The following is a 52,147-nucleotide window of genomic DNA, read 5'->3' on the forward strand; positions in this document are numbered from 1 at the left end:
AAGAGCAAGAGCAATCAGGCTCGTGCTCTATCAGGCCACCCGCGCCAACGGGAACAACCGCTTGAAGTTGGCGGTGGTCTGCTCGGCCAGTTGCTCATAACTGGCCCCGCGCAACGAAGCCACATACTCCGCCACTTCCCGCACATACTGCGGCAAGTTCGGCTTACCGCGATACGGAATCGGAGCCAGATAAGGCGAATCGGTCTCCACCAGCAACCGATCAACCGGCACCTGCCGCGCCACCTCACGCAGGGCATCAGCATTGCGGAAGGTCACAATGCCAGACAGCGAAATGTAATACCCCAGGTCCAGTGCGGCCTTGGCCATGTCCCAGTCCTCGGTAAAGCAGTGCAGCACGCCAGCCTGCGGCAAGCTGGCCTCGCGCAACAGCGCCAAGGTATCGGCACGGGCCGCCCGCGTATGCACGATCACCGGTTTGCCGGTCTGCCGCGAGGCCTCCAGGTGCAAGCGGAACGAGGCCTGCTGCAGCTCGGCAGCCTCCGGCTCGTAGTGGTAATCCAGCCCGGTTTCGCCAATCGCCACTGCATGCGGGTGGGCCAGTTCGCGCAACAGCCATTCCAGCGCCGGGGTTTCGCCTGGAGCCAAGTCCAGCGGGTGCACACCCACCGAGCAGTCGACGTCAGCGTACTGCTCGCTAAGCGCCTTCACCGCGCCAGCATTCTCGGCACTCACGCCAATGCACAGGAAATGCCCGACCCCGCGCTCACGCGCCGCCTGCAGGGCAGCATCGAGCGAGCCCTGGTGGGCGCTGAGGTCAAGACGGTCGAGGTGGCAATGGGAATCTACAAGCATGGGATAACAGCACACATGAAAAATGGGATATCAGCGGGCGCCGGGCAGTTGCAGCCAGTGGGCCAGCAGCGATTCAAGCAGCAGGGCACGGTTGAGGTTGGCCTTGCCCAGCACCTTCTGGCGCTGCTCAAGGATCCACGCCTGCACCTCCAGCACCTTGGCCTGACGGCTCTTCTGCGCAAGGTATTGCACCACCTTGCGCATATCCGCCAAGCCTAACCCCTCCTCGTCCTGGGTCAACTGGTAGCGCAGGATCAGGTGCGCCCAATCGCAGAACCAGTCGAACAGCCGCAACAACGGTACAGCGTTCCAGGCGTCGGCCAACTGGCTGGGCGATTGCTGCTGCTTGAGCAGCTTCTTCACCCCGTCGGTAACCAGCGCGCGTTGCTCGCGCACACCCTGAGCCTGCAGGCTAACCGCCATCAATGGCGAACCGGCGGCCAGGGTCAGCAGCTCATCGCGCTCAGCCTCATCACTGTCGGGCAACGCGCCAGCCAGCCAAGCCTGGCTCTGGGCCAGGCTGGGCTGCGGGCAGGCAACCTGCTGGCAACGACTCTTGATCGTTGGCAACAGGCGACTTGGCTGATGCGTGACCAACAGCAGCACGGTATCGCCGGAAGGCTCTTCAAGGCTTTTCAGCAGCGCGTTGGAGGCATTGACGTTCATCGCTTCCACCGGCTCGATCAACACCACCTTGCGCCCACCCAGTTGCGCCGTCTGCACCACGAAGGCCACCAGCTCACGGACCTGGTCGACCTTGATCGGTTTGTCGGCTTCCTCGGGTTCGAGGACAAAGTTGTCCGGGTGGCTGCCAGCCTTGAGCAACAGGCACGACTTGCACTCGCCACAGGCCTCCAAGCCCAGCGGTCGCTGGCACATGAGGCGGGCCATCAGGCGCTCGGCCAACGCTCGCTTGCCGATGCCTTGGGGCCCGTGCAGCAAGTACGCATGGGCGTGCTGGCTGCGCCCAGCCAGTTGCTGCCACAGCGCTTCCTGCCAAGGGTAGGCCTCAGCCACGGCAACGCTCCACAATGCCTGGCAGCAGAGCGTCGATGTCACGCTGCACGGCCTCCAGGGATTGTGCGGCATCAAGCAAGCTGTAGCGCTGCGGCGCACGCTGGGCGCGCTGCAGGTACGCCTGGCGCACGGCTTCGAAGAAGGCCTGGCCCTCCTGCTCGAAACGGTCCAGGCGGCCACGGGCGGCGGCGCGGGCCAGGCCCACTTCCACCGGCAGGTCGAAGACCAAGGTCAGGTCCGGGCGCAGGCCGCCCTGGACGAACTGCTCCAGGGTTGCGATACGCTCGACCGACAAACCACGGCCACCGCCCTGATAGGCATAGGTGGCATCGGTGAAACGATCACACAGCACCACGGCCCCACGGGCCAATGCCGGACGGATCACCTGCGCCAGGTGCTGGGCGCGCGCGGCGAACACCAGCAGCAGTTCAGTGTCGGCCGCCATGCTTTCATCACTGGGCGCCAGCAGCAGTTCGCGCACCCTTTCCGCCAACGGTGTACCACCAGGCTCACGGGTAAGCACCACGTCCAGGCCGTGCTCGCGCAGGCGCGCGGCCAGGTAGTCGCGATTGGTGCTCTTGCCCGCGCCTTCGGGGCCTTCCAAAGTAATAAACAAGCCGCTCACAGGCAGTCCTCAATGTTGTTCGTCAGGCGTTGGCCGTTCGGCCGCTTGCGCACCGCCGGCAGGGGCATCCTGCACGGGCGGTTCATCGGGCGCTGGCTGCGCGGCCGGCTCGTCCGCCGCTGGCGGCTCAGGCTGCTGCGCGTCGTCGGCGTCATCCACGCCTGGCTTGGTGTCTTGCTGCGGCGCGGGGCTGGAACGGTAGTCCGCCCGGCGCTTGAGCTGGAACTCGCGCACCGCCGAGTTATGATCATCGAGGTCATCGGAGAACACATGGCTGCCATCGCCACGAGCGACGAAGTACAGGCTGGTGCCATCGGACGGGTTCAGTGCCGCGTGAATAGCCTCGCGGCCAACCATGGCGATCGGGGTCGGCGGCAGGCCTGTCATGGTGTAGGTGTTGTAGGGCGTAGGCTCGCGCAGGTCGGCGCGGGTGATCTTGCCGTTGTAGCGTTCACCCATGCCGTAGATCACTGTCGGGTCGGTCTGCAGCATCATGCCCAGGCGCATGCGCCTCACGAACACGCCGGCAATCTGCCCGCGCTCCTGCGGAATTCCGGTTTCCTTTTCCACAAGGGAGGCCATGATCAACGCCTGGTACGGGTCGCGATACGGCAGGTCGGTCGTACGTTCGGCCCACTCCTTGGCCAACACTTCATCCAGGCGCATGTAGGCCTGCTGCAGCAACTCGACGTCACTCATGCCCCGTACGAAGCGGTAGGTGTCCGGGAAGAAGCGGCCTTCGGGGAACACACCGGTATGGCCGAGCTTGTCCATGACCTCGGCGTCCGACAAGCCCTCCAGGGTATGTTTGATCTTTTCATGCTTGGCCACGGCCGAGCGCACCTGGCGGAAGGTCCAGCCTTCGACCAAGGTCAGGTTGTACTGCACCACGTCGCCCCGGCGCCAGGCATCGAACAGCTGCTCGACGGTCATGCCGGGGGTAAGGCGATACTCTCCGGTATGCAGCGGGGTACCCGCCATGTTGAAGCGCCAGTACAAGCGCAACCAGACGGCGTCGTCGAGCAACCCTTCCGTTTGCATGCGATAGAACATGCGGTTGGGGGTAGTACCATTGGGCACGTCGAGCAGGCGCTCCTGCGTCACGTGCAAGGGCTGCTCCAGGACCGAGTTGACCTTCCAGGCCGACCAGCCTAGCGCCAGGCCGGCGAGGATCAGACCCATTTCCAGCAACAGCAGGAATTTACGTCTCACGAATTCAGGTTTCCAGTAACGTACGGGCAACGGCCTGCAGTGTTCGGGTGAGCGGGCCCGGCGACCAGTTTAGCGCGGCTACGCCACGTACGGGCCAGACACCGTAGACGCTGTTGCAAACAAATACTTCATCAGCCTGCTCCAGCGCATCGTAGGGCAGGTCGCAGACCTGCACCACAATACCCAGCAGTTGGGCCTGCTCCAGCAACGCGCCACGCATCACCCCAGCCACACCACAACGGCCAAGGTCGGCGGTGAGCAGCACGCCATCACGTACAAGGAACAGATTGCTGTACACCCCTTCGATCACCCTGCCCTGCCCGTCACGCATCAACCCTTCGGCATGTTCACTGTCCTGCCACTCGGCACGGGCCAGTACCTGCTCAAGGCGATTGAGGTGTTTGAGGCCGGCCAGCAAGGGTTGTTCCCCAAGGCGTGTCTGGCAAGGGAACAAACGCACGCCGTGTTCGGCATGCTCGACAGGATAGCTGGGTAATGGGCTGCCTTGCAGGATGCGCCGCGGCGCGGCACCCGCAACCGGCGCATAGCCACGCTGGCTGTCGCCACGCGTAAGAATGAGTTTGGCGACGCCTTCACCGAGCTGGCTGGCGTAACGCAGCAGTTCGTCGCGCACCAGCGCCAGGTCGGCGCCGATCGCCAGGCGCTGACACCCCAGCGCCAGGCGTGCGAGATGACCGTCCAGCAAGCTGGGCCGACCGCCACGCACGGCGATGGTTTCGAACAACCCATCGCCGTAGGCCAGGCCGCGATTCTGCAGGTTGACTGCAGTCGCCGGCTGGCCATCGATCCAGCTGTGCATCAACCGGCGAACCGGCGGAACACCAGCGAGCCGTTGGTGCCGCCAAAGCCGAACGAGTTGGACAACACCACGTCGATCGGCATGCTGCGCGCCTGGTGTGGCACGAAGTCGAGGTCGCAACCTTCGTCCGGCTCGTCCAGGTTGATGGTGGGCGGGGCCATCTGGCTGTTGATGGCCAGCACGCTGAAGATCGCTTCCACCGCACCCGCGGCACCCAGCAAGTGGCCGGTCATCGACTTGGTCGAGCTGACCGCCAGCTTGTAGGCATGCTCGCCGAATACGCGCTTGATCGCAGCCACTTCGGCCACATCGCCCGCTGGGGTCGAGGTGCCGTGGGCGTTGATGTAGCTGACTTCTTCCGGCTGGATGCCAGCATCGCGCAGCGCGTTGGCCATGCAGCGGGCAGCGCCTTCACCGGTGTCGGGTGGCGAAGTCATGTGGTAGGCGTCGCCGCTCATGCCAAAGCCAACCAGCTCGGCGTAGATGGTCGCACCACGGGCCTTGGCATGCTCCAGCTCTTCGAGTACCAGGGCACCGGCACCGTCGGACAGCACAAAGCCGTCACGGCCCTTGTCCCACGGGCGGCTGGCACGGCTTGGCTCGTCGTTGCGGGTGGACAGTGCACGCGAAGCACCGAAACCGCCCATGCCCAGGCCGCAGGCTGCCATTTCGGCACCACCGGCGATCATCACGTCAGCTTCACCGTAGGCGATATTGCGCGCGGCCATGCCGATGCAATGGGTGCCGGTAGTGCAAGCGGTGGCGATGGCGTAATTCGGCCCTTGCAGACCCAGGTGGATCGACAGGAACCCGGAGATCATGTTGATGATCGAACCTGGCACAAAAAACGGCGAAATGCGGCGCGGCCCCGAATCGTGCAGGGTGCGGCTGGTTTCTTCGATGTTGGTCAGACCACCGATACCCGAGCCCATGGCCACGCCAATACGCTCGCGGTTGGCGTCGGTGACCTCCAGGCCAGCATTACGCACCGCCTGGAAACCGGCCGCCAGGCCGTACTGGATGAACAGGTCAAGCTTGCGGGCCTCTTTGGCCGACAGGTACTGCTCAACCTCGAAGCCTTTCACCGAGCCGCCAAAACGGGTGGAGTAGGCAGACAGGTCCGTGTGTTCGATCGGACCGATGCCACTGCGGCCAGCCAGAATGCCCTGCCAGGTGCTCGGTACATCGGTACCCAGTGGCGACAGCATACCCATACCGGTGACCACGACGCGTCTACGCGACACAGTACTCTCCTTTTCTAATAACAGAGTCTCTTGCGATTACATTCAAGCGCTGGAATGGAATGGCAACAGGCTCTTGGTGCGCGGTGAGCGAAGCCGGCTCGCCAAGATGCAGCGCGTTCGCAAAGAAAAAACCGCACGCCGGCAAAGGCAGTGCGGTTTTTCTCGTCAAGAAGCGACGACTACAGCGTCTTAGGCCTTGTGGCTGTTGACGTAGTCGATAGCGGCTTGAACGGTAGTGATTTTCTCGGCTTCTTCGTCAGGGATTTCGGTCTCGAATTCCTCTTCCAGAGCCATCACCAGCTCAACGGTGTCAAGCGAATCGGCACCCAGGTCATCGACGAAGGACTTCTCGTTGGTCACTTCATCTTCCTTCACGCCCAGTTGCTCGGCGACGATTTTCTTGACGCGTTCTTCGATGGTGCTCATACCTAGTTTTCACTCCTAATGGACATATGTCAGGCAGCTGGCCGGTGGCTAATTTTATAGAAAGACGTTCGCTTTTCAAGCGAAACGCACCTTCAGGCTAGTCACCGCACCCGCTGCCTGGAATCTGGTTGCAGCTTTATAACGGATTTTAGGCTCGCAGTATGACTCTTTTTTTACGAAATCCGTCACATTGAGTTGCAGTGTTACATGTACATCCCGCCGTTGACCGGCACGGTAGCGCCAGTCACGTAGGCTGCACCGTCGGACGCCAGGAACGAAACCACCTTGGCGATTTCGTCGGCCTGGCCCAGGCGGCCCAGCGGAATCTGGGTCTGCAGGGCTTCGCGCTGCGCTTCTGGCAGTTCGCGGGTCATGTCGGTGTCGATGAAGCCCGGGGTCACCGAATTGACGGTGATGCCGCGCGAACCGACTTCACGCGCCAGGGCACGGCTGAAGCCTTCCAGGCCAGCCTTGGCGGCCGCGTAGTTGGCCTGGCCAGCGTTGCCCATGGCACCGACGACCGAGCCGATGCTGATGATACGGCCCCAGCGTGCCTTGGTCATGCCGCGCAGCACGCCCTTGGACAGACGGTAGAGGCTGTTCAGGTTGGTGTCGATCACGTCGAACCACTCGTCGTCCTTCATGCGCAGCATGAGGTTGTCGCGAGTGATGCCGGCGTTGTTGACCAGGATTGCCGGTGCGCCGAACTGCTCGGCGATGGCGCCCAGCACAGCTTCGACGGACTCGGCGCTGGTCACGTTCAGTTCCATGCCGGTACCGGCGATACCGTGCTCTTTCAGGGTGGCAGCGATGCGCTCGGCGCCGGACGCCGAAGTGGCGGTGCCGATCACGGTCGCGCCCTGGCGGCCCAGCTCGAGGGCGATGGCCTGGCCAATGCCACGGCTGGCGCCGGTGACCAGTGCAACTTTACCTTGCAGGCTCATGCAAGCTTCTCCAAATCAGGCCAGCGCCGCACGGGTGGCGGCGACGGCGTCAGGGGTATTGAGGTTGTAGGTGATCACGCCGTCGGCGCAACGCTTGTTCAGGCCAGCCAGAACCTTGCCCGGGCCACACTCGACCAGGTTGACCGCACCATTGGCGGCCAAGGCCTGTACGCACTCGACCCAGCGTACCGGCTGATACAGCTGTGCCAGCAGGTCGTGCTTGAGGGCATCGAGGTCGGCGGCGACTGCGGCGGTGACGTTCTGCACGACCGGGATCTGCGGGGCCTTCCATTCGATGGCGTTGACCGATTCGGCAAAGCGCTCGGCAGCCGGCTTCATCAGGGCACAGTGCGACGGTACGCTGACCGCCAGCGGCAGGGCGCGCTTGGCACCCTTGGCCTTGCACAGCTCCATGGCGCGGTCTACCGCAGCCTTGTTGCCGGCGATGACCACCTGGCCTGGCGAGTTGAAGTTCACGGCGCTGACCACTTGGTCTTCAGCCGCTTCGGCGCACAGCTCAACGACCACAGCATCGTCCAGGCCGAGGATGGCGGCCATGGCACCATGGCCGGCCGGCACGGCTTCCTGCATCAGCTGGCCACGGCGCTCGACCAGGCGAACGGCGTCTGCCAGGGTGATGCTGCCAGCAGCTACGAGGGCGCTGTATTCGCCCAGGCTATGACCAGAAACGAAGGCTGGCTGTGCGCCGCCCTCTTCCAGCCACAGGCGCCACAACGCGATGGACGCGGTGAGGATGGCCGGCTGGGTCTTGTCGGTCTGGTTGAGTTGCTCCTCCGGGCCTTCCTGGACCAGCTTCCACAGGTCGTAACCGAGTGCCTTGGAGGCCTCCTTGAAGGTTTCGACGATCACTGGCTTCTCGGCGCCGAGTTCGGCGAGCATGCCCAGCGACTGGGAACCTTGACCGGGAAAGACGAATGCGAGAGATGCAGACATAGAACAAGCCCTTATGATCTTGTCGTCGGATAGGGTGCGCCAGGCCCTGGGCCAGGCGCGGAATCTGAAAACTTGGATGGATGCACAGACCAAGCGGTCACATTTAAGCACTTCATGGGCAAAACGCCTAAAGCAACAGGTCTTCGAGGCGCCCATGCAAGCGCTGCGGCAGGTTTTCCTGAATCTCGATCAACGCCCGCTGAATGGCACTCTGAAAGCCCTGCACGCCCGCCGAGCCATGGCTCTTGATGACAATGCCCTGCAACCCCAGGAAGCTCGCACCATTGTGCCGCGCCGGCGCCAGGTCAGCCTGCAGGCGTTTGAGCAGCGGCATCGCTACCGCCCCGGCGGCCCGCGACAACACGCCACCCTTGAACAACTGCTCGATGCGCGCGCCGATCATGGTTGCCAGCCCCTCGCTGGACTTGAGCAGGATATTGCCGACAAACCCGTCGCACACCACTACATCAGCCTCGCCACGGTACAGCCCGTCACCCTCGACAAAGCCTACGTAGTTGAGCCCACGGGCGTTCTGCAACAGGCTGGCCGCCAGCTTGACCTGCTGGTTGCCCTTGATGTCCTCGGTGCCGATATTCAGCAGCGCCACACGCGGCCGATGCACGCCCAGCGCCTGGGCGGCCACCGAGCCCATCACAGCGAACTGGTAGAGGTTCTCGGCGCTGCAATCGACGTTGGCCCCCAGGTCGAGCAATTGGCAGTAACCCGCCTGGGTCGGAATCGCCGCCACCATGGCTGGCCGATCGATACCCGGCAAGGTCTTGAGCACGAAGCGTGATAGCGCCATCAGCGCACCGGTATTGCCAGCACTGACGCAGGCCTGGGCCTTGCCGTCGCGAACCAGCTCAAGGGCGATGCGCATCGACGAGTCCGGCTTGCCGCGCAACGCCTGAGATGGCCGCTCGTCCATGCCGATCACCTCACTGGCGGCGACAATCTGCAGGCGCGCGCGATCCGCAGCCGCAAGGCCGCTGACAAGATCTTCTAGGAGGGAGGGTTGACCGACGAGGGTCAGGTGCAGCGAGGGGGTAGCCGAAAGGCAGGCAATGCTAGCCTGGACAATGCTGCGGGGACCGAAGTCCCCGCCCATTGCGTCGATCGCGATGATCTGAGCGGACAAGGATTACTCGTCAGCGCCCTTATCGACCACTTTGCGACCACGGTATACGCCTTCTGGCGAAACGTGGTGGCGCAGGTGAACTTCACCGGTGGTTTTCTCTACCGACAGCGCGTTTTCCGACAGGGCGTCGTGCGAACGGCGCATGTCACGGGCAGAGCGGGATTTTTTGTTCTGCTGAACAGCCATAATTGATTAACTCCTAAACGTTTGGGTCACGCTTTAACTGCGCCAAAACACTGAACGGGTTGGACCGCGATACCTCGTCCTTGCTCGAATCGGGCTCGTCTGCGCCCGCCGGCTGCTGGCATTCTTCCGGATGATGAGCAGGCACGATTGGCAAGGCGAGCAGAAGCTCCTCCTCGACCAGCGCCTGCAGATCCAAAGGATCTTCGCCCAGTTCCAGCACGTCATAGCCTTTCGGCAACGACTGGGTATTCGCACCCTCCTTCACCACGGCGTAAGTACATTCGCTGTGGATCGGTAGGGTGACCAGCTCAAGACAACGCTGGCAAACCATCTTGACCTCGACGTCCAGCTCGCTGTGGATAACCACCACGTGCTGTTCATCTCGTTCAAAATCGAACTTCGCCTGCACCGTACCGACATTGTCGGAAAGCGGGTCGCAGAGTCTTTCCAAATCAGCGAGTTGCAGCGAACCGTTAAGGGTTACGCCACGATCGGCTAATTTGCGCGGGTCAACGTGAGGTGGAATCGGGTCATTCAACATAGGCGCAGCATTCTAGGGATGCCCCCCGCCCCTGTCAAAGGAAATTAGGCGGCATCGTGCGTGATAGAATTGGTTCAACCGAACCCGGAGTCTACCATGCTTCCTTTGTTACTGGCTTCCAGCTCTGCCTATCGCCGCGAACTGCTTGCACGCCTGCGCCTGCCCTTCACCTGGGCAAGCCCCGACATAGACGAGCAGCGCCTGGCCGACGAGCCTGCCGTAGAGCTAGTACGCCGGCTTGCCAGACAAAAGGCCGAAGCCCTGGCAGACAGCAACCCAGGGCATTTGATCATCGGTTCGGACCAGGTGGCCGTGTTGGGCGAGCAGGTGCTGGGCAAACCCCACACCTTCGAGCGGGCTTGCGAGCAGCTGCTGGAGTGCAGCGGGCAGCAGGTGAGCTTTCTGACCGGACTGGCATTGCTCAACAGCGCGACCGGGCACTGCCAGGTGGACTGCGTGCCATTTACGGTGACGCTGCGCGAATTGAGCAGAGAACGGGTGGAGCGCTATGTGACGGCGGAACAGCCGCTGGATTGCGCCGGGAGCTTCAAGGCGGAGGGTTTAGGGGTAAGCTTGTTCCAGAGCACGCACGGGTGCGATGCGACCAGCTTGATCGGCCTACCATTGATTCGATTGGTGGATATGCTGACCAAGGAAGGCGTTGTCATCCCTTGAGACTTGGGGGCGCTTGCGCCCCCAGCGACCTCAGCGCGAATCAGCGCAACTGCGGCCCTTGAAAGCCCATCCACATCGCCAGGTGCTCAGCCACGCTGGCCCCCACGCGCTTGGAGAAGCGATCGAACGGCGATTCCTGCACGGTGAAGTCGACCAACTCCTTCTCACCAACGATCTCGCGCGCTACATAGCTGGCACTGCCCAGCCCATCCACCAGCCCTAGCGCCTTGGCCTGCTCACCCGACCACACCAGACCACTGAACAGCTCCGGGTGCTCCTTGTCCTTCAGCCGCTCGCCGCGCCCCTGCTTGACCATGGCAATGAACTGGTTGTGCGTGGTGTCCAGCACGCCCTGCCAGAATCGGGTCTCTTCGGGCTTTTCCGGCGAGAACGGATCAAGGAAGGCCTTGTGCTCGCCTGACGTGTAGGCGCGCCGCTCCACCCCCAGCTTCTCCATGGTGCCGACAAACCCATAACCGGCCGCCGTCACACCGATCGAGCCCACCAGGCTGGCCTTGTCGGCGTAGATCTCGTCCGCCGCACTGGCAATGTAGTAAGCCCCGGAAGCACCAAGGTCCGAGATCACCGCATACAACTTGATGGCCGGGTATTCGGCACGCAGACGACGGATTTCGTCATACACGTAGCCTGCCTGCACCGGGCTGCCACCCGGGCTATTGATACGCATCACCACAGCCTTGGTCTTGCTGTCCTTGAACGCATCGCGCAGGCTCTTGACGATGTTGTCGGCGCTGGCAGCCTCCTGATCGGCAATCACCCCACGCACCTCGACCAGCGCGGTATGGCTGGCGCTGCGCGAGGCGGCCTTGTCCATGTCCATCAGCGGGGTGAACAACACCAGGATGCCGAACAGATAGACGAAGGTCAGCAGCTTGAAGAAGATCCCCCAGCGCCGCGAGCGGCGCTGCTCCTGCACGCTGGCCAGCAAGGTCTTTTCCAGCAGCTTCCAGCTTTTGCGCTCTTCGCGCTCCTCGGGCTCGGCCTCGGGGGCCTTCCATTCGTCTGCCATGCTTACCTACCTTGGAAGTGGAATTGCAGTACCACCCAGCCACTCGCGCAGCTGGGAAAAGTGATCGATGCAAACCTGCGGCCCAAACTCGGCCAGCGCCTGTAGCGACATGGCACCATAGCCCACCGCCACCGAATGCATGCCGGCATTGCTGGCCATCTGCAGATCGAATGCAGAATCTCCGACCATCAGCGCACGCCCCGGTTCGACGCCGCAATGCGCGAGGATCTCCTCAAGCATCAGCGGGTGCGGTTTACCACGGGTTTCGTCGGCAGCGCGGGTGATGTCGAAGAACTGCTCCCAACCATTGGCCTTGAGCACCCGATCCAACCCGCGACGAGCTTTGCCGGTGGCCACCGCCAGGCGGTAACCCTCGGCGCGGAAGGCATCCAGCGACTCGACCACGCCCTCGAACAACGGCGAGGGCTGCTGATCCAGCGCCATGTAGATATCGGCATAGTGCTGACGAAAGCGCTCCACCTGCGCAGGCGCCAGGTGCGGGTACAGCGTATGAATGGCCTCGCCCAGGGCCAGGCCGATGATGCCCTTGACTGCATCGTCGCCACTGGGCGCCTCGCCAGCACGCTCGGCGGCGGCGTTCATCGCCTCAACGATACGCCCGATGGAATCAGCCAGCGTGCCGTCCCAGTCGAAAATCAGTAGCTCATAGCCCTTTTTCATAGATCAGGATGCACTCAAACGCTCAATGGTTTTCGCCCACACCTCATCCACCGGCGCCTCGAGTTTAAGCTCGCCTCCGTCCGGCAGCGGCACGGTCAGCGCATAGGCATGCAGGAACAGGCGCTTGCCGCCCAGCTCGCGAATCTCGCGACTGAAGTCTTCGTCACCGTATTTGCTGTCGCCGGCAATCATGTGCCCGGCGTGCAGGGTGTGCACACGGATCTGATGGGTACGACCGGTGATCGGGCGCGCCTCGACAATGGTGGCGAATTCGCCAAAACGGCGCAGCACGCGGAACAGGGTCAGCGCCTCCTTGCCCTCGTCGTTCACCTCGACCATGCGCTCACCGGAACGCAGGTTGCTCTTGAGCAATGGCGCATTGACCTGTTTTTTCGAGGTCGGCCAATGGCCACGCACCAGCGCCATGTAGCGCTTGTCGACACCATCGCCGCGCAGGGCGGCATGCAGGTGGCGCAGCATGCTGCGCTTCTTGGCGATCATCAGCAGGCCGGAGGTGTCGCGATCCAGGCGGTGCACCAGTTCCAGCTCCTTGGCATCCGGGCGCAGTTGGCGCAGCGCCTCGATCACCCCAAAGCTCAGGCCGCTGCCGCCGTGCACGGCAATGCCGGCGGGCTTGTTCATCACGATCAGCGCCTTGTCTTCGTAGACAATCGCGGCCTCCAGGCGCTGCAACAGGCCCTGGGCCACCGGTGCCGGTTCGTCACGTTCCGGCAGGCGGACGGGCGGCACCCGCACGATGTCGCCGGCCTGGATTTTGTACTCCGGCTTGACGCGGCCCTTGTTGACCCTCACCTCACCCTTGCGCAGGATGCGGTAGACCAGCGTCTTGGGCACGCCCTTGAGGGCCGTGATGAGGAAATTGTCGATGCGTTGGCCGGCAAGCTCCGGCGCGACTTCGATCAGCTGAACGCCGGAAGTCGGAGGGGTATTGGTCGTCATGGCGGGATCATAACAATTTTTTATGGAATTGAAGCACTTAATCATTGCTGCTATAGTCGCGAACGCCGCCAAAAGCGGCAGGCCAGCGGCACCAGGCTCTTCGCCGGTCCCTGACCTTCGCAATTCTCCAGGACGCGAGGCCGTCCTACGGGGTTTTCGCCAGTTTACCGAATTGCCTGGAATCGCCACCAGCGCTGTGTAGAGAAGACCGAAAAAAAACGACAAGTGCGGTGTTTCACCTGCTTACCCGATTCTTTTCGCTGCACCTCTGCCCGCGAGTCGCTTCCACGCAACGCCCGGCGAATGCTTCGGAAATACCTGCCTTGGACATGAATGGCGCCAGCGCAGAACCAGCGCTGGCGAAAAATGCAACCCGTTGCGGATTCAGCGCGCGGCAGCACCCGAATTATCAGGGATACGTGCAGGGTGGAGATGCACAGCCCTCGGACCGTGTAGCACCGCGTCCGGCCACCAGCCCACTCACGGCTGGCGAGCGGATAAGGTCCTGAACAGATGCCTCCGGGCGTCCACGGCTGACGGTTGATTCCTCCTCCTGACTGAGTGCACAAGGCCCGCTTGGTTGATTCGGATACCTATTCGAAGCCACCGGGGCCTTGTTGGCACCGCAGCAAACAGGACGCGTCGTCGCGACAACGGCAGGCTGGGCAACCGGCTGGTGCCGAACGTCGCTCGACACGGGGGTGGCCCGGCCACCCTTTGCGCACCTTGGCACCGACCATGAGACGTCGTGTGTGCCGAACGCCGTTTCCGGCAGCCCGGAAACCGACGGTACAACATGAAAAGAATGCTGATTAACGCGACTCAACCCGAAGAGTTGCGTGTAGCCCTGGTGGACGGCCAACGTCTCTACGACCTGGACATCGAGTCCGGTGCGCGCGAGCAGAAAAAGGCCAACATCTATAAAGGCAAGATCACCCGCATCGAACCCAGCCTCGAAGCCGCCTTCGTCGACTTCGGCTCCGAACGTCACGGCTTCCTGCCGCTGAAAGAAATCTCCCGCGAATACTTCAAGAAGGCCCCTGAAGGCCGGGTCAACATCAAGGAAGTACTCAGCGAAGGCCAGGAAGTCATCGTCCAGGTCGAGAAGGAAGAGCGCGGCAACAAAGGCGCCGCCCTCACCACCTTCATCAGCCTGGCTGGCCGCTACCTGGTTCTGATGCCCAACAACCCGCGTGCCGGCGGCATCTCCCGCCGCATCGAAGGCGAAGAGCGCAACGAACTGCGTGAAGCCCTGAACGGCCTGACCGTGCCGGGCGACATGGGCCTGATCGTGCGCACTGCAGGCCTGGGCCGCAGCAGCGAAGAAATGCAGTGGGACCTCGACTACCTGCTGCAGCTGTGGACCGCCATCAAGGAAGCGTCCCTGGACCGCGCCGCGCCATTCCTGATCTACCAGGAAAGCAACGTCATCATCCGCGCCATCCGCGACTACCTGCGCCAGGACATCGGCGAAGTGCTGATCGACAGCATCGACGCCCAGGAAGAAGCCCTCACCTTCATCCGCCAGGTGATGCCGCAGTACGCCAGCAAGGTCAAGCTGTACGAAGACAGCGTGCCGCTGTTCAACCGTTTCCAGATCGAAAGCCAGATCGAGACCGCCTTCCAGCGCGTGGTCGACCTGCCTTCCGGCGGCTCGATCGTGATCGACCCGACCGAAGCCCTGGTGTCCATCGACATCAACTCGGCGCGCGCCACCAAAGGCAGCGACATCGAAGAAACCGCCTTGCAGACCAACCTGGAAGCGGCCGAGGAAATCGCCCGCCAGCTACGCCTGCGTGACATTGGTGGCCTGATCGTCATCGACTTCATCGACATGACCCCGGCGAAAAACCAACGCGCCGTGGAAGAACGCGTCCGCGAATGCCTGGAAGCCGACCGCGCCCGCGTGCAGGTTGGCCGCATCTCCCGCTTCGGCCTGCTGGAAATGTCCCGTCAGCGCCTGCGCCCGTCGCTGGGCGAAAGCAGCGGCATCGTCTGCCCACGCTGCTCCGGCACCGGCATCATCCGCGATGTCGAGTCGCTGTCGCTGGCCATCCTGCGCCTGATCGAAGAAGAAGCCCTGAAGGACCGCACCGCCGAAGTGCGTGCCCAGGTGCCGATCCCGGTGGCCGCGTTCCTGCTCAACGAGAAGCGCAACTCGATCACCAAGATCGAACTGCGCACCCGTGCGCGCATCATCATCTTGCCAAACGACCACCTGGAAACCCCGCACTTCGAAGTCCAGCGCCTGCGCGACGACAACCCGGAAGTGCTGAACAACCAGTCCAGCTACGAGATCGCCGCCGCCGAAACCGAAGAAGCGCCGCAGCCGACCGCCACCCGCACCCTGGTACGTCAGGAAGCTGCTGTGAAAACGGCCCCGGCACGCGCCAATGCGCCGGTACCGGCCGCCGCTGAAGAGCCGCAGGCTGCCGCACCGGTCGCCCCTGCCCCGAGCGCTCCGGAGCCAAGCCTGTTCAAGGGCCTGGTGAAGTCGCTGGTCAGCCTGTTCGCCGGCAAGGACGAGCCTGCCGCCGCACCGGTGGTTGCCGCCGAAAAACCGGCCGCTGAGCGCAGCCCACGCAACGAAGAACGCCGCAACGGCCGCCAGCAAAGCCGCAACCGCAACGGCCGCCGCGACGAAGAGCGCAAGCCGCGTGAAGAACGTGCCGAGCGCGCACCGCGCGAAGAGCGCCAGCCACGCGAGGAACGCGCACCGCGCGAAGAGCGTGCACCACGTGAAGAGCGCGCCCCACGCGAAGAACGTGCGCCGCGCGAAGAGCGTGCACCACGTCAGCCACGCGAAGACCGCCGCAGCAACCGTGGCGAAGAGCGCGTACGCGAGCTGCGTGAGCCGCTGGATGCTACCCCGCCAGCCGAACGCGAAGAGCGCCAGCCGCGCGAAGAACGTGTAACCCGCGAAGAACGTGCTCCACGCGAAGAGCGTGCACCGCGTGAAGAGCGTGCTCCACGTGAAGAGCGCGCACCTCGCGAAGAGCGTGCCCCTCGTGAAGAACGTGCTCCACGCGAAGAGCGCGCCCCTCGCGAAGAACGTGCTCCACGTGAAGAACGTGCCCCGCGCCCACCACGCGAAGAGCGTCAGCCACGTGCCGCAGAAGAAGCGGCCGAACAGGCTGCCGAGCTGGCCGAAGAGCAACTGCCAAACGATGAGCTGCTGCAGGACGAGCAGGAAGCCACCGATGGCGAGCGCCCGCGCCGCCGCTCGCGTGGTCAGCGCCGTCGCAGCAACCGTCGTGAGCGCCAGCGCAACGCCAATGGCGAGCTGATCGACGGCGAAGAAGAAGGCAGCGAAGAGCAACCACAACAGCACCAGGCCACCGAGCTGGGTGCCGAACTGGCCGCCGGCCTGGCAGTGACTGCCGCTGTTGCCACCAGCAACATCAGCACCGACGCCGAAGCCCAGGCCAACCAGCAGGCCGAGCGCGCCACCGCTGAAGTCGCCACCGCAGCAGAAACTGACAACAGCGAAGCCGCCCAACCCGTCGAGCAGGTTGAAAAGGTAGAGCAGGTCGAAGCTGTCGCCAAGGCTGAGGAAGTGGCCGTAGCACCTGCGGTCGAGCAACCGGTCAGCGAGCCAGTGGCCGTGGTCGAGGCAACCGCCGAGCCTGTGGTCGAAATCGCTCCGCAGGCCGCCGTCGAAGCGACACCTGTTGTCGAGCCGGCCGTGGTTGCCGAAACCGTGGCTGCTGAAGCGCCAGTGGAAGCCCCAGCCGTGGAAGCCGGTGAAATCGAACAGGCCCCGGCCGTTGTCGAAGCGGCTTCGGTTGCCGAGCAACCCGCACCGGTAATCGAAGCTCAGCCAGAAGCAGTGGCCGAGCCTGCACCCGTGGTCGTCGAACCTGCAGCGATCGAAGCCCCAGCCGCAGTAGAGCCGGCCACCGTCATGCTGGCGAACGGCCGCGCGCCGAACGACCCGCGTGAAGTGCGCCGTCGCAAGCGTGAAGCCGAGGCTGCCGCCAAAGCCGCACAGGAAGCTGCCGCCACCGAGGAGCCAGCCCTGGAAGCCGCCGATGAGCACAAGCCTCATCACGGTTGATAGCCAAGGCTGAATAAAAAGCCCCGCCAGTGCGAACTGGCGGGGCTTTTTCTTGGCCAAGTGAACGTGGTCGCTGGGTTGGGGCCGCTACGCTGCCCCCTTCGATCAGTAGAGGTTAGGCTCCATTTCCAGCTCAACCCCGAAACGCTCCAGGATATCCGCCTGGATCCGCAGCGCCAGCGCCTGCATCTGCGCCCCGCTCGCCTGGCCATAGTTGACCAACACCAGCGACTGCAGGCGATGCACGCCCGCATCACCATCGCGATGCCCTTTCCAGCCCGCCTGTTCGATCAACCAACCCGCCGCCAACTTCACCCGGCCATCAGCCTGCGGATACGCCACAACGGCCGGATACTGCGCACGAATATGCTCGACCAGACCAGCCGGCACCACCGGGTTCTTGAAGAAGCTCCCAGCATTGCCAAGTTCAGCCGGGTCCGGCAGCTTCTCGCGGCGAATGCTGCAAATTGCATCACTGATCGCCTGCGCAGTCGGCTCGGTTACGCCCTGTTCCGCCAGGCGCTGACGCACTGGGCCGTAATCCAGATGGGCCTGCAGGGTGCGTGTCAGGGCAAAGCGCACACGCAGGATCAACCAGCGCCCGGGGTTGCGCTTGAAAAGACTGTCGCGGTAGCCAAAGGCACACTCCGCCAAACCGAAGTCACGCAGCTCGCCGGTCTCGCGGTCCAGGGCTGTCAGGCCGGCGAATACGTCCTTGATCTCTACCCCATAAGCACCCACGTTCTGCATGGGTGCCGCGCCCACGGTGCCAGGGATGAGGCTGAGGTTCTCCAGCCCGCAATACCCCTGCGTCAATGCCCATTGTACGAATGCATGCCAAGGCTCACCGGCCTCGGCCTCGACCACGACGCGCTCGCCATCGTCACTGAGCACGCGCCGGCCACGGCTGGCCATGTGCAGCACCAACGCATCGATATCACGGGTCAGCAGCAGGTTGCTGCCGCCACCGATCACCAACACCGGGAGGCCTTGCTGCTGCGCCTGGCTCAGCGCCTGGCGTACCTGCAGGTCATCCTGCGCCTGGCTGAAATAGCGCGCCTTCACGTCGATACCGAAGGTGTTGTAAGGCTTGAGCGATACCTGCTCCTGCCACTGCACTGTCATAGCCGCCCCTTGATTTCCAGCACCAGCGCCTGGCAAGCCGCTTCGACCAGGTCGAGCACCTGCTCGAACCCGTCGGCGCCGCCGTAGTAAGGATCTGGCACTTCATCCAGCGCCCCCTGGTAGCGGCGCAGGAACAAGTCGAGCTCACCCACTGCAGTGGACGGGCGCAGGGCGCGCAAATCGCGCAGGTTACTCTCGTCCATGGCCAGAACCAGGTCGTATTCGGCAAAGTGCGAAGCCCTGACCTGCTGGGCGCGCTGTTGCGACAAGTCGTAACCGCGCGCCAGCGCCGCCTTGCAGGTACGGCTGTCTGGCGCCTTGCCGACATGCCAGTCGCCGGTACCGGCCGACGCCACCTGCACCTTGTCGGCCAGCCCGGCGACCTGCAATTGATGGCGCAGCACGCCTTCGGCAGTGGGCGAGCGGCAGATGTTGCCCAGGCACACGAACAGAACGCGCATCAGGCCTCCAGCAAGCGCCGTACGCGCTCCAGGTCTTCGGGGGTATCCACACCCACAGCAGGCGCCTCGATAGCGTCCTCGACGTGAATGCGCACGCCGTGCCACAGCGCACGCAGTTGCTCCAGCGCTTCGGTTTGCTCAAGCCAGCACGGACCCCAGCTGACGAAGTCCTGCAGGAAGCCGACGCGGTAGGCGTACATGCCGATGTGACGGCGATACGGCACGCCCTCCGGCAGCACGTTGCGGTCCTTGGCAAAGGCATCGCGAGCCCAGGGCAGCGGCGCACGACTGAAAGTCAGGGCCAGGCCGTTCTTGTCGCTCACCACCTTGACCGCATTGGGATTGAACACGGCTTCCGGCTCATGGATGGGCTCTGCCAGGGTGGCAATACCAGCCTCCGGGTGGGCTGCCAGGTTGGCGGCCACCTGATCGATGATCACCGGTGGGATCAGCGGCTCGTCGCCCTGCACGTTGACCACGATGGCATCAGCCGGCAAGCCGAGGTGCGCGACCACTTCAGCCAGGCGGTCGGTGCCGGATTCATGGTCGGCACGGGTCATCAGCACTTCGGCGCCAAAGGCCTGGCAGGCCTCGAGGATGCTGGCGTCGTCGGTGGCGATGACCACGCGGCTGGCACCGCTCCTGCGTGCCTGCTCCCACACATGCTGCACCATCGGCTTGCCGGCGATCGGCAACAACGGCTTGCCCGGCAAACGCGTGGAGCGCAGCCGGGCGGGGATCACCACGGTGAAGTTCAGGCTCATTTGTCCAGACGCTCGTCGTCGGTCAGGGTACGCGCCTCGCTTTCGAGCATGACCGGGATACCGTCGCGGATCGGGTAGGCCAGGCCCGCGCCCTTGCTGATCAGCTCGGTCTTGTCGGCGCTGAGCTTGAGCGGGCCTTTGGTGATCGGGCAGGCCAGGATATCGAGCAGTTTGGTGTCCATTGAAAGCTTCCTTTAGGCCAGGTGGCCGGAAATTGAAAACGGGCTCAGGGCTTGCGCAGCAAACGCTGTAGCTGGTTGTCTAACCAGGCGCTGAAAGCCGGCGTGGGCTGTGCCTCGACGGCCAGGTACCACCAGTCGTCAGCGGCAAAGGCCCGGCATTTCACCGCGTCCTTCTCGGTCATCACCAGCGGTAACTGCGGGCTGAAGGCCAGGCTCTGGGCGCTGAATTGCGCATGGTCGGCGAAGGGGTGCGGCACCGGCTGCCAGTTTAGCCCCAGCAGGGTATTGAAGAAACGTTGCGGGTTACCGATACCGGCCACCGCATGCAGGCGCTGGCCTGCGGGGAAATGGTCGAGCGCACGGCGCTCGCCGCTGCGCAGGTTAACCAGCGCGGACGGCTGCAGGCAAAAGCCAAAGCCATCGGCGCGGTCAGCATTGGCACCATTGAACAGCACGGCATCTGCATCCAGCAGGCGTTCGGCGGGCTCGCGCAAAGGGCCGGCCGGCAGGCAGCGGCCATTGCCCAGGCCACGGGCGGCATCGATCAGCACCAGTTCCAGGTCACGGGCCAGGCGGTAATGCTGCATGCCGTCGTCGCACAGGATCAGGTCGAGCGGTTCGCTGGCCAGCAACGTCTGCACGGCGCGGGAACGGTCGGGGTCGATCATCAGCGGCACGCCGGTGCGCTGCACGATCAGCAGCGGCTCGTCGCCCGCCTGGTCGGCGCACTGATTGGCCTGCACGCGCCAAGGTAACTGCGGCGGCTTGGCCCCATAGCCACGGCTGACCACGCCCACCTTCAGCCCCTGTTGGCGGCAGTGTTCGATCAGCCAGAGGATCATCGGCGTCTTGCCGGTGCCGCCCACGGTGATGTTGCCCACCACGATCACCGGCACTGGCGCCCGATAGCTGGCGCTTTCGCCACTGAGAAAACGTGCCCGTTTGCGCGTGACCACACGGCGATACAAAGCCTCCAGCGGTCGCAGCAGCGCCAAAGCCGGGTGCCCGGCGTACCAGGCGGCGAGCAAACGGTCGGCGAAAGCCATCAAGGCGTGCCCTGGGCCGCCTCGACGGTGGTCATGCGCAACTGGCTGAAACCGAGCTTGCCGGCGGCATCCATTGCGGTGACCACAGCCTGATGCGGGGTCTTGCCGTCGGCGCTGATGGCCAGCGGCAGCTTGTTGTCGCCGCCCGACTCACGCTCGATGGCTTCGCTCAAGGTGGCCAGGTCGCTCTTGGGCAGCAGGTGGTTGTTCACCGAATACACGCCTTCGGCGCTGATGGTGATTTCCACCAGCTTGCCCTGATCGGCCGGCGCCTGCTCGGCACTGGCAGCTTCAGGCAGCTCGACGCGCAGCTGGGTCTCGCGAGTGAAGGTGGTGGTTACCACGAAGAACAGCAGCAGGACGAACACCACGTCGATCAGCGACGCCAGGTTGATGTCGACGTTTTCCCGCTGGCGATTGCGCCGGAACTTCACGCCTTGCCTCCGGCCACTTCCACTTCACGGTCGCCCTGGATCACTTCCACCAGCTTGATCGCTTCTTGTTCCATGCCCACCACCAGCTCATCGATGCGGCGCAGCAGGAAACGGTGGAAGAATACCGCCGGGATACCGACCATCAGGCCGGCCGCCGTGGTAACCAGGGCCTTGGAGATACCACCGGCCAGCACCGCGGCGTTGGCGGTCATCTGCGAGCCCATGAAGGCGCTGAAGATGTCGATCATGCCCAGTACGGTGCCCAGCAGGCCCAGCAACGGAGCCATGGCAGCGATGGTGCCGAGGGTGCTGATGTAGCGCTCCAGTTCGTGGATGACACGCGAAGCGGCTTCCTCGATGCACTCTTTCATGATTTCACGACCATGGCGCGAGTTGGCCAGGCCCGCAGCAAGGATTTCGCCCAGTGGCGAATCGGCGCGCAAGGCTTTGAGCTTGTCACTGGTCAGTTGCTTGTCCTTGATCCACATCCACACCTGGCCCAGCAGGTGCGGCGGGGTGACGCGGCTGGCGCGCAGGGTCCACAGGCGCTCGACGACGATAGCCATGGCAGCGATGGAACTCAGAATGATCGGCAGCATCATCCAACCACCGGACTTGACCAATTCCCACACAGTAAACGCCCCTTCGGAAAAAGGCCGCCACTCTACCATAGGACCGCTGGGGGCTCATCTGCCGGAGGTCAGGGAATTGCGACCTCACGCCAGAATCGCCGCTGCACCCGCACACCTTCCGCTTCCCCGTGCCGCCCCAGCACCACCCGCAACGCCCCCTCCACCGCCGTGTCATGCATCACCGCCCCGTGCCGCCGATACCGCTCCACGACCTGCGCATGCGGGTGCCCGAAGCTGTTGTTGCGCCCACGCGAAACCAAAACCCCACGCGGTGCGGTAGCACGGATGAACGCCTCGGTGGACGAACTGCGGCTGCCATGGTGCGGAGCCTGCAGCCAGTCGATTCCGGGCACTTCAGTGGCTGCCAGCCAGGCCCGTTCGGCGCCAGCCTCCATATCACCAGCCAACAACAATCGCTCGCCCTGGGCCTCGACCAGCAGCACGCAGGAGCGGTCGTTGCTGCTCTGCCCATCAGCCCAGTGCCACAGCGAAAAGCGCACGCCGTCCCATTCCCACTGTTCACCACTCACACAAGGCTGCAGCTCAAAGTGTTCCAGCGCTTCACCACCGACAACCCGCTTGACCGGCAAACCCCGCTGAATGGCCCCCGCCCCACCCGCATGGTCGGCATGCGCATGGCTGATCACCATCAGGTCTAGGCTGGCCACCCCCAGCTTATGCAAAGTCGGCAGTACCACCCGCTCCCCCAGGTCACTTTCGCCCCTGGCCGGCCCGGCGTCATACAACAGGTTGTGATGCTGGGTACGCAACAGCACCGCCAGCCCCTGGCCAACGTCCAGCTGCCAGACCTCGACTTGCCCGAGCGGCACCGGCTCCCTGGGCACCCACAGCGCCAGCAGCATCACCGCTCCCAACGCGCGCAGCGGCACACCGCGGGGTAGCAAAACCAACAACGCACCCAGACAGACCAACAGCCAGGCCCACAGTGGCAAGGCCGGCGGCACCCATGCCGGGCGCTGCTGCGCCACCAGTGCCAGCAGCCGGAACAGCCAATCCAGCAAGCCGCCCGCCAGCCACAACAGCGCCTCCCCTACTCCGCCCAGCGGCAGCAACAACGTACCCAGCAACGCCAACGGCAAAACCGCCAGGCTGATCCACGGCACTGCCACAAGGTTGGCCAGCGGTGCACTCAGGCTTACCGGCAAGCCTGTAGCCAGCAGTACCGGTAGCAAGCCGATGGCAATAACCCATTGCGCACGCGTCCAAGCCTGCCAAGGCCGCCAAGCGCCCAAGCGAGCACTGAAGCAATAGATGAGCGTGGCCACGGCAGCAAACGACAGCCAGAACCCAGGAAGCAGCGCCGCCAGCGGCTCAACCAGCAGCACAGCAACGAGCGCCAGCAACAAGGGTAAAAAAGCCCCAAGGTGGCGAAAGCGCAGGCGCCAGAGCAACACCACAGCCAGCATCAGGCAGGCGCGCTGCACGGGCACACCGCCGCCGGCCAACCAGCCGTAGCCCAGCGCCGCGGTCATGGCCAGACCGCAGGCCCAGGGTAGCCATGGCAGCCGTGCCGGCCACAGCCCCCAACGCGCCAGCACGGCAACCAGGCCGTAGAGCAAACCGGCGACCAGGCCGATATGCTGGCCAGAAATTACCAACAGGTGCACCGTGCCGGTGGCCTGCAATGTCTGCCAGTCCTCCCTGGCCAGGCCCGCTCCATCGCCCAGCACCAACGCCACCAACGCTTGCTCACGACCATTGGCCTCGACCGCAAGCAAGCGCTGACGCAGCGCATCGCGCCAGCCACCGGTCACGGGAGCCAGCAGCTGCCCCGCCTTGACCGTGCCCGTGGCGCCCACTCGCCGCGCCAGCAAATAGGCCTCCCGGTCCGGCCCATGCGGATTGAGCAGCCCAGCCGGACGCTGCAAGGTCACGGCCAGCCGCCACTGCTCGCCCGCCCTCAGTGTCGGCCCTTCGAACCAGCTCAATTGCAGGCGCTGCGGCAGTTCGGCCCGCCGCGAGCGTGCCGCCTCCAACTCGAAACGCACGCCTTGTGCTGTTCGGGTCGGCAAACCAACCACCCGCCCTTCCAGCCACAGGGTGCGGCCATCCAGACCGCTAGCCAGGCGATCATCGAGCGCCTGCTGCGCAGACCAGCAAGCCCAACAGAAGCCCAGGAGAAAACAGCCCAACGGCCAACCCCGGGTAAACAGGCTGACGACAGCGCAGCCGGCCAGCACCAGCAGCCATCCGACCGATGGCAACGCGGGGAGAAAGCCCAGGCACAAAAGCCCGAGCGCGAGCGCAAACATCCCTGTGCGCATGAGGTAGAGCTCCAGAAGGCAAATTACCTTCTGAGGCATAGCCCATTTGCCGGCAACGCTTGCTCAACAATTGTCACAAACTCTAAACGAGCCTGAGCAGGATTAAGGGCATACTTCCCGGATCAACGCTCCGGGAGCCTACATGCCGCGCCGACTTTTCAAACGCTACATGCCGGACCCGACCAGCATTCGGGAACACAAGTCCTTACGCTTTTTCGGCAAGTTGCTGCACGACCCGAACCTCTGGCACCTGAACCGCCATTCGGTGGCACGGGCCATGGGCGTTGGCCTGTTCGCCGCGCTGATCCCGATGCCCGCGCAGATGCTACTGGCTGCCGCACTGGCCATTCCGGTGCGCGGCAACCTGCCGATCGCCGTCAGCCTGGTGTGGCTGACCAACCCACTTACCATGCCACCTGTGTTCTTCGTCACCTACATGACAGGCGCCTGGCTGATGCAGGTGCCGCCACGCAGCTTGCCCGATGAGCTGACCTTCGAGTGGATCACCGACCAGTTGGCCACGGTGTGGCAACCGTTTCTGCTGGGTTCGGTGGTGTGCGGGGTGGTGCTGGGCATCGTCGCCTACTTCACCACCCTGTTGTACTGGCGCTGGTGGATTGGCCGGCAGTGGCGCCGGCGCAAGCTCAGGTGTTCGCAGCAGGGGTCATGCACGCATGCCGCGACCGCTGACCAGCAGGCGCACGCACAGCAGGTAGAGCACCGCAGTGGCCACCAGCATGAAGGTGATCGCCGTGCCAATGCTGATATCCGACACCCCTAGGATGCCGTAGCGGAATGAGTTGACCATGTGCAGCACCGGGTTGGCCAACGACACGGTCTGCCAGAACGGCGGCAGCAGGTTGATCGAGTAGAACACGCCGCCCAGGTAGGTCAGCGGCGTCAGCACGAAGGTCGGGATGATCGAGATATCGTCGAAATTACGGGCGAACACCGCGTTGACGAAGCCCAGCAGCGAGAAGATGGTGGCAGTGAGCAGCACCACGATCACGGTCACGCCCAGGTGATGCACCTGCAGGTCGGTGAAGAACATCGACAAAATGGTCACGATCACCCCAACCGCCAGACCGCGCAGCACGCCCCCCAGTACATAGCCGACCAAGATGGTGTGCGGCGACACCGGCGACACCATCAGCTCTTCGATCGAGCGCTGGAACTTGCTGCCGAAGAAGCTCGACACCACGTTGCCATAGGAGTTGGTGATCACCGACATCATGATCAGCCCCGGCACGATGTACTGCATGTAGGTGAAACCACCCATATCGCCGATCTGCCGACCGATCAGGTTACCGAAGATGACGAAGTACAGCACCATGGTGATCGCTGGTGGCAGCAACGTTTGCGGCCAAATGCGCAAGAAGCGCCGCACCTCGCGGTAGACGATGGTGTTCAGGGCGACCCAGTTGGTGCGCAGTTCCACACTCATACGGCCACCTTCGACAAGTTTTTTTCCACCAGGGACACGAACAGCTCCTCAAGTCGGTTGGTCTTGTTGCGCAGGCTCTGCACCTCGATGTTCTGCAGCGCCAGCTGGCCGAACAGCGCGGTGATGCCGATGTCCTTGTCCACCTGCACCTCCAGGGTATGCGGGGTCAGCAGCCGGCTCGGGTAGCCTTGCAGCACAGGTGCACTGGCCAGGTCCTGCTTGAGGTCGAGCACGAAGGTTTCCACATGCAGCTTGCCCAGCAACTGGCGCATGCTGGTGTTCTCGACGATGGTGCCGTGGTCGATGATGCCGATGTTACGGCACAGCTGCTCAGCCTCTTCCAGGTAATGGGTGGTGAGGATGATGGTGATGCCCTTCTGGTTCAGCTCGGTGAGGAAGCTCCACATCGAGCGACGCAACTCGATGTCCACACCCGCGGTGGGCTCGTCAAGGATCAGCAGGCGCGGCTCGTGGATCAGCGCGCGGGCAATCATCAGGCGGCGCTTCATGCCGCCGGACAGCGAACGCGACTGCACATCACGCTTGTCCCACAGGCCCAATTGGGTCAGGTACTGTTCGGCGCGTTCCTTGGCCAGCTTGGGCGGGATGCCGTAGTAGCCGGCCTGGGTCACGACGATGTCGAAGGTTTTTTCGAACTGGTTGAAGTTGAACTCTTGCGGCACCACGCCCAGGCAACGCTTGAGCGCCGAGGGCTCGCGGTCCAGGTCGTGGCCAAACACGTTCACCGTGCCACTGGTCTTGTTCACCAGGGTGGAGAGAATGCCGATGGTGGTGGACTTGCCGGCGCCGTTGGGGCCGAGCAAGGCGAAGAAGTCGCCTTCGGCAACATCGAGGTCGATGCCTTTGAGGGCCTGAAAGCCATTGCCGTAGGTCTTGGTCAGCTGTCGGATGGACAGGGCGGAACTCATAGCGGGTCACTTACCGAGGAAAAAGGTGCAGGACACGCCAGGTAAAGTCACTGGCGCAGTGAGTACGGCCATGGTGCAAGGCAAGGCCGCACAAGTACAGTCACATCTATTGATAATGACTATCGAAGCAGGGTCAGGTGAGCGCCGTCATCACCGCGGCCTGGTAGGCCGGGCGCTGTTTCAGGCGCTCATACCAGGCTTCGAGATGGTGCATGGCCGGGCGTTCGATGGGCATTTCGAACCAGGCGTAGATAAAGCTACCCAGTGGGATGTCGCCCATGCCGATCTGGTCACCGGACAGATACGGCTGCTTGGCCAAGGTTTCGTCGGCAATGGCCAGCAATTGCGCGCACTGCTTGTGCGCGGCGTTGATCGCCACCCAATCGCGCTGGTCTTCCGGCGTGCGCAAAAGGCCCCAGAACAGCGGGCGGAAGGGTGCGGCGAAGGACGAGGTGGTCCAGTCCATCCACTTGTCGGCCAGGGCGCGCTGGCGTGGGTCTTCGAGGTACCAGCCCTGCTCGGCGCCGTACTCGGCGCACAGGTAGCGGACGATGGTGTTGGATTCCCACAAGGTCAGGTCGCCGTCTTCGAGCATCGGCACCAGGCCGTTGGGATTGCGGGCGCGGTAGTGCGGCTCGTTGACCACACCGAAAGCGCCGCCGGCGTCGATGGAGTCGAAGTCCAGGCCCAGCTCGTGGGCGATCCACAGCGCCTTGCGCACATTGCTCGAATTCTTGCGACCCCAGATCTTCAGCATGGCAACGTCCTTATGAATGCACAGGTGTTGCAGTCTACTCCAGACCCTCGCCGCCTGTACCCATGAAGAAACCAGCACAGGCAAGCACATGAACTGAAACTCCCGCTGCCACACCCTGTCACTGTTCAGAACATGCCGTTCACAGCGTTGCGTCTAAGCTGTCTGGGACGGCTCAAGCCCTTGGTTCCAAGGAGGACCGATTATGTTGCTGTTGTGGTTGGTAGTGCTGGTGATCGGCGCGGCATACCTCACGCATCGGCGCCTGGCGCCCTTGCAGATTCTGGGCATCATGGCGGCCTACGTGCTGCTGATGGGCATTTTCAGCAGTGCACCCGGCTGGTTGCTGACCCTGATCTGGGGGGTACTGGCCTTGAAAATCGCCCTGGTTGCGCTCCCGGACTGGCGCCGCAAGGTGTTCACCGGGCCGGTTTTCAACTGGTTCCAGCGTACCTTGCCGCCCATGTCGCAAACCGAGCGCGAAGCGATCGATGCCGGCACGGTGTGGTGGGACGGCGAACTGTTCAGCGGCCGCCCCGACTGGCGTACCTTGCTGGCCTACCCGGCACCGAAACTGACCGACGAAGAACAGGCCTTCATCGACGGCCCCACTGAAGCGCTGTGCGCCATGGTCAGCGACTGGCAGATCGGTCAGGACCTGGACCTGCCACCCGAAGCCTGGGGTCACATCAAGCAGCATGGCTTCTTCGCCCTGATCATCCCCAAGGAATACGGCGGCAAAGGCTTTTCGGCCTACGCTCATTCCCAGGTGGCGATGAAACTGGCCACCCGCAGCGGCGATCTCGCCTCCACGGTGATGGTGCCCAACTCGCTCGGCCCGGCCGAATTGCTGCTGCATTACGGCACCGACGAACAACGCAACCATTACCTGCCACGCCTTGCCCGCGGCGACGAGATCCCCTGCTTTGCCCTGACCGGCCCGTTGGCCGGCTCCGATGCCGGCGCCATGCCCGACACCGGCATCATCTGCAAAGGCCAGTGGAACGGCGAAGAAGTGCTGGGCCTGCGCCTGAACTGGGAAAAGCGCTATATCACCCTGGGCCCGGTCGCGACCTTGCTGGGCCTGGCCTTCAAAGCCTACGACCCGGACCACCTGTTGGGCGACGAGCAGGAGCTGGGCATCAGCCTGGCCTTGATCCCCACCGACACGCCTGGTGTCGAAATCGGCAAGCGCCACCTGCCGCTGGGCGCCGCCTTCATGAACGGCCCCAACAGCGGCAAGGACGTGTTCGTGCCGCTGGACTTCCTGATCGGTGGGCAGGCCATGCTCGGCAAGGGCTGGATGATGCTGATGAACTGCCTGTCGGTAGGCCGTTCGATTTCCCTGCCTGCGGTCGGCACCGGCGCGGCCAAGTACACCAGCCTGGTCACCGGCCAGTACGCCAATATCCGCGAACAGTTCAACGTGCCACTGGCCGCTTTCGAAGGCATCCAGGAATCGCTGGCACGCATTGGCGGCAACGCCTGGCTGATGGACAGCGCCCGCCTGCTGACCGCCAAGGCCGTGGACCTCGGTGAAAAGCCTTCGGTGCTGTCGGCGATTCTGAAGTACCACCTCACCGAGCGCGGCCGCGAATGCATCCAGCACGCCATGGACGTGCACGGCGGCAAGGCCATCATCATGGGGCCGAACAACTACCTGGGGCGCAACTGGCAAGGGGCACCGATCTTCATCACGGTCGAAGGCGCCAACATCCTTTCGCGCAACCTGATGATCTTCGGCCAGGGCGCCATCCGCTGCCATCCGTTCGTGCTCAAGGAAATGGCTTTGGTCGGCCGTGAGGACCGTGACCAGGCGCTGCGGGAGTTCGACGAGCTACTGATGAAGCACATCATGTTCGCCGCCGGCAACGCGGCCAGCACGTTGGTGTTCAACCTGGGGCTAGGGCGCTTCGAGTCGGTACCGGGTGATGCATTGAGCCAAGGGTATTTCCGCGCCCTCAACCGCCAGGCTGCCGCTTTCGCCCTGCTGGCCGACCTGTCGATGATGCTGCTGGGTGGCGCGCTCAAGCGCCGCGAACGCCTGAGTGCGCGCCTGGGCGATGTGCTCAGCTACCTGTACCTGTCCAGCGCCGCGCTCAAGCGCTACCACGACCTGGGCTCACCCGAGCACATGCAGCCACTGCTGCGCTGGGCCATGGAAGAAAGCCTGGGCCAGGCGGAAAAGGCGCTGGACCGGCTGCTCGACAACTTCCCCAACCGATTTGTCGGTTGTGTTCTGCGCGTGCTGGTGTTCCCCTTCGGCCGCCGCCATACCGGGCCGAGCGATGAGCTGGATGCCGAAGTGGCGGCGCTGATCGGCCGCAGCAAGGGCGACCCGGCGCTGGAGGAATTGCTCGCCGGCTGCTTCCGACCCCAGGCCGAGGGTGACCCGGTGGCAGCATTGCAACGGGCCTGCAACCTACTAGACGAGACTGCGCCACTGCACAAAGTGCTGCATCAGGCGCTTAAGGAGGGCAAGGTACAGCCGGCACCTGGGCAGTCGGCCATCGATGCGGCAGTCCAGAGTGGTGCATTACAGGCTGACGAGGGTCAACGCTTACAGGCGGCGGAGCAGGCACGCCGGGCAGTGATCGATGTGGATGCCTTCGACAAGGCGCAACTGCTTCCGGAGCAGGGCAAGGTGCGATGAAACAGGGGGCCGTTTTGCGGCCCCTTCCCCAACCGGCGTATACTCCGGCCCCGTTTCAACCACCCCGAGGACCGCCCCCATGGCCACCCCCCATCAGGCATACCACCTACAACTTCTGAACCACCTGCGCACCATTCTGGCTGCCCTGGGGGAAGCCGAGCAGGTACCGGAGGAAAGCCACGTCCTGTTCCTCGAGCGCTTTGACGAGTTGTTGACCCTGCTACCGCAGGACCCACTGGAAAGCCAGTACCTGGGCCAGGACCTGATCTGCCAGGTCATCCAACGTTACCCGCAAATCGCTCACCTGGTGCCGCGCGACCTGCTGTGGTTCTTTGCCGGCGATTGCCTGCACTTCATGCCGGATGAAGAACTGGCCTTGTACCAGGCACTGGAAGAACGCCGCTACGAATGCGAACAGCGCGGCGAGGCATTCGACTGGTTCGAACAGAAGCAGCTACTGGCGTCGGCAACAGCTGATACCCGCCACTAAGCTCGCGAAGTACCGCTATGGCGAAGGCGTGTTGAACTACACAAGCGCTTCCCTTTTTTCCCGGGAAGCTCAGCCTTCGCCTACAGACCCCCTGAGGTGCCCTGCGTACTCTGCCGACGCGCTGAGACACATGAGTTTCCAGCGATCAACCAGACAGGGTTCATCCAATGAAAAAAACACTATCCGTGCTTGCACTTAGCCTCTGCAGCAGCGCGGCAATGGCCTCGATCATCAACTTCGAAGGTACTGTCAGCGGGCCTGGCACCTGCCCGATCGAAGTCGTTACCCCTGGCGGCCCAAGCCTGCCGCTGATCCACCTGGGCAACTATAATACGTTCAACTTCACCAAGGTCGGGGAAGAAACCTCTCCGAAACACTTCGCATTGCGCGTCCCGGCAAGCTGCGTGACCGGTACTCAACAGGCCTACGCGACCTACCAGGCAGGCTACGGCGCCGACCAGACCAATCCCAACCTCTATGCCCTCAAAGACGGCCTGGGCTACAGCACCGGCCTGGGCCTGGCCATCAACGACCTTGCAACCCGCCTTGCGCCGGGTACTGAGTCGATGAGCTACGAGGTTAACGACACTACCGACACCGACATGGTGTTCTCGGCGCGCCTTGTCACCACTTCGGCAACAGTGACCGAGGGGCAGATCGACACCAACGTCTCGTTCTCTGTCGATATTCGCTAATTCAAGCCCCCTGGCACTGCCAGGGGGTATTTCGTTTCGCCAATGAAACCGGCCCGACCATGTCTACTACTCTGCTGCGCAAGTACGCGCTCAGCTTCGCCTGTCTGGCGACGCTTTCTTCAACCACCGAAGCGGCCTTGACGATCAGTGCCACGCGCGTTGTCCACCCTGGCGACCAACACAGCAGCTCGATCGTTGTCGCCAACCCAAGCAACATTACCTACGCCACGCAAGCCTGGGTCAACACCGCAGCCGACGACACCAGTACCGCTGTCCCCTTTGCCGTATCCCCGACCTTGTTCAGGCTCGACCCTAAGCGTGAACAACTGGTCAAGATAAACGCACTGCCAAACAACCTGCCCACCGATCGAGAATCGCTGTTCTACTTCAATGTTCAGGAGATCCCCCAGATAGACAGCGGGCAGGACAACGTACTGAAAATCGCCCTGCGCACCCGCATCAAGCTGTTCTATCGGCCCAGCCAGGTGAAGGGTGTGCCCGAGCAGCACCTGGACAGCCTGCAGTGGTCATTGGCAAGCAACAACGGCAAGACCTTCCTGCAGGTCCTTAACCCCACGCCCTATCACTTCACCTTTGGGCGCTTGGAAGTGGGCGCACCGGGCAAAATCGAAAAAATCGATACCGCCTTGATGGCCATGCCTATGCAGACGCAGTCCTTTGAACTGAAGACAACCCAGGCCAGCAAGGGCCTTCAAGTACAGTTCACCACGATCAACGATTATGGCGGCACCACACGCCTGGTAGAAAAACCGCTATCCGTAACGGCCATTTAGCACGACCGCTCAATCGCGCAGGCCCAGGTCAAGCAGCGGGAAGTTTGCTTCTTCTGGCCAGGTCTCGCCCTGATCAAAACTGACAAAAACCCTGACGCTTAACTTGTCGCGCTTAAGCGACATCAAAAAAGGCTTGGTCGCCTTGACCGTATCGTCGAACCCCAAGCCGTTTTGCACCTCCGCCGGGGTCAAGGCATGTTCTTTGAGCACTTCTTGCGTCGATGGCTGCCCCTGGGTGTCCACGCCGCCGACGACCAAGGTGACCCTGTGATCCGCATGAATGTATTTCCAGGCAGCAAGGGTAATGGTCAAGCCATCAGCCGGGACCTGGGACAGGTAGACCGTATCATTCGAGGATGGGTGAACGTCCGGCCTGGGAAGCCCTTGATTCAAGGGCAAGCACAACACTAACCGGGATAATGACGTATGAACGTTACCACCCGTTGTTTCTGTCACCTCAAAATACACAGTCAACACCTTGCCACTGTGTGGCGCGATCCTGTCCAGCGGGATCTCGTACTCATGGGGGAAGCCCGACGCTTCTGCACTTGTCTGATAGCTGCCCACACGCCCAGGCTCGCCCCAGAAAACCTCGATCGTTTCACCGGGTAACGCCGCCCCTGTTGGCACCTTGACCCGCATGTAAGTCATGCGTGAATTCAGGTCCAAAACAACCTGCTGCTCCTCTCCCACAGCATGGGAAACCTCTGGCCAGCTCAAATCTCTGGGCACCGGCGCCGCATCGACCTGCAACTGGACGACTTTCGGCTCCACTGGCGTGCTTGGGTTACCGGCATAGTCACATAGCAGGTAGTGTGCAAAACGCGCCCCATCCCCTCGATCCAGGATGACATGGCCAGGAATCTCCACTGTGACGGGGAGATCCCCCTGCTCGAGGACTTTTTCGGCGACAAGATTGTTTTCATACAATTGCGTGTCCCAGAACCAGCGAATATAGTCTCCAGGCACAAAGGTCTGATAATCCGGAAGCAGAGCGATAACAGGATCGTGACGATTTAGGTAATCCTCCGTTATGCCATCTCTCATCACCTCATCATCGAACAACAGGGCCCCGCGGTCCGCCCCCAGGCTGGGCCCCGTCAAGTCCAGGGTTATCGTTAGCGGGGCCGAATCCTGTTCAGCCCCGTTGTACGCTTTGACCCTGTAGGTCAAATCGGGCGTAGCGTCATTCTTGAGATCTTGAACGGGAATCTCGACGAAGTAATCATCTGCGGCAATGGGTGCCGTCCATTGCTTGAGCGCACCTACCTGTACGCCGTCCCACATCAGCATAAGTGTCTCTGGCCTCCCAGGGGTTGGGGGCGAACCACTGTCCCAGGGCGTGACATCCACACGTAGGGGGGCTTTGAGCAAATCGAGAGGGATGACGTTCAGCGCGCCACCCACCAGGTTTGCAAGCGAGCCTTCCACCCACGGTGGAGGAAAAAGCGCGTCCGACTTGTTGCTTGGCATCACTCAACCTCCAACGTGAATGGTTTGCTGCTATAAAGGTGCCTGCTGCTTACCAGCTGTAACGCACGCCCAGGTTGGCACCCCAAGGTTGTTCCAGCGCCTTGCCATTGCTGTAGTCGAAATCGGCATGCAGTTGCAGGCGCTCCGTCAGCGATACCGCTACCCCCATGCCTAGCTCCGCGCGCGAGCCTGACAGGTCGTTGTCGAAACGGTGATCGTTGACCTTGACCAGGTTGTTGTTGGCGAATTCGTGCACATAAGCCAGGCGCACATAAGGTTGCAGCCACTGCCCACCCTCAAGCTTCAAGGTACGCCCCGCCGTGGCGCCGGCCTTGCCCAGCACCGAGTGCGTCGTATCACCGTCGGCCTTCAAGCCATTGTCCAGGTGGTAGTCCTTGCCCTGGATACCAACGACCGACAGTTGCCCGAAAGGCTCGACGAAATAGCCATCATTCAGCGCCAGGTGGCGACCGAACTCTACCGACGCCCCCACGCCAACGTTGTCATAATCGCCCTCGGTACGCTGGCCATCACTGAGACTTACCTTGGCCTGGTTGTCGAAGCGGTTCAGCTTGACCACGCTGTCGAGGTAATAGCCGGTCTGGGCATCCAGCCAAGTGGCATACAGCCCCAGGTAATAGCTTTTCACCTCGCCCGAAGCGCCTCGGGTCAGGTTCAGGTCTGAGCTGCTGTAGCCCGCCATAACCCCGGCCAGCCATTGACCATCGCCCCACGGCAACGGCGTATCGGCCCCCAGCGAGAAGCCCTGCTGAACTTGGCTGTAGGGCGTACCGGTCGAGGCCGAAACGTTATATTTGTTGCCATAGCTGCGGGCCCACAGGCCCGCATTGCGCTCGTCAAGCCGCAACTCACCCATGCGGCTGCGCAGGGAAGACAACTCGCCGTACCACACCGTGGGCGCAGTATTGAACAAGGCCATGGCCGCCTCGGTACCTGGGCTTATCGTTTTGGTCGCGCCATCCAGGAACCAGTCATTGCCGCGCTGCACAAGGCTATAGGAGAACGCCCCGAGGTCCACCGGGCCGTTAAGCAGCGAGAACTGCGCATCCCCCGCCGCCGCATGAACCAGGTGCAGGCTGTTTTCCTGCGTGGGTTCATTGCCGCTGCTGCCGACCAGCAGACTATGGTTGCCGGTTGCCGTGCCGGTGATGTCCAGGAAGTCGGTTTCGCCTGTACTGAAATCGGCATCCATGATGAACGTGCCACTGCCCGACAAGTTGCCAAGGGTCAGGCGCTGGTACTGCGTGGCTTCACCGAAACGTACCGCCCCCCCCGCCATGGCCAGTTGTGCGACCTCACTGTCCTCGACCATGTTCCAGCGCCCGCCGTCATTCAGTGCCAAGCTCTCGACATTGGTCAGGCGCCCGGTCAGGCTGGCCTGGTTGCCCAAGGTCAGCTTGGCGCTGGAACCGTCCTCCACCAGGACATCACCTACCAGGTTGCTACCCTCCACCAGCATCGTAGCGTTGGAGCCGTTCGCCACTTCCAGCAGGTTGCCATTGCTGCCAACCAGCGTAGTACCGCCGCTGATGGTGATCGCCGCATCGCCGGGCGCCTGGTTTGCGCTACCCACCCGGATGGCAGCGCCATTCTGGCCCTCCACCCGCGAGCCCTGCAGATTGAGCGATGCAGCTTCAGTCGAAAGCGCATCGCCCACCACCCGAATGCCATCCGTGGCACCGGTCAGCTGGCTGTTGGTCGCATCCAGCCGAGCATCGCCAAATAGCAAAGCAGCACCGGCTGCCCCGGTACTCACCAGGGTGCTGTCGGTCAGGGAAAGATGAGAACTCCCGGCCACCCTGGCACCGCCGACCCCGCCTTCGATATGGCTGCCCGTTACCGACACCGTTGAACCCGCCGTCGCACTGCGCAGTACATCGAGGCCAAACAGGTTGCTGGTCAGGCGCGAGCCATTGGCGATGGTTGCCGAAGCACCGCCATTGACCATGACTGCAGCGACACCCGTGGCGGATACCGTGGAGCCCTCAAGCTGTAGACCTCCGCCTGTGCGCACGTCGATCTGCTGAGTGGTAGCCCCCTCGGCTACCAAGCGCCCGCCGTCATTGACCCTGTAGCTTTCAACCGGGGTACTGGCACCGATTTGTTGCTCATCGTCCACCAGCGTCAGGGCACCTGCAGGCCCAGTGAAGAGCACAGCAGAGGCGCCTAGCAAGAGTTGCCCAATGGCTGACGCCAAGGGGGACAGGGTGAAGTTGCGCCTTTTGATCATTGCACTTTAGCCTCATCGATTAACCCGCAAACGGGCAGCAAAAACGTGAGAAAGGCTATTAAGAAATCACCCAATCGCGAGTAGGAAAAGTCCTGTAATTGATGCGACTTTTCAGCAAACCCAGCCCGCATGCCGGATCGCCAACACTCAAGGACGAACAAGTGGGCATTCGGCGGTAAACGAGTGCATGGATACCACTGCCACGGCAGGCTCGGATGTGATCGTTTTACCATTACGTTCAAATGCATAAATGAAAGTCGCCAGCCCATCATAAGTAACTGCCTGATTGAACTCGTAAATCGGCTTCAGGCCATCGGCATAAGGGATTCGCCAAACGAACCCGGTGGGTGGGTTAGTCGCATTCAACTGAATAGTTTTTTCAAACTTAGCATTTGGTATATCGAGCCCACCAGGAGCAGTTCCCTGGGTCGCCGTCCAGGTCAGTGTCAAGTCTTCACCGTTGGCCAACCATTTGCTCAGGTCAGGGATATTGATACGCACATCAGGGTTAACATCAGTTGGATCCGCAGGGTCAAACAACGAAGTGCAGTTCAGCCACAGGCGCCCTCCGCTTACAAAACCACCCAGGATCTCCGCAGCTTCCGGGTGTATGACAATAGCCTCCACCACAATTGGCTGAGGTCCAGAAGCAGCCTTGTTCGGCACACCTGCACGGCTGACTTCATAGTGAGCAAAGCGGTTGCCATTGTCGTGTCGAAGAATGTATGCCCACGGGATGGTCACTTTGATTTCGTTGCCAGGGTCGGCCTGCTCAAGTTGATAATCCGCTTCGATGACATGTTCATCGGTGTAGTAAAACTCAACCAGATCATCTTCCGCGAATGCAGCGTCGATCGTTACTCTCAACTCGGCATCGGCGCCATCATCGTTCTCGGTCAGGTGATTTTTCTGGTTATCATTGCCTCCATATACATCCGGCAGGGCCATTTGCGGATTTACAGGCCCCGGCCACTCCGGATCAGGGTCGGGCACGATCGGGCCAATGCGCTCAAGGTTGACATCGAATGTGTCACTCTCACCGCCCAATGGGTGATCGCCACGCCGCACTTCATACGTTACATCGACCGGTTTGACGCCTGTAGAGCCTTTGCCGTAAATATCCAGGATAACACTGGCAGGAATAGCCTGCTTGACCGGGAACGTACCCACTGCCCGCTCAGCGAAATCATGTGTGCCCCAATGGAGGGTAATCAGATCCGACGATTTGAAATGCTGGAAGGCATCAATCTGCACTTCTATACCTTTAAGCACGGCGTCCTGATCCACCACACCGTTGTTCATGTCTAACACCAGAGGCTTCTGGAAATCCGCCGGGACAGGCAAATTCCCTAGCGCCACCGTAACGCGCGTGGCCCTAGACACGGCACTGCGATTACCGGCCTTGTCCTGAAGAATGTAGGCGATAAGGATGCCACCGTCCCCCTCATCCTCAATAACATTCTGAGGCACCGGTATCGTCAGAGGCACTGTAGTGACAAGCGCGGTGCCGTCTGGTACCAGGTCACCCGGATCAACAGGCACTTGCTTGCGCCAGACCCACCCTACGGTATCTTTAGCATCCCAACCGGGATAAGTGGTGTCACTCGGAAGTGGATAGCCAGGCAATGTGAGCTCAACCGAACCAATATTGGTGTCTAACACGGCAGCAATAGCCGGGAATGGATTGGGCATTTGATTGGGGTAGGGAGCGACACGATCAAAGATCAAGTGTAACGGGGGAAAATCTACAGGCAGGGGGTTGTTATAAGGGACGACCCTGATAAAAAAAGTATGACCGCCTTCACCCCATCTTTTTACCTGATCCTTATCCAGAGTAACGTCAAAGGGGAAAACACTGTTTCTATCATACTGACCATTGTGCAGCTCCTCCTCGGCCCCACCGTCTGGCAGATGCAACAGCCACATCTGGTCAAACTCCCCTACATTGGGATCACCTGCTGCACCCCAATCAGTGATGGTCAAATCAATATCGACTGCATCATCTGTCAAGGCCGAGCTCAGCATCGTATTATCGGTGGGGTCTGCTATCAGGGCCGGATCGATCTGAGGTGAGACAGGCGCAAAAACACGCTTACGGCCTGAGGGCTTGCTTTTTTTACCGCTCACCTTTTCTTTAATTTTTACTTTAATTTTCCCTTTCAATTCTACTTTCATATTAGACACTCAACATAAGGGGCTGCGCGGACAGCTACGTGATCATTGAAATCCACATCCTCCCCCCGCACAACTGGCAAATTTGTCAGTTGCCAACATGGCCGTTATATTATCTGCGTACCGGCCAAAACAAAAAAAACCCGCGCTAGCGCGGGCTCTCAAGGGGTAGCAAGGCTACAAGCACAGGATCAACTCTGCCCACTCAAACGATCAACACCATCATAGTAATAGTTCGAGGTCCCCCCCGCCTTGACGACTGACCTCAGCCTACCCGTGGCGTCATATTCCATTTCCATGCCCTCACCATCGTCTTCAAGGTTGCCGTCATCGTCATACGTCAACCTCTGCTCGGCTGTATACCCTTCATAGCTATTGGTTATTTTGCTGAGCTGCGCAGGGTCTTCATATTCGAAGAAGTACTCGGCCACATTTTCACCCGGCGCGCCCGTGTCTTTATCGGTCAGTTCGGTGATAACCAGCACAATATTGTCCAGGGCATCAAACTCAAATGCCTGGCCACGGATCACATGCCCTTGCGGGTCGACTGGGGCCAATTCGCCACTGCATTTATAGTCATACAAGCGACCGCGACTCTCGTACGCATAGACCTCGTTCCTGAGCCAGTTTTCTCCGTTCAGCACACCGCCAGCTCCCGAATTAAAGGGCTTGTGCTTTGCGTAGATGTTTTTTCAACCGCTCATTGACATCTGCAGACGCGGCAGGTTGAAACACCTTGCCCCGAACACGATCAGCGTACACCTCGGCTTGTCGCCGCTGGTCTTCTCCCGGCTCCCCTGGCCACAAGGTTTTCACCACGATGCGGTCACATTCATCGTACCGCTGGGTCAACGTCTGTATCTCACCCTTCATATCGAAACGGCGAAGCGTCTCACGATCGAAATCGTCATATTCCAACTGAGTAATGAGGAAGTTGTCGCCATCACGCGTTGCGATTTCCGACGTTCTGCCCAGCGTGTCGTACGCGAACATTGCTACCGTCGAGCCCAGCGTGGTCTGCAGCAAACGCCCGGCCGCGTCATACTCATAGTCTTGCACCTGGCCCAGCACATCGGTGTAGCTCAGCATGCGTTCGCGGTAGCTGAATGCATACTGCATTTCAAAGACTTCGTCGCCCTCCTTGCGCCTCTCCAACTTCATCTGCCCGGTACTGAAATACTCCCTTTCCAGGGTTTGCCCATCTTCGGTACAGCTCAACAGCCGGGCGTTTTCCGAATCGTACTGGTAATCAGCCGTGAACCGGCTGGATACTCGCTTTAGCGGCTCTTCACCCAACACGGGGTTATATTCGTAATCGACCCATTGCTTGGAGGGCGTAAACACCCTCTCCGGCCGGTTTTGCCCAGGTTTATAGTACAGAGTGCGCTTACGCCCACCCGTATCAGACTTGTATAGCCGCTTGAGGCCATCGAAGGTTTGTGTGCCCAGCTCGATGCCATTGACACCGATGTATGCCGGAAGGTCGCCACTGTCGAAGTCCGCATAGCGGCGGGTTACCACCGACCTGTCGGGGAGGGTCTGCTCCAGCAACCGGCCGAAGGGATCGTAAGTACTCAGCGTGACGGACTGATCGGCCGCCACTTCCCGGGCCACACGCCCCAGGCCATCGTAATGATAGGTATGTTGGCTGTATGCAACGGTATCGTCCCTGGACTTGAAGCGCCTGACCTGGGTGGGTTCATCGAACCGGTTGAACCAAGTTTCGGTCACGCCACTTGCGTCAGCGCGATCTTCTGACTCCCGCCAACTGCGCTTGATAGGCATAAACGCCGAGTTCTGGTTACCCACCGGGTTCGTCTCTTCAACGTGGCGGATAGCATCAGGCCCAATTTGCCACGCCTGCTGGCCCCAGTCATCGTAGCCATAGCGCACCGTCAACGGCAGGTCGACTGGACGGTGAACCCCCTGCTCGGAAACCTCATCCGCCATCCAGTCGTATTCGGTTTCTTCCTCAAGTTGGCCGTAAGCGTTGTAAACAGCCGAATAGCTCTTGCGATACGCCTGGCGTCGCCATACTTCGGCACTATCGGCGTCCATACGCTCCTCTTCGAATACACGGCCCAAACCATCGAGTTTCGATCGGGTCGTTACGCGCTTGACATCGCTCGACGTCTGCACAGCCGGTTCGTCAAGAACCGCCAGCACATAGCTGTAAGTGCGATAGGCCCTGTAAATGGGATCGTTGGGTGCAACGGTCTCACTGATCACACGGGCCAGTCGATCATAGGCATAGGCAATTTCCACATCGTTGTCATCCCGGTTGAACAATGGCTCACCGATCAATGCCGAGTGCTTCAGGACGATAGTTTTCTGAACATCGCGAAGGGTGCCGTCTTCCAGCGCTTGGCCATGATCGAAGCCCGTCACCACTTGAGTGGTCACCAAGGCTGGATGGTGTTCCACGACCTCTGTCGTGTAGGTGTACGACGTGGTCGTATCCTGGTCGCCCATGGTGAAAGTCGTGATGCTTGGCCGCCCATAACTCAACAAGTCCGCTGTGGATTCATGGTAATCGGTAAGCGAATGGCTCAGCGGTACCGGCACCTTGGCGTCACCTTGCAGCTCAAAAAAATGCTGTTCTTTTTCCACGAGCCACTGTTTGGCAATATAGTCGGGCGTGCCGTCGGGCAGCGGAACCGGGTCGAGCGCTTTATAGACGAACTGCGTGCGCGTGGTTGCGGCCTCGCCTACGGATGATGGGTTAATGGTCTGGCTCTTGCGCCAGCGCACAAAGTTCTGCGGGTCTGCCGGGCAACTGCCCAGCTCGCCTGCAGCGGGGTAATATTCGTACAACGTCTCGACGCCCGTGGCGGGCACTTCGCTTATCAGGTTGCCAAACACGTCATAGGTGGTAGCGTGTTCGGCCTTGCCAATCGCCGCATTTCCCTCCACTTGCCAGGTCTGGGTCGAAAGGCTCGCCAGCTGGAAGTTCGCAGGTTGCTTTATGAAGGGCTCCGCCGGATTGCCAGGGTATTGGCTGACCGTGGTATTCACACATTGGCCCTGAACCTGTTTTACCTCGACACTGCGGTGGAAGCGGTCGTAGGTTGACAAGACGGTGCGATCCGCCTGTCCTGGGCAGCGCTCGGTGGTTTTACTCCAATAGGAATAGTTGGCATCCGTCACCTCGTAGAGGTTATCGCGGCCATTGTTGTTCCAGACGATAGAGCTGCCATTGCCCACGAAGTTGGTCGTGGAATAGTCATACTCGGTCATAGTATCGGGCTGCTCAAAACCCGGAACAATGCGGTGGCGCTTGACCCGCGGCAAATATTGTTCAACCCCTGGGAGCTTGTGGCCAGGGTCACCGTCAACACCGTACTCGATATGCTCGACCGCGCCCGTCGGCGTTCGCACCCGGCTCACACAGGTTTGCCCATGCACCTGCTGGTAGGAAAACTCCCAGTACGCCAATTCATCGGTGGGCAACACCACACGTTCCAGCCGCCGCCCGTTGAACTTGAGGGTGTAACTGGCCCTCGCCTCCGGTTGATCCGGGTACAAGGTGATGACCATATCGCCCGAGTACTCAATCAACAACAGGCGAGCTGGCCGCCCCCCACCCACACCTGAATCAAACACTTCACTCAGGCAGGGGGTACCTGGCAATTGCGGATTGTCACGATAGACGAACTCCAAGCAACGCCTTGAATCGGCATAGATTTTTTTCGGCAGCATCAACTTCCTTGTACCGATATTAACGGGCTGCAGCACTTCCGTCAGTGGTGTGTCCTTGTGCTCGACCCGGTACAGCCCATCGCCATCCTTGTGAAAATGGAAAGAGTCCAGCTTTTTCTCGCTAATACTCTCCACGCCGTCCACTGTAAATCGCTCACCGGTATACAGCGAAAGTGCCCCTCCCCCGGCAGGGTAGGCATCCTCGATGAAACTACTTAAATTGATATCCCAACCTTGCCCATATCCAAAGTCCCCCGCCCCCATCGAGCTATAGCTGAGCCTCAATGGAAACTCCACCCCCCCAAGATAGTCACCACGCAACACAGGCAACGCGATACTCAGGCCATACTGGCCTGTACGCGGATCAACACCATTACTGATGAAACTCAAGAAATTGAACGCACCGGAATGCAACGCCGTTTTACCAGACATACCAAGCCTCCTAAATAATCCATTTGATTAGTTGATCGCGTAAGTCAGCTTGTCGCGACTACCCTGCAGACCATTCGCCAAATGGAATGAAACCCTGAGCTTATGCCAATTACCGTTCTGATCCATCAGGCGGAACGACAAGGGCTTTTCCAGTTCGGCTCGCCACTGCCTTTCAATGGGGTTTTCTTTGTCGTAAATAATAGGCAGGTCCGATACCCGGTGCAGAGCAAAACAAACGTCGCCCGCCGCAGCTTTATAGTCATCAAGCAGCTCTGTATCCAAATAGGTATCGAGCTGGGTTTGGTATTGCACCAACGCCTGCAACAAGCCGTCATGTACAAGGTATTTTTCAGGGTCCTCTGGGTTGTCTGTTTCGTTACCGAGCTGGCTGTTCTCACGAACAAATGGGGTGAACGCATAACCGGTAAAACTGCAGTACTTTTCCCTTCGCTGATCAGACTCCCAGCGCATCGTCGACACGGGGCTGTCGTCTTCGAACTTCAGCCTGAGAAACTTCAGTGTCTGGAAGGCATCATCTTTTGCTCCCGCCAGTATCCAATAGTCGGTGGTATCGTCTACCTTGTGAAAGTCTTCATCACCCACGCCTTCCCAGCCTTTCACCGGGACACGCGTGAACGTGTAGGCATCCCTGGAAAAAACAGGCACGGACTCAGCAACCACCGTTACTTTCTGGGTACCGTCGACGTAATCGGTAGAGCGATAGACTGCATTATCGTCACCTTTGAACTGGGCAGCCACTTCCAGCGTGCCAACGGCGGTACTCTGCAGGAAAAACCGCTTGTATCGGGTACTGTCTTCCCCTCGCGCGCTGCCCTGCATAACCTGAGTACGTGATCCCACCCGATTGGCACTATTATTCACGACCCAATTTTTAGGGCCGTCGCCTGGTTCAAGGCCTTCTTCACCGTCAGGTAGGAATTCAAGCACCTTGCCGCCCTCAACGTTGTACAGTTTGAGGCTGGCGAGTTCTTTATCGCTGATCGGTGGCGAAATAACCCCCGGCCTATCAACTTTTGTCTCGATGGTTATTCTTACTTCAATCTGCTGCATACCGTTGGCAAAACATTTGCCAACGCTGAGCAGTTCGACGGCAAACCTGAGAAGGCCATCCCAGCTACTGGCCACGGGTGCGGCGGTTGCGACCGGTCGGTGTTCGATGATTGCGTACCCGTTCCGCGAGTCATTGTAATCGGCCATTACTACGGTAACCGGCAATTGGGCGTTCTCGGGGGGGGGTATAGACACCGTTCTGGTCTACATCACCTTCTCCAAACACATGCCACGTCAGGTCGCTGGGCGCATCCGTGACTTTGAATGGCACGGTGGCGTTGGGCTTGTAGCCCGCCACATAGAATGGCTCGACAAAATAGCGCTGGGGCCAGTTCACGATTACCACTGTCGCCTCGGCATAGGCGTTCGTTCGAGTATCCGTGACGCGAATGACCTGGAACAGGATTTCGGGTTTACCTGGTTCGATCATTGCCGGCGTGAAACGGGCCTTGCCATTACCCAGGTCTTCCAACCTGCCCAGGTCCAACTCGTATGCGCTGCTGTGGTCGCGCTTGTCGAGGTTACCGGCCCGTCCCGGTCCTCGTGAAGCGCGTAATGCTTGCGGTGTATCGATCTTATCCCACTTAAGGGTACCGCCATTCACGCTTGAGGCAGACAGTTCGATCGGCACTCCATTGGCGCCGGTGACCATGATTCGAGGGGATATCTGCACCGGCTTGACGTGCTCGACCACCACCGCACTACGTGACTGCTCACTGCCACTGCCATCCAGGTACTGCCCCGTCACCACCGAAACCTGGCTATCGGCGATGAACCGATCTGCATCGCCCGACGAATAAATGCCGGCGGCGCTAATTGTGCCACTGGCAGAAACACTCCTCAGGTTAGCGGTTGCCCACGCCGTGACGGGCGTAACCCCATTGAGCGCGAAGGGCACGCTTCCCTGCGCCACGGTACTTGCCGTGGCTGGGTCTACCCGGTAGGTGTTTTCTGTGGGCGAAATCTGACCAAAGCCGACCACATCGGCTGGCTCGTACTTGTCAGCGTCTTCGTACGTGTAGCGATACGCGTTGGGTATCCGTACCGGCCTGAGTACCTGAGCCAATGGCTCGCCACGCTTGCGATCGTTGATTGGGTCAAGCAACAGCGAGCATGAATGCTCGGCCCCTGTGGCGGCTGTGCCGGGACTTAGATAGGGGAAGTTGTTGCCGGGTTGCGGAAGCGTGCCCTGCAGCAGATGCGAGCGTAACTGCATCATCAACACCACCGCGCCATCGCCTTCGCTAGCGGCCTTGTCCTTGAACAGTTTGTCTGTCTTGGCCCCCCAAGGTGCCCTCTGGGTCAAAACCTTGATGCTCTTGGGCGACATCGACGCGTAATCTTCGCCATCGAACTCGACCAAGGTATAGACCTGGCGAGCGCTAGGTTGGTTGAGCCAATGGTCGTAAAACGCTTTGCCTATCTGTTTCGATGCATAGTCGGTGGTACCCAGGTCACATTGCAGCGTATCGGTCCGGGCATCTGAAAGCGCCAGCACCAATTGGGTATACTGCCCGCTCACGCTTTGCTGCAGTTTCAGCTCTATGTGCGCGCTGACCGCATAGCGCATGGCCTCATTCACACTGTGAGCCCGCAACAGTACAGGCGGGCTGCCCGGCAAATAAGCATGCTGAATGTAATCGCCCGAGAGCAGGGTCATTCGCACGGTCGTGACGGCCGACAGCAAGTTGGCCTCTTCGAAATACAGCTGTGGCGGGCCAAATACCAGGTTGCGAAACTCGCCACGCAACTGGCCGCCCTCGTCCAGGTCAAACGCCATGCTCATGGGTTCGATGAACGTTTGATTGGTATAGCTTTGTAGCCACTGGTCCGACAATAACTGGTTGATCTGATCTCGCCCCACTTGGGCAATAGCAGACCAACCCGCCATGACCGTGCCGCCAGCCAGCTGCTGGAGTATCTGTTCTTTAGTAAGGTTTGTCACGACCAATCCCTCGCTTCATCGAGCCTGTTCAGCCCTGCAAATAAATTCAAGCGGCCCGCTTTAAGTGGCCGTTCCTTCACTGTTTCAACACGGCAAATAACCGAGCGCATCCCGACAACGCTCACCTTCATACCTTGAGCGTCAGGTCTAGTTTCGGAAAGTCCGTCCATTGGACGCCATCGAAACTGACACTGGCCCAAACCAAAAATTTTTGGTCCGGCTGTAGCTTGCTCAACAGCTCATGAGTCAGTAAATCGTCTACACCCTCTTTCACCTGCAACTCGGTAACCGGCACCTGATCGCGCAACACTTCCGTTACCGGTACCGACCCAGCCCCTATACCACTAAGGTGAATGCTCAGTAGCTGGTCTTTCTTGATAAATAACCAGGGTTCCAACTTCAGCCTGCCACCCGCGGGCACCAACACCAGCTCTTCATCGGCGTTTGCATCCGGGCAATCAATACGTTCATACCGTGTTTCATCCACCGGCAACACCAGCAACTTCACCGCTTTACTATCCCAATGAAGCCCTGTATTCGTTTCCACTATCCGATAAAAAACTTCGAACCGCTTGGACGGCGTGATACCCATATTGGCCGGGACAAACTCGGCAGGCACGTTGAATACCAACGGGCCTTCCGCATCTGGGTATTGAATGATTGTTCGGCCACCGTTCGGGTCGCCTTGCCAGTGCACTTCAACGTGTTCATCCGGGCGCAGATCGGCTTCGCTGGGGATGAGGACGTAGGCCCCATTTCTCCTGATATCCCAGGCATTGATATTATATTCATCTGCCGCACCGGCATTCGTGCTGTCCCTGACAGTAGGCATGGGAGGCACTGCGCGAGGCGCCGTCACGTCCAGTGGCACTGCGTGTGACGTCAACGAGGCGCCTTCACGCGCGTACTGGTAAAAAACCTGTACTGCCCCCAGGCTGGCAAGTAACAGTGCCGGTTCGATCAGCAGGGAAAATCGCCCGGCGACCAGGCTGCTTTCATCCAGACGAATAACTTGCACGCTGGCTTCGCCCGACGGCAACACCCAGGCCAGCAGCAAATAGTCACCTACGGCAGGCTGCGGATAACCGTCGATGATAATCGGTAAACCGTCTGGGTAGTTGCCAGGATCAATTTCGCTACCACCACCATTGCCCACCTCAGGTGCGGGCAATAATGTACCCGTGTCCACTGCGTCGCTGATCAAGAACGTTTGCGTACGCGAGGGTGCAAGTTCGCGACCGTCCTTGAGTTTAACGGTATAACTCATTTCAAGACGCCCATCCACATCGACTGCATTCAGGTCCGATTTGGGTATCAACCATTCCAGCGGCTCACCGTTGAACTTCTGTTCCGGGCGCAATGACTTTTCCAGCTTTGACAACTCCAACCCCGTACTTCTGAAGCGTCGAACTGTCAATGTAACCTGATCACCATCCTGAATGGCCTGGTAAGCAGCCGTCACCACGTGGGCATGCTGCTGCAACTCATCCTTATTGATCTTCAAACCGTGCGATTGCAGTACCTGCACCACCGGCAATCTACCGGGGCCACGCACACCCACATAACAAAACTGCCGCATGGACTCTGGCGCTGTCACATCATTAACTTGGTACGACAGGAACGCATAACCGCCACTGGCATTCGTCACGGTCCGATTGTCTATCTGTAAAACTACATTATCCGGGTCTTGTACCAGGGTGACCTCCCTGACCAAGTCAAATGGAACACCCTCCGGATCCACCCCTAACCAATTGGAGTAAACAAGGTCTCCGTGACTCAGCCCTGCCCCTCGAATAACGGCGCTGAGGCTGTCGCTACCCAAGCGGTCCAGGTCCACTTCAAGGCTCTGCGTCAACCCTTCAATGACCGGCTTGGGCTTGATGAAAGTTGCGCCCCCCCCCACGCTGTCGATCGCGCGGTTTTCCGCTTTTGAAATCATTGTTCTTACTCCATATCAGGCTTGCCGGAACCAAGTTTTACGCCTGCAACCGGTGCTCGACCACTGGCAAAAATACTAGGCCCAAGCCCGTGCCCGGCGGCACTGCACGTCTTGGCTGGGCCTGCGCCCTACCTGTTATTTATGCCAGGTGCCAACCGAATCCAGCTGTTTTAGCCTGAGCGTTACCGGGCCATCCCTGCGTGGAGTGGCCTGCTAATCAGCAGCTTGATCAATAAACAACGGAGTTCGACCATGATAAATACAACACGGGGAAGCCGTACCCACCGCGCCCCATCCCCGCCTCTTCTCTTGACGTTAACGTTCATTTTTTGTGGCTTAATTACCCCCTATGCCAGCGCAGGTACAATTACCCTGATTTCAGCGCCAACCGGAGACTTTGGGGAACGCCGTTGCACCGTGGATATCCCCCCAGCCGGTGCAGGAAAAACATTAAAACTCTCCGTGGCGGAGCGCGGCGGGTTAGGCGTGGGTAATTGCTATGACATTAAGCCCAGCGATATCTTGATGCAAGATATTCCCTCCTCCGCAGAAATCCTGCTGACCGATGATTGGTTGTGCGACACGAAATTGGACGATACGTTTTACACAGAGGACGACCCCGAAGATAACAAAAGCTTCGTTATCCGACTGGAGACGACACGCAATCCCTCGCAACTCCCTGAAATTGGCATTGACCGCCTGGCAGAGTTCGAGGTAGGCAAATACATTGACTACACCAACGATGCCGGCGAAAAACCTGTCGGTTTCAAAGTAGTAGAAAAAACTCACAACGGCAGCGGCAGAATCAATCGCAAACTAAGTTGCCTGGAAATCTCAATTTCCGATGACTCCAACACGCCAGAACTCATCGCCGTGCCCTTGGGAGAAATATCGACCAGCGGCAATATAGAAGAGTCGGGTAGCAGTTTTAATTGCAGCGCTACCCAAGTGATGATTGGCCGCAAGCACGAAGGTGATGAAAACGGCGACACCACCTATACCTGCCAGACCGTGAATGGTAATGGCACCGAGAAAATACTTTTCAACGAAGATTACAGTTCCCCCAAAATGTCTGAATGTGGCAGGCGCAAACCTGGAAGCCTTACCGACGAACAACCAGACAAAAACTGTACAGAAGCCGTTACCTACAACAAAGACCAAGTCGACCCCATTTACTTCACATGCCCGACAGACAGCGTGATGGTCGGGCGCGACCACGAAGGTGATGAAACGGGTTACACCACCTACCGCTGCGCCACGCTTTACAAAGACAAGGAAGTTGAAGCAAACAAATTGGTCGTCGTGCCCGGTGAATGGGAGGGCTCGGCCAAGGAACCCGAATCTGACTTCACCTGTGGTATTGGCAAAGTCATGATCGGGCGCGCGCACAAGTCCGATGAAAATGGCCCTACCGAATACCGCTGCGGCCAGCTGTTCTACCCAACCAATCCTCAAACGCAGGTGACCCCATGAGCAGCATGGCCGCGCACTCCAATGCCAACAACTTCGCCGTCGAAAAGCGTGTCGACCCACGTACCGGCCAATATGGGCTGAGCATCGCGATGCCTGAACTGGTTGCCGACAGCGGTGCCGGTGCCAGTTTCTCGCTAAGCCTGGCCTACAACTCAATGGCCGCGGGAGATGTCGGGTATGGCGAAGGATGGGATTTGAACCTTTCCCGCTTTGTCGAGCATGCCTACCCTGAAGGCGGTGGCGCCCTGTCGCTGTTTACCGGTGAACAGTTCACCGTGGACGGCATCGAGAGCATCAGCGAGAAAAAACTCGATACCTTCCACTTCCACAAGGATGGCGAAGGGCGCTTCCGCGTCGTGCACCGTAGCGGCGTGGTCGAAATACTCGAAGAGATGGGCGCGGGCGCACAGCGTGCGGCCTTGCCGACACGCATCTACGCACCGTCCGGGCACTGGCTCGAACTCACCTACGCAAGCAACTCGGTTACCCCGGGTTGGTTTTGCTTGACGCACGTACACAGCGGGCATCCCGATGGCGCAGGTAAAGGCCGCCTGTTGCTGCAGGTCGCCTACGGCGGCACGACTGAGTTCACCCTGTACCCTGGCGCCGCTGATGTGCAAGCCAGCCAGGTACTGAAGTTCAAGGGGCGACAACTGCAGAATGTGGTACTGCCCGACCAGACTCAGTGGCAATTCGACTACCAGACCGTGCATGGGCAGACCTGCGTGACCAAAGTGGTCTCGCCCACAGGCGCTGTAGAGCACATCGAATACGGCATCGACGGGGATCCTGGCCATGCATTGCCGGGCGTCGACAAGAAGCTGCCACGGGTCAAACGCCATCGCGTTCAGCCAGGGCAAGGCCAGCCGGAAATGCGCACGGACTATGACTACTCCACTGAAAACTTCATGGGTAATGGCAGCACCATTACCTGGCGCAACAGCGGGCGCGACAATTTGTACGACGTTGTCGACCCCGGCTACAGCTATTGGTGCAGGACCACCCAGCGTTGCACGGGCCAGGCTGACCGCACCGTCACCACCCACTACGACCGCTTCCACCGCAGCACCCAGGAAACCCGCGCTCAGGGCAAACAGGTCACCCGAACCCAAATCGTCTATCACGGCGAGTTGGGCGACCCCTTCAGCAAACAGCCGCCCATTTACCTGATGGCGAATACGGTAACGACCTCTTGGGAAATGGAGGACGATGCCAACAAAAAGCGCTTTGAAACCATCACCACCGAATACGATCGAGAGGGTAACCTCACCAAGGAAATTCAGCAGGATGGCGGGTACACCGTGCTGGAGTACTACGACGCCAACGGCGAACCTGGCAAATGCCCCGCTGATCCGAACGGCTTCAAGAAGCATGTAAAAAGCCAGACGGTCTACCCGAGCACGCTTGCCAACGTGGTAGAAGGCGCCACCGTGCTACGCACCGATTTTACCTATGGTGCGCTGGGGACCCTGCAGGGTCGCATCGACCTGCCCGAACACGGCGAAATCGCCTCGACATGGCTGGCCATCGAACAGGAAGTGCTGACGGACGCCGCCAACCCGCAGGCCCTGCGCGCCCTTAGCACGGTCAAACGGACCTACCTCAGCAGCCCCAGCAATGCTCACTACCACGGCCGCATGAGCAAACGTGAAACTACACTGCATGCCGAGCATGATGGGACGAAGCTGGGTAAAGTGCTGGCCGACACCACCACAACGCTTGAGTGGAAGTTCAGCCTCTCCTCGCACAAGGCGCTGGGCGATGTCCTGCAGACCACCCAGACGACCATCGGGCATAACCTGAGCCAGAAGGTTTCTAAACAGAGCCAGCATCCGCTGACAGGCCAGGTGCTGGAAAACCTCGACATTCACGACACGGTCACGCGCTTCAGCTATGACACAAGCAATCGGCTGACCAGCGAAACCTCCGCACCGGACGATGACGAAAAGCGCGCCACTGTCCGCTATCGCTATGCCGTGTCGGCTGAGCAGAACCTTCAGGAAACCGAAGACAACCTGGGCGTAATCAGCCGCGTGTTGTTCGACGGCCTCAACCGCATCATCAAGGAAGAGCGGGTATGCGAGGCGGTGGCCTCGAAGGCCAGGCAACAACAGACGTATCAGGTTTATTCCGCCGCTTACAACGCCTTCGGCCAGCTGGAAAACGAAACCACCTACGACCAACTGCCCGACCGCGAACTGGCCTTGACCAGCCAGCATCGATACGACAACTGGGGTAACCGTTGCGCTACCGTGCGCCCGGACGGGGTGACCGTGTTCACCGACCGCTCCCCGTTCGGCGCCGAGGGGGATATCGTCACCACCTGGGAGGAGTACCCGGACCAACCCGGTGTGCGAAATAGCCAGAGCACCACCTCCTTCAATCGCTTCGACAAACCAGAACAGGTGCAAACGCTGGATGAGCACGGTGCCTCGGCATCGACACGCGCCTACAGCTATGACGGCTTTGGCCGCAGCGTCGCAGAAACCTATACCTTCGGCGTGCCGGCAAGCGGCAAGCACACCGCACGTGCCGAACACAAACGCACCACCGGTTACAGGTACGACATCTGGGGGCGCATGCAGCGCACCGATCGCGCGGACGGCTCGGCGTTGAGCCGGGAGTTTGCCCACCACAGCACCGATGAACTGGCGACCACCCTGCTGCTGCACCCGCAACGCAACGATGAAGGGCGTTCGGTGTGTGGACGCGAGTTCGACGATATCGACCGCCTGGTCAAAGTGACCGTTGGCCCCCACCAGGAAACGCGCGAGTACAGCGGCTCACAGTTGCTGCCAGAGAAGCGAATCATGGGCTCTGGCCGCACGTTCAACTACGAGTACGACCTGGCGGTCGGCACCGCGCCAACACGTATCACAGCGGGGAAAAACCAGAAGCCTTCCAGCTTCAAGTACAGCATGGCCTCCGCAGCCATTACCGAAGCGCAGAACGAGCAAGGTACACGCAGCTACAGCTACACCGACCAGGGTTACCTGCTGAGTGAAAGCTGGGCAGACAAACAATCGGGCGATGTCTACACGCGCGACTTCGTCTATTCGTTGCAAGGGCGCATGCTGACGTGCAGCGACAGCGACAACAGCCGAAAAGCATACGAATACGATGAACTTGGCAGGCTGCACTCGATCACCCAAGGCACGCTGCAAGCGGTATTCACTTACAACAGTGCAGGCTTGTTGCATACCACGCTGACCACCAACAACGCCGAGGCCGCCAACCCGCAGAAACTGCTGTGCACCCAGGCCTATGACCACCGCGGCCGGGAAACGTCGCGCACCCTCAAGCTGAGCCGGCTTGACACCACCCTCGATGAGCGCGCGCTCGAACAAGTGTGGCGCGACGACAACATGCTGCACAGCCGCACGCTGATCAAAGCCGGTACGGCGGTGCTGACGGAGCGCTTTGATTACGATGACCGTGACCGCTTGTACAACCACAGGTGTGAAGGCAGCGCGCTGCCTACCAACAGCAAGGGCCGTGCAATCACCAACCAGGCGTTTGAGTTCGACGCGTACGACAATATCTACTTTTGCCTCAGCGAGTTCGCGGATGGCGAAGTCGACGAAGCGTTCTACGAATACTTCGAAGATTCACCGTTCCAGCTGAAAAGCGTAAGCCATACGCTGACAGCCGATTACCCCGCTTTGGTGAAGTTCAGCGAGG

The 52,147-nt window shown here is 60.6% G+C and carries 43 protein-coding genes; 9 read left to right on the forward strand and 34 right to left on the reverse strand.

Annotated features, from left to right (window positions below; all coding sequences use genetic code 11):
- Positions 1–30 precede the first annotated feature (30 nt).
- The 12 genes from APH42_RS14340 to APH42_RS14395 all read right to left on the reverse strand — a co-directional run bounded on the left by APH42_RS14340 (position 31) and on the right by APH42_RS14395 (position 9,920).
- Positions 31–813, reverse strand: coding sequence for a TatD family hydrolase (locus tag APH42_RS14340; RefSeq protein ID WP_012271169.1), 783 nt, complete (start codon positions 811–813; stop codon positions 31–33).
- 30 nt (positions 814–843) lie between these two features.
- Positions 844–1,830, reverse strand: coding sequence for a DNA polymerase III subunit delta' (locus APH42_RS14345; protein ID WP_012271168.1), 987 nt, complete (start codon positions 1,828–1,830; stop codon positions 844–846).
- A complete protein-coding gene (gene tmk, locus APH42_RS14350; RefSeq protein ID WP_012271167.1) occupies positions 1,823–2,455 on the reverse strand; it encodes a dTMP kinase in 633 nt (210 codons plus the stop codon). Before tmk ends, APH42_RS14345 begins: the two co-directional genes overlap by 8 nt.
- Positions 2,456–2,464: 9 nt before the next feature.
- A complete protein-coding gene (gene mltG, locus APH42_RS14355) occupies positions 2,465–3,667 on the reverse strand; it encodes an endolytic transglycosylase MltG (protein ID WP_012271166.1) in 1,203 nt (400 codons plus the stop codon).
- Between the two features lie 4 nt (positions 3,668–3,671).
- Positions 3,672–4,487: an aminodeoxychorismate lyase gene (pabC, locus tag APH42_RS14360; protein WP_012271165.1), complete on the reverse strand. Its 816-nt coding sequence runs from the start codon at positions 4,485–4,487 to the stop codon at positions 3,672–3,674.
- Positions 4,487–5,731 carry a beta-ketoacyl-ACP synthase II gene (gene fabF / locus APH42_RS14365; RefSeq protein ID WP_012271164.1) on the reverse strand — a complete coding sequence of 415 codons (1,245 nt, stop codon included), beginning with the start codon at positions 5,729–5,731 and terminating at the stop codon, positions 4,487–4,489. Before fabF ends, pabC begins: the two co-directional genes overlap by 1 nt.
- A 189-nt stretch (positions 5,732–5,920) precedes the next feature.
- Positions 5,921–6,157 (reverse strand): acyl carrier protein, encoded by a 237-nt coding sequence (gene acpP, locus APH42_RS14370; RefSeq protein ID WP_012271163.1) that lies wholly within the window; start codon positions 6,155–6,157, stop codon positions 5,921–5,923.
- Between the two features lie 203 nt (positions 6,158–6,360).
- The gene (gene fabG / locus APH42_RS14375; protein ID WP_012271162.1) at positions 6,361–7,101 is read right to left on the reverse strand and encodes a 3-oxoacyl-ACP reductase FabG; all 741 of its coding nucleotides are present in this window, start codon (positions 7,099–7,101) and stop codon (positions 6,361–6,363) included.
- A 15-nt stretch (positions 7,102–7,116) separates the two neighbouring features.
- Positions 7,117–8,055, reverse strand: coding sequence for an ACP S-malonyltransferase (fabD, locus tag APH42_RS14380; RefSeq protein WP_082421399.1), 939 nt, complete (start codon positions 8,053–8,055; stop codon positions 7,117–7,119).
- A 127-nt stretch (positions 8,056–8,182) separates the two neighbouring features.
- Positions 8,183–9,193: a phosphate acyltransferase PlsX gene (plsX, locus tag APH42_RS14385; protein ID WP_012271160.1), complete on the reverse strand. Its 1,011-nt coding sequence runs from the start codon at positions 9,191–9,193 to the stop codon at positions 8,183–8,185.
- Between the two features lie 3 nt (positions 9,194–9,196).
- The gene (rpmF, locus tag APH42_RS14390; RefSeq protein WP_003247154.1) at positions 9,197–9,379 is read right to left on the reverse strand and encodes a 50S ribosomal protein L32; all 183 of its coding nucleotides are present in this window, start codon (positions 9,377–9,379) and stop codon (positions 9,197–9,199) included.
- A 13-nt stretch (positions 9,380–9,392) separates the two neighbouring features.
- Positions 9,393–9,920, reverse strand: a complete 528-nt coding sequence (locus APH42_RS14395) for a YceD family protein (protein ID WP_012271159.1) — start codon at positions 9,918–9,920, stop codon at positions 9,393–9,395.
- Positions 9,921–10,016: 96 nt separating this feature from the next.
- Here APH42_RS14395 and APH42_RS14400 point away from each other — a divergent pair, with 96 nt between their 5' ends.
- On the forward strand, positions 10,017–10,595 hold the full coding sequence (locus APH42_RS14400; RefSeq protein ID WP_060493581.1) for a nucleoside triphosphate pyrophosphatase: 579 nt from the start codon (positions 10,017–10,019) through the stop codon (positions 10,593–10,595).
- 40 nt (positions 10,596–10,635) lie between these two features.
- Here the strand turns inward: APH42_RS14400 and APH42_RS14405 are convergent, their stop codons facing one another.
- Genes APH42_RS14405 through rluC form a run of 3 tightly spaced genes read right to left on the reverse strand, consistent with a single transcriptional unit; the run spans position 10,636 to position 13,266 of the window.
- Entirely contained in the window at positions 10,636–11,625 is a 990-nt protein-coding gene (locus APH42_RS14405; RefSeq protein ID WP_012271157.1) for a S49 family peptidase, read from the reverse strand.
- 6 nt (positions 11,626–11,631) lie between these two features.
- A complete protein-coding gene (locus APH42_RS14410; protein ID WP_012271156.1) occupies positions 11,632–12,306 on the reverse strand; it encodes an HAD family hydrolase in 675 nt (224 codons plus the stop codon).
- Between the two features lie 3 nt (positions 12,307–12,309).
- The gene (rluC, locus tag APH42_RS14415) at positions 12,310–13,266 is read right to left on the reverse strand and encodes a 23S rRNA pseudouridine(955/2504/2580) synthase RluC (protein WP_060493582.1); all 957 of its coding nucleotides are present in this window, start codon (positions 13,264–13,266) and stop codon (positions 12,310–12,312) included.
- Between the two features lie 796 nt (positions 13,267–14,062).
- Between rluC and rne the strand changes: the two genes are divergently transcribed.
- Entirely contained in the window at positions 14,063–17,323 is a 3,261-nt protein-coding gene (rne, locus tag APH42_RS14420; protein WP_060493583.1) for a ribonuclease E, read from the forward strand.
- A gap of 105 nt (positions 17,324–17,428) precedes the next feature.
- Here rne and murB read toward each other — a convergent pair whose 3' ends face one another.
- From murB to APH42_RS14460, 8 genes are all read right to left on the reverse strand, one after another.
- Entirely contained in the window at positions 17,429–18,448 is a 1,020-nt protein-coding gene (gene murB, locus APH42_RS14425) for a UDP-N-acetylmuramate dehydrogenase (protein WP_012271153.1), read from the reverse strand.
- Entirely contained in the window at positions 18,445–18,909 is a 465-nt protein-coding gene (locus APH42_RS14430) for a low molecular weight protein-tyrosine-phosphatase (RefSeq protein WP_060493584.1), read from the reverse strand. The genes murB and APH42_RS14430 overlap by 4 nt, the downstream gene beginning before the upstream one ends.
- Positions 18,909–19,673 (reverse strand): 3-deoxy-manno-octulosonate cytidylyltransferase, encoded by a 765-nt coding sequence (kdsB, locus tag APH42_RS14435; RefSeq protein ID WP_060493585.1) that lies wholly within the window; start codon positions 19,671–19,673, stop codon positions 18,909–18,911. Before kdsB ends, APH42_RS14430 begins: the two co-directional genes overlap by 1 nt.
- On the reverse strand, positions 19,670–19,855 hold the full coding sequence (locus tag APH42_RS14440; protein ID WP_003247142.1) for a Trm112 family protein: 186 nt from the start codon (positions 19,853–19,855) through the stop codon (positions 19,670–19,672). The genes kdsB and APH42_RS14440 overlap by 4 nt, the downstream gene beginning before the upstream one ends.
- A 44-nt stretch (positions 19,856–19,899) precedes the next feature.
- Positions 19,900–20,901: a tetraacyldisaccharide 4'-kinase gene (lpxK, locus tag APH42_RS14445; protein WP_060493586.1), complete on the reverse strand. Its 1,002-nt coding sequence runs from the start codon at positions 20,899–20,901 to the stop codon at positions 19,900–19,902.
- A complete protein-coding gene (locus tag APH42_RS14450; protein WP_012271149.1) occupies positions 20,901–21,335 on the reverse strand; it encodes a biopolymer transporter ExbD in 435 nt (144 codons plus the stop codon). Before APH42_RS14450 ends, lpxK begins: the two co-directional genes overlap by 1 nt.
- Positions 21,332–21,967, reverse strand: coding sequence for a MotA/TolQ/ExbB proton channel family protein (locus APH42_RS14455; protein WP_016391244.1), 636 nt, complete (start codon positions 21,965–21,967; stop codon positions 21,332–21,334). The genes APH42_RS14450 and APH42_RS14455 overlap by 4 nt, the downstream gene beginning before the upstream one ends.
- Positions 21,968–22,035: 68 nt before the next feature.
- Complete coding sequence (locus APH42_RS14460; RefSeq protein ID WP_060493587.1) at positions 22,036–24,252, reverse strand: DNA internalization-related competence protein ComEC/Rec2; 2,217 nt, start codon at positions 24,250–24,252, stop codon at positions 22,036–22,038.
- Positions 24,253–24,394: 142 nt separating this feature from the next.
- Between APH42_RS14460 and APH42_RS29235 the strand changes: the two genes are divergently transcribed.
- Positions 24,395–25,033, forward strand: coding sequence for a DUF2062 domain-containing protein (locus APH42_RS29235; RefSeq protein WP_012271146.1), 639 nt, complete (start codon positions 24,395–24,397; stop codon positions 25,031–25,033).
- Here the strand turns inward: APH42_RS29235 and APH42_RS14465 are convergent.
- The 3 genes from APH42_RS14465 to APH42_RS14475 all read right to left on the reverse strand — a co-directional run bounded on the left by APH42_RS14465 (position 24,917) and on the right by APH42_RS14475 (position 27,382).
- Positions 24,917–25,696, reverse strand: a complete 780-nt coding sequence (locus APH42_RS14465) for an ABC transporter permease (protein ID WP_012271145.1) — start codon at positions 25,694–25,696, stop codon at positions 24,917–24,919. The two genes, APH42_RS29235 and APH42_RS14465, sit on opposite strands and share 117 nt — an antisense overlap.
- Positions 25,693–26,625: an ABC transporter ATP-binding protein gene (locus APH42_RS14470; protein WP_012271144.1), complete on the reverse strand. Its 933-nt coding sequence runs from the start codon at positions 26,623–26,625 to the stop codon at positions 25,693–25,695. Before APH42_RS14470 ends, APH42_RS14465 begins: the two co-directional genes overlap by 4 nt.
- A 133-nt stretch (positions 26,626–26,758) precedes the next feature.
- Positions 26,759–27,382, reverse strand: coding sequence for a glutathione S-transferase (locus APH42_RS14475; RefSeq protein WP_012271143.1), 624 nt, complete (start codon positions 27,380–27,382; stop codon positions 26,759–26,761).
- 202 nt (positions 27,383–27,584) lie between these two features.
- Here APH42_RS14475 and APH42_RS14480 point away from each other — a divergent pair, with 202 nt between their 5' ends.
- The 4 genes from APH42_RS14480 (at position 27,585) to APH42_RS14495 (ending at position 32,011) form a co-directional block, all read left to right on the forward strand.
- The gene (locus APH42_RS14480) at positions 27,585–30,032 is read left to right on the forward strand and encodes an acyl-CoA dehydrogenase (RefSeq protein WP_060493588.1); all 2,448 of its coding nucleotides are present in this window, start codon (positions 27,585–27,587) and stop codon (positions 30,030–30,032) included.
- A 79-nt stretch (positions 30,033–30,111) separates the two neighbouring features.
- Positions 30,112–30,522: a PA2817 family protein gene (locus APH42_RS14485; RefSeq protein ID WP_012271141.1), complete on the forward strand. Its 411-nt coding sequence runs from the start codon at positions 30,112–30,114 to the stop codon at positions 30,520–30,522.
- Between the two features lie 218 nt (positions 30,523–30,740).
- Positions 30,741–31,217, forward strand: a complete 477-nt coding sequence (locus APH42_RS14490) for a fimbrial protein (RefSeq protein ID WP_012271140.1) — start codon at positions 30,741–30,743, stop codon at positions 31,215–31,217.
- A gap of 59 nt (positions 31,218–31,276) precedes the next feature.
- Complete coding sequence (locus APH42_RS14495; protein WP_012271139.1) at positions 31,277–32,011, forward strand: molecular chaperone; 735 nt, start codon at positions 31,277–31,279, stop codon at positions 32,009–32,011.
- 9 nt (positions 32,012–32,020) lie between these two features.
- Here APH42_RS14495 and APH42_RS14500 read toward each other — a convergent pair whose 3' ends face one another.
- From APH42_RS14500 to APH42_RS14535, 8 genes are all read right to left on the reverse strand, one after another.
- Positions 32,021–33,484 carry a hypothetical protein gene (locus APH42_RS14500; RefSeq protein ID WP_060493589.1) on the reverse strand — a complete coding sequence of 488 codons (1,464 nt, stop codon included), beginning with the start codon at positions 33,482–33,484 and terminating at the stop codon, positions 32,021–32,023.
- A gap of 49 nt (positions 33,485–33,533) precedes the next feature.
- On the reverse strand, positions 33,534–35,735 hold the full coding sequence (locus APH42_RS14505) for an autotransporter outer membrane beta-barrel domain-containing protein (protein ID WP_082421400.1): 2,202 nt from the start codon (positions 35,733–35,735) through the stop codon (positions 33,534–33,536).
- Positions 35,736–35,882: 147 nt separating this feature from the next.
- Entirely contained in the window at positions 35,883–37,910 is a 2,028-nt protein-coding gene (locus APH42_RS14510) for a hypothetical protein (RefSeq protein WP_049773224.1), read from the reverse strand.
- A 188-nt stretch (positions 37,911–38,098) separates the two neighbouring features.
- Positions 38,099–38,551: a hypothetical protein gene (locus APH42_RS14515; RefSeq protein WP_060493590.1), complete on the reverse strand. Its 453-nt coding sequence runs from the start codon at positions 38,549–38,551 to the stop codon at positions 38,099–38,101.
- Between the two features lie 16 nt (positions 38,552–38,567).
- Positions 38,568–42,038 (reverse strand): RHS repeat domain-containing protein, encoded by a 3,471-nt coding sequence (locus APH42_RS14520; RefSeq protein WP_060493591.1) that lies wholly within the window; start codon positions 42,036–42,038, stop codon positions 38,568–38,570.
- Between the two features lie 27 nt (positions 42,039–42,065).
- On the reverse strand, positions 42,066–43,256 hold the full coding sequence (locus APH42_RS14525) for a hypothetical protein (protein ID WP_060493592.1): 1,191 nt from the start codon (positions 43,254–43,256) through the stop codon (positions 42,066–42,068).
- The gene (locus APH42_RS14530; RefSeq protein ID WP_156352765.1) at positions 43,240–45,054 is read right to left on the reverse strand and encodes a hypothetical protein; all 1,815 of its coding nucleotides are present in this window, start codon (positions 45,052–45,054) and stop codon (positions 43,240–43,242) included. Before APH42_RS14530 ends, APH42_RS14525 begins: the two co-directional genes overlap by 17 nt.
- Before the next feature lie 127 nt (positions 45,055–45,181).
- A complete protein-coding gene (locus tag APH42_RS14535) occupies positions 45,182–46,993 on the reverse strand; it encodes a hypothetical protein (protein ID WP_060493594.1) in 1,812 nt (603 codons plus the stop codon).
- A 252-nt stretch (positions 46,994–47,245) separates the two neighbouring features.
- Between APH42_RS14535 and APH42_RS14540 the strand changes: the two genes are divergently transcribed.
- Positions 47,246–48,466 carry a hypothetical protein gene (locus tag APH42_RS14540; RefSeq protein WP_156352767.1) on the forward strand — a complete coding sequence of 407 codons (1,221 nt, stop codon included), beginning with the start codon at positions 47,246–47,248 and terminating at the stop codon, positions 48,464–48,466.
- Positions 48,463–52,147 (forward strand): hypothetical protein (locus APH42_RS14545; RefSeq protein WP_060493596.1); only part of this gene is annotated, 3,685 nt, incomplete at its 3' end. The genes APH42_RS14540 and APH42_RS14545, both read left to right, overlap by 4 nt.

It is taken from the genome of Pseudomonas sp. NBRC 111140, from assembly GCF_001320885.1.
GTDB lineage: Bacteria > Pseudomonadota > Gammaproteobacteria > Pseudomonadales > Pseudomonadaceae > Aquipseudomonas > Aquipseudomonas putida_P.

Bases quoted from the DNA above. Each gene is read 5' to 3' on its own strand.
- APH42_RS14340 (WP_012271169.1), bottom strand. From the start codon at position 813: ATGCTTGTAGATTCCCATTGCCACCTCGACCGTCTTGACCTCAGCGCC.
- pabC (WP_012271165.1), bottom strand. From the start codon at position 4,487: ATGCACAGCTGGATCGATGGCCAGCCGGCGACTGCAGTCAACCTGCAG.
- acpP (WP_012271163.1), bottom strand. From the start codon at position 6,157: ATGAGCACCATCGAAGAACGCGTCAAGAAAATCGTCGCCGAGCAACTG.
- fabG (WP_012271162.1), bottom strand. From the start codon at position 7,101: ATGAGCCTGCAAGGTAAAGTTGCACTGGTCACCGGCGCCAGCCGTGGC.
- fabD (WP_082421399.1), bottom strand. From the start codon at position 8,055: ATGTCTGCATCTCTCGCATTCGTCTTTCCCGGTCAAGGTTCCCAGTCG.
- rpmF (WP_003247154.1), bottom strand. From the start codon at position 9,379: ATGGCTGTTCAGCAGAACAAAAAATCCCGCTCTGCCCGTGACATGCGC.
- APH42_RS14395 (WP_012271159.1), bottom strand. From the start codon at position 9,920: ATGTTGAATGACCCGATTCCACCTCACGTTGACCCGCGCAAATTAGCC.
- APH42_RS14400 (WP_060493581.1), top strand. From the start codon at position 10,017: ATGCTTCCTTTGTTACTGGCTTCCAGCTCTGCCTATCGCCGCGAACTG.
- APH42_RS14405 (WP_012271157.1), bottom strand. From the start codon at position 11,625: ATGGCAGACGAATGGAAGGCCCCCGAGGCCGAGCCCGAGGAGCGCGAA.
- APH42_RS14410 (WP_012271156.1), bottom strand. From the start codon at position 12,306: ATGAAAAAGGGCTATGAGCTACTGATTTTCGACTGGGACGGCACGCTG.
- rluC (WP_060493582.1), bottom strand. From the start codon at position 13,266: ATGACGACCAATACCCCTCCGACTTCCGGCGTTCAGCTGATCGAAGTC.
- rne (WP_060493583.1), top strand. From the start codon at position 14,063: ATGAAAAGAATGCTGATTAACGCGACTCAACCCGAAGAGTTGCGTGTA.
- murB (WP_012271153.1), bottom strand. From the start codon at position 18,448: ATGACAGTGCAGTGGCAGGAGCAGGTATCGCTCAAGCCTTACAACACC.
- APH42_RS14430 (WP_060493584.1), bottom strand. From the start codon at position 18,909: ATGCGCGTTCTGTTCGTGTGCCTGGGCAACATCTGCCGCTCGCCCACT.
- kdsB (WP_060493585.1), bottom strand. From the start codon at position 19,673: ATGAGCCTGAACTTCACCGTGGTGATCCCCGCCCGGCTGCGCTCCACG.
- APH42_RS14440 (WP_003247142.1), bottom strand. From the start codon at position 19,855: ATGGACACCAAACTGCTCGATATCCTGGCCTGCCCGATCACCAAAGGC.
- lpxK (WP_060493586.1), bottom strand. From the start codon at position 20,901: ATGGCTTTCGCCGACCGTTTGCTCGCCGCCTGGTACGCCGGGCACCCG.
- APH42_RS14460 (WP_060493587.1), bottom strand. From the start codon at position 24,252: ATGCGCACAGGGATGTTTGCGCTCGCGCTCGGGCTTTTGTGCCTGGGC.
- APH42_RS29235 (WP_012271146.1), top strand. From the start codon at position 24,395: ATGCCGCGCCGACTTTTCAAACGCTACATGCCGGACCCGACCAGCATT.
- APH42_RS14465 (WP_012271145.1), bottom strand. From the start codon at position 25,696: ATGAGTGTGGAACTGCGCACCAACTGGGTCGCCCTGAACACCATCGTC.
- APH42_RS14470 (WP_012271144.1), bottom strand. From the start codon at position 26,625: ATGAGTTCCGCCCTGTCCATCCGACAGCTGACCAAGACCTACGGCAAT.
- APH42_RS14475 (WP_012271143.1), bottom strand. From the start codon at position 27,382: ATGCTGAAGATCTGGGGTCGCAAGAATTCGAGCAATGTGCGCAAGGCG.
- APH42_RS14480 (WP_060493588.1), top strand. From the start codon at position 27,585: ATGTTGCTGTTGTGGTTGGTAGTGCTGGTGATCGGCGCGGCATACCTC.
- APH42_RS14485 (WP_012271141.1), top strand. From the start codon at position 30,112: ATGGCCACCCCCCATCAGGCATACCACCTACAACTTCTGAACCACCTG.
- APH42_RS14490 (WP_012271140.1), top strand. From the start codon at position 30,741: ATGGCCTCGATCATCAACTTCGAAGGTACTGTCAGCGGGCCTGGCACC.
- APH42_RS14495 (WP_012271139.1), top strand. From the start codon at position 31,277: ATGTCTACTACTCTGCTGCGCAAGTACGCGCTCAGCTTCGCCTGTCTG.
- APH42_RS14500 (WP_060493589.1), bottom strand. From the start codon at position 33,484: ATGCCAAGCAACAAGTCGGACGCGCTTTTTCCTCCACCGTGGGTGGAA.
- APH42_RS14505 (WP_082421400.1), bottom strand. From the start codon at position 35,735: ATGATCAAAAGGCGCAACTTCACCCTGTCCCCCTTGGCGTCAGCCATT.
- APH42_RS14510 (WP_049773224.1), bottom strand. From the start codon at position 37,910: ATGAAAGTAGAATTGAAAGGGAAAATTAAAGTAAAAATTAAAGAAAAG.
- APH42_RS14520 (WP_060493591.1), bottom strand. From the start codon at position 42,038: ATGTCTGGTAAAACGGCGTTGCATTCCGGTGCGTTCAATTTCTTGAGT.
- APH42_RS14525 (WP_060493592.1), bottom strand. From the start codon at position 43,256: ATGGCCGATTACAATGACTCGCGGAACGGGTACGCAATCATCGAACAC.
- APH42_RS14535 (WP_060493594.1), bottom strand. From the start codon at position 46,993: ATGATTTCAAAAGCGGAAAACCGCGCGATCGACAGCGTGGGGGGGGGC.
- APH42_RS14540 (WP_156352767.1), top strand. From the start codon at position 47,246: ATGATAAATACAACACGGGGAAGCCGTACCCACCGCGCCCCATCCCCG.